Genomic DNA, 54,070 nt, shown 5'->3' with positions numbered 1-54,070 from the left:
TCTGGATGCGCCCCATGGCAAACTCGGTGAGTTGGCGGTAATAGGAGTGATGGAAAGCCGCTGGAGCAAAGTAAGGAAGGGTATACTGGGTAAAAGCCAAGAGATCCTTCTGGGCAAGTGCTTTTTTGATAAGCCCCTTCTTCACAGTGGGTTTTGCTATAGGAATACAGGTAGGAGGTGATTCCTCGGCGGAGACAGCGATAGCCTCGGTGTCGGTATCGTCCGCATCTTCTTCCTCATCCAAGACTTCTTCAAAAGGATTATCACCCTCCTTGAGCGCCTCGTGGGTGTGCTGGAGGTCTTGGGCGATGATTTCAGCAGCTTTCTGAGCGGGTTTGTCCCAGCCTTCCCACTTGCCGAGGGTAGTGAGTGCGGAGATACGTTCGCGTACAGAGGGATAGATGGTTTTTTCTCCTTGAGGGATGGCATCGCCCTTGGCGATTTCCCAGAGAATGGATTCAGCTTGTTTTTTCAAGATTTTAGGTTTTAGTAGGTTAGAGACATAGGGAAGAATATAGAGGGGGCGATTTGCAAATCGCCCCTACACGTATGTTATCTGTATGTTGCCCTTTGTTCTTCAATTATTTTGCGGCAAAGGTACGATATCACAGGAGGGAAAGTCAAGGGAAGAAGGTGGGAGAAATGAGAAGAGAAATGATCAATGGTTAATTTAAGTTTCGCAAGTTGTATAACTTATTGATTTTCAAAAACCTCCCCCTCTTCACATACTCGCTCTCGCGACTTCCTCCAAAGGGGGAATGAGATAGTTTATGATTCTCAATGAGTTATAGAGAGAAAATTTTACGTATTGACAAACAGTTTTTGCCTTTTCAACGCATCCCACATACCCAGCTGTGAGCACTCGCTGGCTTTCCCCCTCTCAGAGGGGATAGTCCGTGAATACTTGGAACGGAGTATGTGAGGGGAGGTTTTATTTATAATATATTGATTTATAAATAGTTATAATCTTAATTATACTCTAAAAACGACTTGCGAAACTTAAATGATTAATTTTTAATGATCAATGGTTAATGATTAAAATGTATAAAGTTTTGAAAATCAGAAATATTTATCTTCTCTATTACTTTTAAACCTACTTTTGTGATTTTTATTAAAACCAATATTTTACTTTTTTAATTTCAAATATATAATTACAAAATTTCATTATGTTTAGAAATACGATATTGTTGATAAATTTTTATCATTTTTCGTTTGCCTGCATGAAATTATTTTATATTTTTGCAGTGTATTCTAAGAATGTAAAACCACTTAGTGCGTTTGGGATCGAAGAGTATTTGGTATTTGTTGTGTATTTTAAACATCAATCCTATGATATTATGTAGAAACATTTTCCCCTTATCACGTATCTCTGTATCGATAAATGATCAAAAAATAAGCCTTGCTCCTGGAGGAAGTGTAGAAATGCCTTTGGAGAAGAGCGATCACTATGTCATAGAGATAGTATCTCCTCTGCTGCTTAAGAAGAATAGTAAGACAGTGAGCGATCTACACGAAAATTCTGTCATAGAAATAAGAACCTCCCTACCAGATAGTTACTACTTACTGATGGGAGGTGTATCGTTGGTTATCTGTGTTTTATTCTTTCTCCAAATGGTACCTGCTATTATCTTCGGTATGGTACTACTCCTCTATATATTTCCTATAGTGTATCATACCTTTGTCAAAGCAGATGAGTATTTTTCCATTTGTGTGAGGTAACTATTTCCTTTTCCCTAATCGCAATGCATTGGCAATTACACTCACAGAGCTAAAGCTCATTGCCAAAGCACCAAGCATGGGAGAGAGCAGTATCCCAAAGAAAGGATAGAGTACTCCGGCGGCGATGGGTATCCCCAAGGTGTTGTACACCAAGGCGAAGAAGAGGTTTTCTCGTATATTCTTCACCACGGCCTCACTGAGCTTCTTGGCCTTGACAATGCCACTGAGCTGCCCCTTAACCAAAGTGAGCTGAGCACTCTCTATGGCGATATCGGTACCTGTGCCCATGGCAATTCCCACATCCGCTTGTGCCAAGGCTGGCGCATCGTTGATCCCATCACCGGCCATGGCTACGACCTTCCCCTGCTGTTGGAAGCGCTTGACTTGCTGTTGCTTATCCTCGGGGAGCATACCCGCCTTGTAGTGGGTAATGCCGAGCTGCTGGGCTACTGCCTGAGCGGTGAGAGGATTGTCACCTGTGAGCATAACCACGGTAACTCCCTGCTCTTGTAAGTCCTTGACCGCTTGGGCGGCGTTATCTTTGATCTTGTCCGCTATGGCTACCGCTGCGACGACTTCCTTCTCTATGGCGAGGAAAGAGAGTGTCTGCCCTTGGCGCTGTGCCTGAGCCACTTGGCTAAGCTGCTCCTCGCTCAGGGAGGCACCTATCTCCTGCATCAATCGGTCATTACCGAAGTAGTAGTGCTTACCCTCATAGGAAGCCACTACGCCACGCCCTGCTAAGGCCTTGAAATCGGTCATAGGCAAGGGAGTCACTCCATGTTCCACCGCATAGGCATTGGTAGCCTTAGCCAAAGGGTGTTCGCTGGCTTTATTGACCCCATAGAGAATCGGCCATAATGTCTGCTCCTCATACCCTGCCCAAGGAATGAGTGCCCTGAGACTGGGTTTGCCCTCGGTAAGAGTACCTGTCTTATCTACAATGAGGGTATCGACCTGCTTCATACGCTCCAAGGCCTCTGCATTCTTGATAAGGATTCCCTGACGTGCCCCCTGAGAGACCCCTACCATCACCGATACCGGTGTGGCCAAGCCCAAGGCACAGGGACAAGCGATAATGAGCACCGATATGGCATTGACCAAGGCATACTCCCAAGCATGTTCCTTGGCAAAGACCGCCCAGAGAATGAAAGTCAGTACCGATATGGCTATGACTGTAGGCACAAAATAAGAGGAGATACGGTCGGCCAATTTCTGTATAGGTGCACGACTGGTGGAAGCCTGCTGTACCATGGTGACAATTTGCGAAAGCAGTGTATCGCTACCCACCTTATCGGCTTGCATGACAAAGGCCTGAGCGCCATTGATCGTACCGGCAGAAACTGCTGCTCCTACCTGCTTCTCTACCGGTAGAGGCTCTCCTGTAATCATACTCTCATCGATGGTAGCCTCCCCTGTAGTGATACGGCCATCTACAGGAATCTTAGCCCCGGGTCTTACCCTGAGTAGATCCCCCTTGACTACCTCCTCCACGGGCACCTCCACCTCGTGGTCTCCCACGAGCTTTATAGCTGTATTGGGCGCCAACTCGAGCAACATGCGTACGGCCTGTTGGGTACGGTTGTGCGCATTGGCCTCCAAGAGTTGGCCTAAGATGACCAAGGTCAAGATCACCGTAGTTGCCTCAAAGTAAAGCGGTACTGAACCATGTTCCTTGAACTGCTCCGGTAGGCTCTCAGGCACACAGAGTGCGACCACACTGAATAGCCAAGCGGCGGCAGCGCCTATGCCTATAAGGGTGAACATATTGAACCTTAGGGTCTTGATACTCACCCATGCTCGAGAAAAGTACGTCCATCCGAAATAGAAAACTACCGGCAGGGATAGGGCAAACTGTACCCAGTTCCAATAGCTCAGTGGCATGAGCTTATACATAGGATTGTCATGCCACATCCCCCCCATGGCGATGATGAAGATAGGCAGGGTAAAAGCCACTGCCCCCCAGAATTGGCGGCGTAGCTCTTGGCGCTTGTGATCCTCCTGATTGCCTTGCTTAAGGCTTTGGGCAGAGACCTCTTCGACCAAGTCCATCCCACAAACAGGACAATGGCCAGGGTGGTCATAGGTCTTGTTTCCCTCACAGCGCATCGGGCAGTAATATACCCCTGTCCCCTTGTGGGTAGAGGCTTGAGGCTTAGCAGCAGAAGTAGCCTCCTCCAAGGAGGTTACCAAGGTGTAATGAGTACCCTCCAAGGCGGTTTTAAGCGTTTCAAAAGGCACATGTTGGCTCATCTCCACTACAGCGGTTTTCTCCTTAGCATTGGCCACGACCTTGCTGACACCCTCTATAGCCTCCAGACTCTTTTTGACAGTCATCTCGCAGCCGCTACAACTCATGCCCTTTACATAATAGGTGTGTGTCATCATGTCAGTCTTTTTTAATAGTGTAATCAGTACCTTCTAAGGCTTTTTGGAGTGCTGGCAAAGACACTTCCTCTTTGGATTCTACAAAGGCCTTTTGTGCGTTAAAATCTACTTTAACGGCAGTAACGCCTGCTACTTTAGACAATCTTTGTTCTACGGTGGTTGCACACCCAGTGCAGCCCATTCCTTTGATAGTATATACTTGCATGATATTAATTTTAGCACCCTTTTTATTTGCAAATATTGTGCCAATATGAACAGTGATCAGTGAACAGTGAGAAGTGAGAAGTGAGAAGTGAGCAGGGAATATTAACAATTGACCTTTAACAATTAACAATTACCCATTGACAATTAATCATTGTTTTTGTATCTTTGCGTCTTTTAAAAATACACATTGCTGCTTTGTGAATGGATTAAGCAATTTTTACCCCCTCGTAAGCAAGGCTAAATTTTAATTATAACTTATTGATTATCAGCTTAAAAATATCGATAAGCAATTTTTGAGGGGAAATAAGCAATTTTTTAATATTCCTAAAACCTAAACCCTAAAAAATAATGGAAATTACCAAAGCAAACCGAAAATGGTTAGATAACCTACACCTCCCTCACCCTGTAGTGATAGCAGGTCCTTGTAGTGCCGAGACAGAAGAACAAGTCCTTAAAATCGCCCATGCGCTGAAAGATACCGACGTTACTTACTACCGTGCTGGTATCTGGAAACCTCGTACCCGCTCTGGTATGTTCGAGGGAGTAGGCGCTTTAGGACTCAAGTGGCTCGAGCGTGTCAAGAGGGAAACAGGTATGAAGACCGCTACCGAGGTAGCCAACAAAGACCATGTACGATTGGCCTTGGAACACGATATAGACCTGCTCTGGATCGGTGCTCGCTCCACAGTGAGCCCCTTCATCGTACAGGAAATCGCTGACGAACTCAAGGGTACTGACAAGGTTGTCCTTGTCAAAAACCCTGTAAACCCCGACTTAGCCCTCTGGATAGGCGCTATTGAGCGACTTCTGAGAGCTGATATCCAAAACTTAGGGGTTATCCACCGCGGTTTCTCTACCTATGAGAAAACCAAATACCGCAATATCCCCGAATGGCAATTGGTCATAGAGCTGCAAAATAAGTTTCCTGACCTCCCGCTGATCTGCGACCCTTCCCATATCACGGGCAAGCGAGAGTTGATCTTCGATGTCTCTCAGACAGCCCTTGACCTGAACTTCAACGGTCTGATGATAGAAACCCACTGCACCCCCGATGAGGCTTGGAGCGATGCAGCACAACAGGTTACTCCCCAGCGATTAGTACAGATAATGAATGACTTACGCATACGAAAAACCTCTACTTCCGAAGAGGACTATGTAAGCCAACTCACTGGGTTACGCTCCCGTATCGATATCTTAGACGACCAGCTCTTAGACCTGCTTAAAAAGCGTATGGACATATCCGATGAGATCGGGCAGCTCAAGAAAATCAACAATGTAGCTATCCTACAGAACCAGCGCTGGCATGAAATACTCGGCAAGGTGATCTTGGAAGGAGAACAGCACGGTCTCAATGAGGAGTTTATCATACAACTGTTCAAAGTTATCCACCAAGAATCCATCAACCGACAAGAGAAAATAGTAAAAGCAAAATAAGCATGTACCGCCTTTTTTTTGATTTTTCTTTTCACCCTGATTTTCAATTATACTTACCTCAAACCCTCTTAGCTCAGCAGCGTAGCCATAGCTGGTTTCTGCTCAAAAAGGCCTCGCCTGAGGTAATGAAGAATATCTCCATCCCACTAAGAGCCTCCGAAAAGGAGGCTTTAGCCATTACTTACAGCCTCCAACCTCATGTACTTGCGCAGAAATACAACCCTAAGAATCTCTCCATCGAGGAGCTCTTCAAGAACAAATCCCAAAAGAAATATATCCAAGAACAGATAGAGGAAAAAACCAATACACTTCTCTCCCTGATAGCCAAGGAAGCACTATGGCTTACCACCCATTGCCAAAAGGAACAACCTATAGAGCGGCAACTTATTGAGGTTTCCCCTAAGGAGCTACATCCCATATTGGAATTTGAGAAAACCCCAGAAGGGATTGCCTACCATTTGTTCCTCCTTGCAGAAGAAAGGCTCGTCCCTGCTGAGCACCAAATCACCCTACTCAGCCAGAAGAAATCATGGATAGTTATCGACCAGAAGCTCAGCCTCCTTGAGGATATTCCTGCACAGCTGGTCAAGCCTTTTCTGGGAAAGACTTCTGTGGAGATTCCCCAGAGGATGGTTCAAGAGTATTTTGACAAATTTCTCAAGGAAGTCCTCCAAAGGGTAGAGGTATGCTCCGTTGGCTTTGATATACTGACCAAGGACAGTCTGCAGGGCACCTCCCTTCACTTTGTCCACGACTTCCTTTCTGGGCAATACAAGCTCTATGTCGCCTTTGATTATGGCGGATATACCTTCTATAGTAACCAACGCAGGGCGCAACAGTCCCTCTTGAATATTACTCCTGAGGGAGATATTCATATACAACACTTTAGGAGAAACCCCTTAGAAGAAGCGCGTAAAGTACAAATACTAAAAGACTTAGGACTACAAGAAGTAGAAGGGTTCCTTTGGGTGGATGATCCTTATCCCTTTGCTACTTACCTGCACCTATTGCCTTACGGAGAGGTCTTGGAAGCCCAAGGGCTACCCCTTGCTCCTATAGAAATTGAGGGGAAGCAAACCTGTCTGCAACATTTTGATATTCAGCTTAATGAGACTACAGGACAACAGGACTGGTTCGATGTAGATATCTGGATTACCCAAGGGGATTTCCGCTTGCCTTTTGCCTCCCTTATAAAAAACCTGAGGGAGAACAACCCCCTCTATCCCCTACCCGATGGCTCTTGGCTGGTGATTCCTAAGGAATGGTTTGCTCGGTATGAACGGCTGGCAAAGTTTGGCCAAGAACATCAGGGGAAAATACGCCTTGCCAGAAGCCACTATGCCCTCTTGGACACCCTTGCTGAAGCTAAGCCCAAGGAATGGGTCAGCGGCATTCACTATCAGCCATCACCACGCCTGAAAGCCTCCCTACGCCCCTACCAAAGGGAAGGCGTAGAATGGCTCTTGGAGCACTACCACAACCAGATGGGAGCTTGCCTTGCCGACGATATGGGGCTGGGGAAAACGCTCCAAATCCTGGCCATGCTCATTGCAGTACATGATACTTACCCCCTGAAGCAGACGGATTTCCCTACAGATATTTTCCAGTTAGGACAGATGCAGCGCGAGCCCCTCAAGGCACTTATCGTACTACCTTCGTCCTTGATTTTCAATTGGTATGAGGAGATCAAGCGCTTCACTCCTGATCTGAGGTGTACCCAGTACATAGGCAATGACCGGAAAACAAAGGTACGCCGCTTGCTCAACTATGATATCGTGCTAACCTCCTACCCTATCCTTACCCGAGATATTGCGCTCTTGGAGAAACATCCCTTCTCCTTCATCATCTTGGACGAAAGCCAGCGTATCAAGAACAAGAATTCACAGATATTCAAGGCAATAGATAGGCTACAGGGAACCCACCGCTTTTCCCTCAGTGGTACCCCTATAGAGAATTCTCTAAGTGACCTATGGGCACAGATGCAGTTTATCAACCCCAATATATTGGGAACTTTCGCCCAGTTCAGCAAGTATTTCCTCCCCGAGATACAGAAGAAGCACAACCCTATTGCCTTAGAAGAACTCAAGACAATTATCAATCCCTTCCTGCTGAGACGTACCAAAGAGCAGGTACTACAAGACTTACCCGATATGGAAGAACAAATCATCTATTGTCCTATGAGTGAGCTACAAGGGAAATGGTACGAACAGGAGAAGTCCAAGGTACGCAACGCCCTCCTACAGGTAGCCCCACAGGGCAAGAATATTCATTCGCTGAACATGCTCATGCGCCTAAGACAGATTAGCAACCACCCCCTACTGGCGGATCCCAAGAGCGACATCCCCTCTGGGAAATATGAAGAGGTAGTCAGCTGCTTGGAACAGCTGTTATTATCTGCACAGAAAGCGCTTATTTTTAGCAGTTTTACCTCTCACTTAGAAATATACCAAAGATGGTGTGACGAGCAGAAAATCAAGTATGCATTGCTCACAGGAGCCACAGCGCTACCCGATAGAAAAGTACAAGTGGAGCGGTTTCAGAAAGATAAAGAAGTACCCTTCTTCTTTATCTCGCTCAAGGCAGGAGAAGTAGGGCTGAACCTAACGGCGGCCTCGTATGTGCTTTTATTAGACCCTTGGTGGAATCCCTTTGCCGAGCGGCAGGCCATAGCCCGAGCCCATCGGTTGGGACAGGAACAGAAGGTCAATGTGATTCGGTTTGTAAGCCAACATACTTTAGAAGAGAAGATTATTCGGCTACAGCAGCACAAAAGGGAACTCTCCGAGCACATCATAGAAGAAGATACCCTGATGAAAGAAGAACTATTAGAATTACTTGAATAAAAAAGCGGCCAAAAGGCCGCTTTGTTTTAAACCTTATTCTTTATGAGCATTACTTCAATAATAGAAATGGCGGTTTTTTCTGGTACAGTTAGCAATTCAGCTAATTGGTTGATCATATCCTTTTCTTCTTCTTCTAAGATACCATCAGAAGTAGCGATATCTACTGCGCAAGCAAAAGCAGTAAGACGAAGTTCAGAAGGAAGACCTTGCACTGATTTTTCTACTAAGCTTCCTGGGCCTTCTTTCTTAAGAATACGGAAAAGCTTATCAAAAAGCTTATCAAAAGCAGAGCCAGTGTAGCTGTCATAGATACGAAGACGGTTCATGTAATTCACGATTTCGTCCCACTCTCCATGGCCTACGTTACCATCGGCTCCTGCCATAGCAAGAGCAATCCCTGCGAAGGATTCTTGTTCGTTTAGTTTCACTTCCTCGGTTACTCCTTGGAAGATCTTTCCGAATAAACTCATAAGTTTTAATTTTAAATATAGGGCAAAGATAAGAAAAAATCTGAACAAAAAAACTTTTATCCAAAATTTTTTTACAAATTAATGATACTGATATTAATTACTGTTGGTATTAATCATTAATCGATTTGTTTGCTCATCAGGAAAGATGACCGTAGGTTGGAAGGTTTTGGCCTCTTCGAAATCCATAAGGGCATAGGAGATAATGATTACAATATCCCCCTTCTGTACCTTGCGAGCGGCAGGACCATTGAGGGTAATGGTACCAGAGTTTCGCTCACCCCGAATGATATATGTCTCGAAACGCTCGCCATTATTGACATTCACGATAGAGACCTTCTCTCCTACGATGAGGTTGGCCGCTTCCAAAAGAGCTTCATCGATAGTGATGCTCCCTATATAATCCAAGTCTGCACCGGTTACTTTTACACGGTGGATTTTTGATTTTAATACTTCTATTTTCATGTGACAAAGGTAAAAAATATTTGGATAATTCTTCCGTTTTTCTTTGCTTTTTTGTATATTTGTCCTCTTGAACCTAACCAATATACTATCTTATGAGAAAGCTGCTATTTTTAGCCCTGCTAATAGTAGGCTGTAAGCCCTCCTATGTGACTGAGATTCCGCGTGATACGAATCTTCATACAGGAATCCATCTAAAAAATCCTAAGCGAGTGGTCATCTTTGCCGAAGATGCCACCTACTATAAGTATGCACAGGAACACCCAGAGTATAAGAAAATTAAGGCACGCATCTCCTCCCTACTTCCTGCTGCTTCAGAGAGCTGTTTCTGTGGGATTACCCTACGAGGAGGTATCATACGGATAGACGGGGAGAAATCGTGGATTATTGATACAGAGAAGCTGCCCTATATAGCAGCTTTGGTACTGTACAATGGCAAAGGAAAACCCGAGGTAGTACTCGATCCTAAGCAATACGAGAAGCGTCTTCGGCAGATGTGGGGCAGTAAGTCCACTCGGTAAAAGAGCTTCAATAAAAAATCTCTTCCCCTGTGGGGAAGAGACTTTCGTATTGTAAAAACTAAGAAAAGAATTATTTTAATTCTACTTCTGCTCCAGCTTCTTCTAATGATTTTTTAAGGTTTTCAGCGTCAGCTTTAGAAACCCCTTCTTTCACTTTAGATGGAGCTCCATCTACTACTTCTTTAGCTTCTTTTAGTCCAAGACCAGTAAGGTCTTTTACTAATTTCACTACTGCCAATTTGTTGTCACCTGCACTCTTAAGAATTACATCGAATTCAGTTTTTTCAGCAGCAGCTTCTCCAGCAGCAGCAGGACCAGCAGTTACAGCAACAGCTGCAGCAGCAGGCTCGATACCATACTCATCCTTAAGGATTTGAGCGAGTTCATTTACTTCTTTTACAGTTAAGTTAACTAATTGTTCTGCGAAATTTTTCAAATCTGCCATTTCTATCGTTTTTTAATGGTTTATAAATAAAATTAATGTGTGTGCTATTAACGTTCAGAGAGTGTTTTAACAATACCTGCGATTTTTCCTCCTCCAGACTTAAGAGCAGAAACAACGTTTTTAGCAGGCGATTGCAAGAGGGCAATGATATCTCCGATAAGTTCCTCTTTGGATTTGATAGAAGAGAGAGCGTCCAACTGGTCATCGCCGATGAATACAGCTTCTTCTATATAAGCTCCTTTGAGAAGGAGTTTTTCAGATTTTTTTCTAAAGTTTTTAATCAACTTAGCTGGAGCATTTCCCACTTCGGCATACATCACGGAAGTATTTCCTTTGAGTACAGAAGGAAGATCTCCGAAATTTTTGTCAGAGGCTTCCATAGCCTTTGCTAAGAAAGTGTTTTTTACTACAGCGAGTTTGATATTAGCTTTGAAACAAGCGCGACGAAGGTCGGAAGTCTCCTTTGCATTGAGTCCGGTGAGGTCTGCCAGATAGATCACATGATTGGCTGCTAACTGAGCGGTTAAATCCTCTATTACTACTGATTTTTCTTCTTTTGTCATAATTTTCTCTTTTAACTACTTGTTAGACTGCTTTTGTATCTATAGCTACACTGGGGCTCATAGTACTTGACAAGTAGATAGACTTGATATAAGTACCCTTAGCGGCAGTAGGTTTTAGCTTAATGAGGGTCTGAAGGAGCTCAGTGGCATTCTCAGTAAGTTTTTCAGCAGTGAAGGATACTTTTCCGATGGAAGCATGAACAATCCCTGTTTTATCCACACGGAAGTCTATTTTCCCTGCTTTTACTTCTTGAACAGCCTTACCGATTTCCATAGTTACAGTACCTGTTTTAGGGTTAGGCATAAGCCCACGAGGACCGAGCACACGCCCCAAAGGTCCCAATTTACCCATTACAGCAGGCATAGTAACGATAACATCTACATCAGTCCAGCCGTCTTTGATTTTCTGCAAGTATTCGTCAAGCCCTACATAGTCAGCACCGGCAGCTTTAGCTTCAGCTTCCTTGTCAGGAGTAACGAGCGCTAATACGCGTACATCCTTACCAGTTCCGTGAGGAAGAGTCACTACACCACGTACCATCTGGTTTGCTTTACGAGGGTCAACCCCCAATCTTACTGCGATATCCACAGAAGCATCAAACTTAGTAAAAGAAACTTCTTTTACTTTTTTGCTTCCTTCTGCAAGGCTATATAATTTGTCAGCTTCTATTTTAGATAAAGCCTCTTTGTATTTCTTTGTCAGTTTTGCCATAATCAATCAATTAAAAAGGTTTATCTCCAGTGATTGTGATACCCATAGAACGAGCGGTACCTGCCACTATGCTCATAGCCTTCTCAATAGTGAAAGCACTGAGGTCAGGCAATTTATCTTCAGCGATAGCGCGTACTTGATCCCAAGTGATATTGGCTACCTTTTTACGGTTAGGCTCTCCAGAACCTCCCTTAATTTTGGCTGCTTCCAAGAGTTGAACTGCCGCAGGTGGGGTCTTGATTACAAAATCAAAAGATTTATCTTTGTAAACAGAGATAACAACAGGTAATACTTTACCAGGCTTGTCCTGAGTGCGCGCATTGAATTGCTTACAGAACTCCATGATGTTAACTCCAGCAGCCCCCAAGGCAGGTCCAACCGGTGGCGAAGGATTCGCAGCACCTCCCTTAACTTGTAGTTTAACTACTTTGTGTAATTCTTTTGCCATTGTTCAACTTTAATTTATAATTCTTTAAAATGTATATTCCGCTTTAGAGCGAAGTTTGTTATATTTTTTCTACTTGTGTATAGCTGAGCTCCAGTGGGGTTTTACGACCGAAGATTTTAACAATCACCTCGAGCTTGCGTTTTTCCTCATTTACCTTATCCACATTGCCGGTAAAGCCATTGAAAGGGCCATCGATAACCTTGACAGACTCCCCTACTTCATAAGGGATAAGAACTGTATCTACTTTTTCTTGTAGCTCATCTACAATACCGAGCATTCGATTGACTTCGGACTTGCGGATAGGAGTAGGAGCTCCTCCTTTTGTTTCTCCTAAGAAACCAATCACTCCGGAGATTCCCTTAATCAAGTGAGAGATTTCGCCAGAGAGGTCTGCTTTGATCATCACATATCCAGGGAAGAACACTTTTTCTACATTGACTTTCTTTCCATTGCGAAGTTGTGGTACCTTTTCAGTAGGCACAAGCACCTGCTCTACATAGTCGCCATAGCCCAATCGGCTAATTTCAGACTCTATGTAGTTCTTTACTTTGTTCTCTTGGCCACTTACAGCACGTACTACATACCAATTTTTTTCAAGGACTGCCATTTAGAAAATTTTAAAAATCTGAGCGATGAAGCTTTCAAAGAGGAAGTCCACGCCAGCAATGAATAAAGAAAAAATAACGGAGAATATAGTTACCACCCACAGTAGGCGTTGTGCCTCATTGAAGGGAGTCCAGGTAACATTCTGTGTTAGTTCTGTATAAGATTCTTTGATATAGTTGATCATTACGATTCGTTTTGTCAGTTTATAAAAAACTATATATGGCACGGGTGGAGGGATTCGAACCCCCATCAATGGTTTTGGAGACCACTATTCTACCCTTGAACTACACCCGTATAAAAAGAGTTTTGTTGCCAAAACCCTTTTAAAATATCATGAAATCAAGTCTTATTAGTCAAGGATTTCAGTTACCTGACCAGCACCTACGGTACGACCACCTTCACGGATTGCGAAGCGAAGACCTACGTTAAGAGCGATAGGTTGTAGCAATTCCACAGTGATAGTAAGGTTGTCCCCAGGCATTACCATATCTACTCCTTCAGGAAGGTTGATAGTACCAGTAACGTCGGTTGTACGAACGTAGAACTGAGGGCGGTAGTTATTGTGGAATGGAGTGTGACGTCCACCTTCTTCTTTTTTCAAGATATATACTTCAGCTTTGAACTTAGCGTGAGGTTTTACAGAACCTGGTTTGCAGATTACCATACCACGACGGATATCTTTTTTGTCGATACCACGGAGTAGGAGACCTACGTTGTCACCAGCTTCACCACGGTCAAGGATTTTCTTGAACATCTCAACCCCAGTGATAGTAGAGGTAAGCTTATCAGCTCCCATACCGATGATTTCAACAGCGTCACCAGTGTTAGCGATACCAGTTTCGATACGACCTGTAGCCACAGTACCACGACCAGTGATAGTGAATACGTCCTCGATAGGCATCAAGAAAGGTTTGTCAATATCACGTTGTGGAAGTTCGATCCAGTTGTCTACAGCGTCCATAAGCTGCATTACAGTATCTACCCATTTTTGTTCTCCGTTAAGAGCACCAAGAGCAGAACCTTGGATTACAGGACCATTGTCACCATCGTAATCATAGAAAGAGAGCAATTCGCGTACTTCCATTTCTACGAGTTCCAATAGTTCAGGGTCATCCACCATATCCACTTTGTTAAGGAACACAACGATACGAGGAATACCTACCTGACGACCCAAAAGGATGTGCTCACGAGTTTGAGGCATAGGCCCATCGGTAGCAGCAACCACAAGGATAGCACCGTCCATCTGAGCAGCACCAGTAACCATGTTCTTTACATAGTCGGCGTGGCCTGGACAGTCTACGTGAGCGTAGTGACGGTTCTTAGTTTGATATTCTACGTGTGAAGTGTTGATAGTAATACCACGCTCTTTTTCTTCAGGAGCGTTATCGATAGAGTCGAAACTTCTCGCTTCGGAGAGACCTGCATCAGCCAATACTTTAGTAATAGCAGCAGTCAATGTTGTTTTTCCGTGGTCAACGTGTCCAATAGTACCAATATTAAGGTGCGGTTTGGAACGGTCAAAATTCTCTTTTGCCATGTTTAAATAATTTTAATCTTAGTTATAGAAATTAATATAAAAGGTATATTTCTTATACTACAAAAGAGCCAATGACGAGATTTGAACTCGTGACCTCTTCCTTACCAAGGAAGCGCTCTACCCCTGAGCTACATCGGCTTGTAAAAGAGCGGGAGACGAGGTTCGAACTCGCGACATTCAGCTTGGAAGGCTGACGCTCTACCAACTGAGCTACTCCCGCAATCTTATTAAAATATGTCAATCAAGTAGTGGGGAGAACAGGATTCGAACCTGTGAAGGTGAAAACCAGCAGATTTACAGTCTGCCCTCGTTGGCCGCTTGAGTATCTCCCCTAAGAATCAACAAATAAATATGATAAACATCGAGCCGGTAGAGGGATTCGAACCCACGACCCCGAGATTACAAATCACGTGCTCTGGCCAACTGAGCTATACCGGCATTTTTTGTTCTTTTTCAAACAAAAATTACTCCTTGTTTAACGAGGTGCAAATATACGACATTTTTTTATTCTACCAACAAAAAAATGTATTTTTTTGAAAAATAAGTTATTAACAACCTTATTCCTGCTCTTTACTCTTGATAAAAGTAGGATGTTGCTCTATGGCAAAGGCTACTTTTTCTATGATTTCTTCTACGCTTTCTCGCTCATAATCAATCTCTAAGGGAGCTTTTATCCGCATGGTCTGTTGGATTCCTTTCTTTTTGACCACCACTCCTTTTTTGTCAAAAGAACGCCTGAAGCCATCTATAACAATGGGCACGACGATGGGTTTGTAGGTCTTTATCAGGTGAGCTGTCCCCTTGCGAATGGGTTTCCAAGGTGAGGTAGTCCCCTGAGGGAAGGTAATGAGCCACCCATCTTGGAGGGCAACTCCTATATTTTTGATATCATCGGGATTGACCTCACGGTGTATTTCTTTGCCTTTTTCGCGCCAAGTACGGCTGACTTTTACAGCACCCACATAGGCAAGAATCTTGGGGAGTATCCCCGAGCGCATGGTCTCAGAGGCTGCTACATAATACAGATTGAGCTTAGGTTGCCATACATAGCCTATGTTCTTGAGAGAGTCCACCCGCCCCTTGAGGCTGGCGTTGAACACATGGTACATAGCGATAACATCGGCAAAATATGTCTGGTGATTGGAGATAAAGAGCACCCCTCGCTCAGGTAGAGAACGTATAATCTCTGATCCTTCTATATGTAGGTCGTTAAACCCTCGGTAGCGCCTATGGGTAAGCGAGCCCAAGGTACGTATGATAAATTTTTTTATCCAAAGGGCATGCCCAAAGGGATCTTGTTTCCAGAGTTTGAATCTTGACATTTCTTTTCTTTTTTATTCCCTCAGCCAATGTTCAGGATTGAGTTTGTTGGTGTTTTTATAGACAAAGAATTTCATTTCGGTACGTCCCTCACTATCGGTAAAAATCTTCCCCAGGGGTGTCTTGGCGGAGACCTTTTGCCCCTTACTGACATATACCTGAGTGAGGTTATAATAAATGGTAATAAAATTCCCATGTCGCACCTGTACCGCCTTGTTTCCTCCAGGGATGGAGATGACCGCGGATACTTCCCCATTGAAGACACAGCGAGCATCAGCCCCTCGGGGCGCCATAAGAGAGACACCATTATTATAATGCTTAAGGTCAGGATACACAGGATCGTCATAGGTACCGAACCCTTGTGACTTGTACCCTCGTTCGATAGGCCAAATGAGCTTACCCTTATTGGCTTCGAAGTCCGAGGAAAGCGCTTGCCCCTCAGGAGTAAGGTCAAAGACCTTATCACTGGCGGCGGCAGAGGTAGTAGTCTTGCCTGTAGAAGAAGTCTTAGGCTTTGCCTTCTTGTTGGCCTCGACTATGGCCAAGCGAATCAAGCGGTCTATTTCTCGGTCTATCTTATTGGCTTGCGCTTGTTTCTTCTTAATCTCAGCGGCATACTCACTTTCCTTTTTCTTGATAGAGGCCACCAAGGATTCTTGTTCTTTTCGTTCCTGAGAGAGGCGCGTCTGCTCCTTTTGGTTTTCCTCCACTATCCTGCGCTGGTAGTTATACTGGGAAGAGAGAGAGTCGGCGAGTTGTTGTAGGAGGGTATTCTTTTGCTGAATCTCTTGCGCTTGTTTTTTCCTATATTGGGTATATTGTTGTAAGTACTTTAGGCGCTTGTACCCCTGAGTGAAGCTCTCGGAGGCGAGCAGGAACATCCAGCGGCTTTGGGGAGAACGAGACTTATAGGATTGGAGAATCACCGCCGCATAATTCTTCTTGAGGCTCTCCAGATCCTTCTTGAGCGTGGAGATCTGGTTTTGGTTGTCCTTAATCTGTTGGCTGAGCAGATTGGCCTGATGATTGGTCAGGCGTATAAGCTGTGTACGAGCTGATATTTTTTCACTAATTTCCTCAATCTGAAAGGCCAAGCTCTTGCGCTCCTGCGCCTGCTGAGAGCGCAGTGCGGACATCTCTTGGATCTGTTCCAAGAGCGCTTTCTTCTGCTTTTCCAGCTGCTTTTGTTTTTGAGAAGTTTGCGCAAAAGCACCTGCAAATGACAGGATACATATGAATACTACTAAGCGATGCATTAGGGACGAAGGGTTAAGGGTTGGTAAGCAGAGGGGACACTATAGGGGAATCGTACCGCCACATTGCGCTGGAGAGCACTAAACTGCAAACTTAGCTGCACTTGCTCCCCCCCCTGACTGCCTTGTAGCAATAGGGAGAGCGGGAAGAGCTGCCCCTCCACCGCCTGATAGGTATAAGCAGCATAGAGAGAGCGCTCTCTCTCAGTTTGTTTCTCTTGTACGATGAGCAAACTCTCCATTCTGAAAGCTGCGTTAAGGAAGAAAGACAAGTCCAAAGCATCCTTCTTAAGCGCTCCTTTGTAGCGCTCCCCCTCAGGGGTGAGGGTGGTATGCCTATCGCGGAAAAGCAATTGCCCTAAGAGCAAATTCTCCAAGGCCTCAAAGCCAAGATGTACCCCTAAATATTTTTCAGAGATGGTATAATCCCCCTCGAAATAGGTATTGTCAAGCTTGTTATAGAACTGTACCTTATCCTTGGTAATGAGTGCCTTGGCCATTCCTAAGGGAGCACTGATCCAGATGGTTTCTCCCTTTTTCATTCTAAAAGACAGAGGGATAGCCTGCCCGATCTTACCTATCCTGGAATAAGTGACCGTGAGTGTTCCAGCCAGTGTCTCAAAAGCGGGGAAAGTCTCTTGATGCTTTTCGAGAATTTCCTTTCCTCTGAGAGAGGTATCGGCGACCCCTTGTGTATTGGTAACCTTAGCCGTGCGGCAGCCTGTAAAAAGCACTGCCAAGAGAAAAATATACGAGAATAATGATTTCATTACGCTTTCTGTTTTAAAAGGGTAAAAGTACAATTTTTTCAGCATAGCCCCCCATTCTTGCTGTATTTTATTATACTTTTGCATTTTGTTAAGAATAATTAGCAGCTGCTTTTTTTAATAATGAGGATATATTCCGCCTTAGGCGTGAAGGGGCTAAAACGATTATACTAGCTCCAAATCCCAAAATAAGCCGCTCCAGTTCATAATTATGGCGTACCCTGATACGAAAGACAACCCCATCCTCCCGCTCTTCTACTATCTCTTGAGAATGATGAAAAGGCTTGGTGATCACATAGTTAGCATTGTTCCTATCCACCCAGAAAACCACCTCCTCGATAGGGTTTCCCTCCGAGACGGTAACCCCTATAACATCCTTGAAATACTCATTGGCATCGATATTTTTATCAACATAGGGAGCGGACAAAATATTCACATTTTCCATGCGATCAAGCGCCAAGGTAAGCAGACTTGTCTTGTAGAAAGCAACTAAAAACCACCGATTGTTATACTCCTTGAGGAACTGAGGATGCACGTGCATAGTAGCACTATGGCGCGCCTTGAAGGACTTGTATTCTATGGCCAAGGGCTTTTTCTGCTGTATGGCTTGGTAGATAGGGTCTATATAACTAAGCCCCCTAAGGTGCTCATTCTTATCCAAGTGTATCACCGGATGGTGAGATAGGGTGAGGAAGACAGCATCCTCCAAGCGATGCAGCACCCCATTCATCTGTTGGAAGAAAGAAAAATCCTTGAACTCCTTGAGGAACTCCACCGCCTGACGCATCTTCTTGATATCCTCGTAAGGGATTTCCATTTTGGTAATACTATAGTCCGAGTCGGCATAGCGGTAATACTTATTGTCAAAGACCTCGATAGGGGCATTGTAGCCTATCTTGTCGCTGCGCATATTCTGGATATCGAGCTGTATGGTACGCTTGCTCACGACATTTTCCTTGCCCTCATACTCACAGAGCGCCTCGGTACAGGCGGCGATAAGATCGTCCAAAGTCCACAAGCGTGTGGTGTCCCTCAGACACTTATCAATAGTCTTATAACGAATCAAGGCATTTTTGTTAGTAGCCATAACAGTTGAGAATTTGTAGGTATTTTTTGGAGAATGCAAAGGTAAAAAGAAATGAGAAAAAATAATCCTTGTTTGGGAGTTTTTTCTTATATTTGTACGTTTTTTCAAGTTTTTGATTTTGCAGTTATGAACATCATCACTCTTACCACGGATTTTGGGGAACAAGACTACGGTGTAGGCGCCCTCAAGGGGCAGCTCTATAGCCTTATTCCTCAGGCACGTATTGTAGATATTTCCCATCAGGTGGATCGCTATAGTATCTCGGAAGCTGCGTACCTTTTGGAAGGTGCCTACCGCTATTTTCCTAAGGGAACCATCCATATCGTAGGCGTCAATAACGAACTTTCCCCTGAGTGTGGGCTGCTCCTCTTAGTACATGAGAGGCACTACTTTATCACGGCCGACAATGGATTTGTCTCCCTACTGACGCACAATGCCCCAGAGACAGAAGTTTATCTTCTTGACCTACCCAGTAGAGTGTCCATCTTCCCTACGCTGGAGTTCTCCACCCATATTGCCCAAAAGCTTTGTGAAGGTGCCTTGCCCTCCACATTAGGAACACCCTGTGAGAAGCACCTATATATCACCGACTTTGTTCCTAAGGTGCGCGCCCAAAGGATAGAAGGCACTGTTATCTACATTGATCACTTTGGTAATGTGGTGTCCAATATCACCCGTTCACTGCTCACCCAAGAGGCTAAGGATAGGCGATTTCATGTATATTTCCGCTACCAAAGCGTGGAGAATATCACCTTGGATTCTATTTGTTTGCAGTACAATCAGGTAGAGAAAGATAGCCTTTCGGCAGGAGAGGTCTTTCTGCTATTCAACCATTTAGACTATTTGGAGATGGCCATCTACAAGGCCAATCCGGATGTTTCGGGCGGAAGTGCTAGCCTTATGGGCATCCAGAGAGGAGATACTGTAAGTATTGACCTTATATAAAAATAAAAGAGAGCTTGCGCCCTCTTTTACCAATTCTAACCACAAAATCTAATATATGAAAAACAATTTATCTTCTCGTTGTTTTGCGGTGCAAAGGTATGGCGGTTTTCGCCTCTGAGCAATAGATTTTTATTATTTTTTTCTATAGCACTATAAGTTTTTTATATACCTTGAAGGGGAGAGTATCTTTGCAGTGATCATTGAGCATTGGCAATTAACCACTTACAACTATCTTCGTCCTTTTTCAGTTGTGCCTTGAGCGCCTCTAAGGAAGGAAACTTGACCTCATCACGGATAAAATCTATAAAATAAAGTCGTATTTCCTTGCCATATAAGTCACTACTGAAATCAAAGAAATATACTTCTATACTTTCACCTTTGCCTTCTATGGTAGGATTTTTCCCTATAGAGAGCATCCCAAAGACCTTTTTTCCTTCCCAAAGCATATACACGGCATAGACCCCTATCTTAGGGATGAGCTTATGAGAATTTTCTATCTGTAGGTTGGCCGTAGGATAGCCCAAGGTACGGCCTAACTTCTGTCCATGTACCACGGTACCTGCCAAAGAAAACGAATAACCGAGATAGTGATTAGCCGTCTGCACGTCGCCCTTCTCGAGTGCTTGTCGGATTTTGGTAGAGCTCACCGAGAGGGAGTCTACCTCCTGCACAGGGATTTCCTCCACTTGAAAATGATATTGTTCTCCAAAGGCCTTGAGCTCTTCTATCCCAGCGGAACGGTTTTTCCCAAAACGATGGTCATAGCCTATGATAATCTCCTTGGCTCGAAGTTTTCCCACTAAGAGTTCTCGTACATAATCCTGAGCAGAGAGTGCGGCAAATTCCTTGCTGAAAGGCTGAATGACCAGCTGGGCAATCCCATAGGAAGCCAGAAGTTGTGCCCGCTCCTCTATGGTCTGAATCAGCGCAATAGGAGCGGAGGGGTCGAGTACCATACGCGGATGAGGGAAGAAAGTCAGTACCGTAGGGAGTAAGTCCTGTTCCTTAGCCCTCTCGACCACTTGGGTGATGATTCTTTGGTGTCCTATATGAATCCCGTCGAAGGTGCCGATGGTTAGCACCGTATGCTCAGGAGATTGAAAATGAGTTATATCTGTTACAAGTTGCATCCAAGGTAAATTATTGGTTAGCGTTTTCCCGGCTGGCTAAGAAGAGGTATCTTTTTTCTTCATTGGTGAGACTGTCATAGCCACTTTTGCTGATTTTGTCCAGAATGGTATTGATTCGTTCCTGGGCGTGCTCATTAGTATAGGGAGAAGTGGGAGCCTGTCGAGCTCTTTTGGGAAGAGAGAAAGAGAGCTTCCCCTTGAGAAACAAGCCATAGAGTATTCCTACAAGTGCTCCTCCTAAGTGGGCGATATGCCCTCCTGCATTGCTTATGGGGATACTAAGGAGGTCTGTGGCCACCATCAGTACACCCAACACCCACAAGGGAACAGCCCATACCCCAAAGAGATAAATCCTAAGTGTAGGAGTGTAGGTGGTTAAGAATATCAGTACCGCCATGATCCCTGCAGATCCGCCCAAGAGGTAATCCTCCCGATGAGCAAAGACCGGAAAAATAGCATAGGTAAGCATAAAAAAGAGCCCGCCTGCTACTACCCCTGCTATATATATTCCTAAGAAACGCTTTGGTGTGAAGAGATTCATGAACAAGATCCCTACGAAGTAAAGCATAATCGCATTGAAAAAGCAGTGGATAAAGCTGGCATGGAAGAAGCTATAGGTAATGGCTGTCCAGGGTTGCTGCAATAGCTGGGAAAAGTCCTGTGAGAGTGCAAAGAGATCCCTTACAAAAGGGTCGGTACGCTGCCAGAGGAAGGCAAATAGCTGCGGAAGGATATAACCACAGAGGTAACTTACGATGAGTATATACACTAATGACAGGGAATGCTTGCCCCATATTCTTTTTACAGTTCTATTCATGATCCATTTCTCTGTTATACTTAGTACAACCTTCTGTCATTGAAAGAATTTTTTTGCCAAAGCTTCATCAAGATAAAGCCTATCAGCGCCCCACCCACATGAGCAAAGTGGGCAATATTGCTACCAAAGATGGAATAACCAGTCACCCCTGAGAACAAATCCAAGGCGATGAGGATCGGAATAAAGTACTTAGCCTTGATCGGGATGGGGAGGAACATGAGCATGAGTTCGGCATTAGGGAAAAGAACCCCAAAGGCTACCAAGATCCCATAGATCGCCCCAGAGGCACCTACAGCAGGAATCATATAAGCCGACATCATATCCTTGAAATCACTCTCGGAAAGCGCTTCTTCCCAGCCCGTATTATACATACCTTTCTGTAAGAGCTCCTGCGCCTGGCTTATCGAAAAACCTTTGCTCTGCAAGATGTCCAGCGCTGAGTGAAACTCGTAATAGTTCACCGCTGTATGTAAGAAGGCTGCTCCTAAGCCACAAGCAAAATAAAAGACAATAAAGCGATTGCTACCAAAGTAGCTTTCCAGAGGCATTCCGAAGGAATAAAGAGCAAACATATTAAAGAAAATATGCGCTACAGAGGCGTGCATAAAGAGGTGAGAGAACACCTGCCACCACTGGAAATTGGGGTTTTCTATATAGTAGAGAGCCGCCTTGTCCTGCAACATAGGTATAAAATGTGCCAAGAGGAAGAAGAGTACATTGGCAATGATCAGGTGAGCGACCGCCTTAGTTATATTCATCATGATTTGTCAGAGGGATTAGTTGGGGCTTTTTGCCTTATTTTTGTAAATTCTTAATCTTTTCCGTCAGGCGTGGTACTACCTCAAAGAGGTCGCCTACGATGCCATAGTCAGCAGCCTTGAAGAAAGGCGCTTCGGGATCGGAGTTGATCACCACCTTGACCTTGGAGGCATTCACACCAGCGATGTGCTGGATAGCTCCTGATACCCCCAAAGCGATATAGAGCTCGCAAGCGAGTGGCTTACCCGTTTGCCCAATATGCTCACTATGAGGGCGCCACCCCATATCAGATACGGGCTTAGTACAAGCGGTAGCAGCCCCTAAGGCATCGGCGAGATCCTCCACCAAGTGCCAGTTGTCAGGAGTCTGCATACCACGTCCGCCAGAGACCACGATAGCGGCATCATCGATGGATATTTTACTGGTAAATTTCTCCGTACCCAAGTGCTTGATGCGCTCCTTGGGGAGCTGAGGAGTGTATTCCTCCACCACAGCTTGGGCTGGAGCTTCCTTTATCTCGACCGTATTTCCAGCTAAGGTAATGACCTGCTTAGGCGCCAAAGGCACCCAAGAGATGGCCTTGGAGGAGAAGATCACCTTCTGCACCTGTCCGTCCTTGGGCAAGGAGCTCACATTGGAGAGATAAGCCGCCTGCCAGCTGACGGCGAGCATAGGCGCTAAGTAGCGTGTATTGGCCGAACTGGGGAGCACCACAAGAGAGACCTGCTCTCGCTTGGCTACCTGACTTAGGAGCTCGGCATAAGGCTTAGCCTGAAAAGAGGAGAGTTCAGGAGCTGTTACCTTGACAATCTTACTTACTCCATAGCGGGCTAAGGGTGTAGGATCGGCTACATTTATGGTAAGGGCAATTACCTTGTCAGAGAACGCTTGGGCATAGGAGAGCGCTTCCAAGGTTTTTTTAGTGAATTGGCCGTCGTTGTATTCGGTATATACTAAAGTCATTTTGGTGTCGTTTTAGAATAGTTTTCTTTTGTTGTGCAGTTCGTCGATAAGTTCGTCCAAGTTGTTCGGGTCAATAATTTTGACTGGTGCTTTGGGCTGAGGTTTTTCCAAGGCGGTTATCTTCGGCTGGGAGGAAGCCTCCACAGGGGGGATCACCTCCAAGGGAGCCTTGCGCGCCATCATGATCCCCTTCATGCTGGGGATACGAATTTCGCTTTCTGGGACGATTTCCTTTTGGATGCCCACTACCACAGGTAAGGGAACTTCCAAGTGCTCCTTGCCGCCATCGGTCATACGGGTGATCTTGGCAGCCTTATCCCCCTCAAAAGAGAAGGCAGTTACCTCATCGACAAAGTCGTAATCCAAGAGTGCAGCAAGCATACCGCCCACCATACCGCCATTATAATCCAAGGATTCGCGTCCGCAGAAAATGGCATCGTACTCAGGGGCAATAGCTGCCAACTGCTCAGCTACAAAAAAGCCATCCGTAGGGAAAGTATCGATACGGAGCATGTGGTCAGCACCCAAAGCAAAGGCCTTGCGCAGCACTGGCTCACTATCGGAAAGTCCTACATGGACTAAAGTAAGCTCGGCGCCTACCTCTTCCTTGAGCTGGAGTGCTCGCATAAGCGCTGCTTCATCACTGGGGTTGAGGACAAACTGCACCCCTGAAGGGTCAAAAGCACTTTGATCTGAGGTGAAATTTATCTGAGAAGTGGTATCAGGCACCTGATTGACACATACTAATATTTTCATGAAACTAATTTTTATAAGGGACAAAGATTGATCATTATTTTTAATTTTTGTCCGTGATTATCAATATATTATTTATGGACTATTTGAGTTATATATAAGTTTTTTGACACAGATTTGACACAGTATCGTTGTTTTAGTTGTTTCTGTAAATCACTGAAATTTAAAGAAATTGCGGTTTTTCTCCTCCCTTCGCAGTTTTAAAGCCGTTCGCAGTTGCAGCCTCTGGCTGCCAAAAAAAGCCATAGGGCGCAGCCCTATACCGCTTTAAAACGATCCCCGAAGGGTACGACTTTGGCGCAGCCCCCTCGCTTCCCCTATACACCCCCTTCAAACTTCTAATATTTTTGGAAACTTTGGAAACCATAGCGAAAAGAGCGTGTTTGTTATCTTTATTCTTTCTCTCTATATTATTATATATCAATATATTATAAAGAGAGAAAAGGGTATAATAAAAGGGGGTAAAGTGGTTTCTAAAAATGGTTTCCAAAAATTTTCGCTTATTTGACTTTGGAAACTTTGGAAACCAAATTTTATTGCCTTGGTTTCTAAAAAATAAGCTGGTGTTCCTTCTTTATATAGAATACAAACTTTTCGAGCTCCTGAAAGATCTTCTTTGTCTTCTCATTGAGTACTATTGCGATCGCTTCACTTTGTGAATACTTGTCAGGTTCCTTTGGCAATATATAGGAAGTACGTTTTGTATTCATCTTCTCTATAACCAATTGGTTAAATTCTTTCAAAAGCGTTCTGATCTTCTCTACACTTCTACGAGACTTCTTTTGCGCAATGAAATTACTTATCCTTTCAGATTCCTTTACAAAACTTGTTGTTTTCTGTATAGATTCCAAGGAATAACCATACCAAGCATTCTGTTGATAGATGTTTTCTTGAAAATTATTTACATCAAGGGTTTGTAATAATTTTTTTATAACCTCTTTATCCTCATAGCTTAGTCTTTTTCTTTTATAATACTCAAAAGATACTATTAGGGATACTCCCACTGTTGCTGAAACTATAGAAAAGCTATCCAAAAAGGATAATGTACTTGATAAAAACATAACTTAAATATTTAGTATTACACAGCAAAAATACTAAATATTAATAATATAGGAAATACTATTCGTTATTTTTTTTCTGTTTTTATTAGCTTTTATATAGTTCCATTTAAGGTAGCTATCAGAAAAGAAAAATCTATTTTTTTATTTTCTTCTGTGAATATATCAATTTTTTCCAATAATTCTTTCTTTATTAAAGGATCCAAATTCCTAATTTTAGATTTGTGCTTTCTACATAATTTAATTAATTTACGTAAATATAGTTTTACTACAGGTTCCACCTTTTCCTCATATAAAGGAGAAGAAACATTATTGGCATATAATAGAAACATTATCAGATTTTTGAACTTACTAAAAAATGAAAAACTCCCACTATTTTTCAAATAATGATCAGTTAATATTGTCCCATAGAACTCAAAGCCTAATCCAGATACTAAATTTCTAAGTTCATCATCCATCTGATTTGTATGTTCTTTTACATCTTCTCTAAGTTTTTCTATTTCTGTATCTACTTCTTGGGAAATATCAGCTTTTAGTTTGTCTATTTCCTTTTTCATCTGAAATACACTAAATATCTGCCAGCCTAGTAAAAACGTAACTAATATACCTAAAATACCAACTAATACTCCATATACATCAAACTCATAGGGAGCAACCCTTATATTAAACACAAAAAAGTTAATAATACAAATTATAATAGCTGTTATTGATAAAACTATACTTATAGATGCTTTTTTCATATTAGTTATTTAATATCTCTAAGCTGTTATCCCCAAAGATAAGTTTCATTACTTGATCCTTCTTATCTTTTTTGAGTTCTATTTGCAAAATAGCTTTTATATCCTCTTCGTTTTCTTTGTTATACGATCCCTTATTGGGATATGTTATAATATCCACTACATCCATTTTAAAAAAAATAGCTATTTGCAATAATCTGTCAATAGTTAAATCTCTCTCACCTCTCTCTAAGAGACTATAACTCCCTTGTTCTATCTCTAAAAATTCAGCAATAGTCTTCTGTGTAATCTTTTTATTTACACGAATTTTTGAGATATTCTCTAATATTTTATCTTTAGTAATCATAATAGACAAATTTAAGTAATTAATTTTCAATAATATATATTTAAAAATAATATTTTATTGCGAAAAAGAATATTTTATATTGCAAATTGAAATATTATTCGTAAATTTGTCCCGCGAAACAAACATAAAACACGTACTTAATTACGTGCTGTTATTAAGTACAAAAATACGTAATATTTATTAAACAAGAAAAAAATAATGATAAAATCGCAAAAAGTAATAGTTACCCTAAAGCCTTCTATAAAGGAAAAGATTAATGATATTGTTATCACCAATTTGTCCCTAAAAACAAGTGAAAAGTACCGCACAATAAAGGATTGGCTCAAAAAAGACAGTGAAAAACTTACTCATTATTCCTTTTTACTGGCTTTGAGTGAATTATTACAGCTTCCTATAGACCAATTGATAAACATTGATAGATGTTAATAGCTATATTTTACTGGAGTTGTATTCTTTTTTTACTAATAAGATTGTTTTATGATACAGAATAACATGCAAGAACATATAAACGAATTGGTGAAAATACTCTCTAATACAGAAGGTATTACCTATATCACCCAGCGAATAGTGAAAACACAGGTGCATTTTTCTTTTATCTTTGAATCTTACAAGGTATTAGATGATTTAAAGCAGAAAATGCCTGAGGATTGGTTTTTATTTATTGTAGGATCTCATAATATCTGTTATCTCTCTTACAAACAATCTGACTTGGAGCGTTATTTTGAGCGTCTACAACTGGTGAAAGCCGCTTTTTTCATAGATGATTTTATAAATATATTTTGCAATAAACACTAATCCATTAGCTACTGAAAAGCCGTGTTCTTCTGCGCAATATAGGCACGGCTTTCTTTTTCAGTGGCTATTAAAAACGGGTAGCAATGGACATCAACTTAGAACAACTCAAACAGGAACTTTGGAATGCAACCGATTATGGCCGTCAGTTTTTTGAAGACGAATTTGCCTCTGAAATAGCGCGCAATCGTGGACGCCTCAAAGGTTTTGCCGTACGTACTGAGGATAAAACTGGTTCCTGCCATATTAACCAAAAAACAAGTGATAAAGGCCCTGCCCCTTATACCTTTACAGATTTCGGGGTAGAAAATAAAGGTATGAATGCGATTGATTATGTGGTAAAGCGTGATCATTGTACCTTTTGGGAAGCCCTGAAAAAACTATGTAGCCAATATGGGGTGCCACTTCCTGAGGGTAATAAGGTAACTCCCACGGTGGAATTTTCCTCTAATGTAGAGGAGGACGAAGGTTTTTGGAAAGTCAATTTTTCTTCTTCTTACAAAAACAAGAAACTACTACAACGCTTGTTCCCTTTCTATACAGAGGAGCTTTTAAAGGAATATGTTTTTAAGGAAATAGAAAGCTACCAGACTGTTGGAGTTAATGAAAAAGGGAATAAATACAAAAAAACAACTATTGCCAATGCTGATTTTCCTATTTTTGGTTATGACAAGGGAGATTATGTAAAGATATACCAACCTTATGCCCCTAAAGGAGACGCTTTTATACACAAACATTCGTTTGTTGGGGATAAAAGCGGCAAACGTATCATATATGGCTGGGATCGGCTCTTTGAGAAGGTAGAATATGAGACCATAAAGCAAGTTATCAAGGATCTGAAAACAGCAAGAAATAGTGAGACAAAAAAGGATCTTTTGGCTCAATTGGACGCTCTCAAGTTGGAAACGGTAATCATCGCCACAGGAGGTACGGACGGCATTAATATTGCCTCACTGGGGTATGATGTCATTTGGTTCAACTCCGAAACGGAGGTAATCAATAGCCAAGAGTATTACGAGCTTTCCCAAATAGCCAAAAATATCTATTACATACCCGATTTGGACGAAACAGGGGTTAAGCAAGCGGTACAAATAGCCGATAGCTTCTTAGATATAAAGCTGGTTTGGCTTCCCAAGGATCTTAAATATTCCAAGAAAAAAGACTTTGCCGACTGGTTGCGCCGTGAGAAGAATGCAGGCAAGGAGATTCTTCAAGCTATCTTCGCCAAAATGCTCAATCAGGCGCTTAACTTCCGTTTTTGGACGTTCTCTGACAAGGGTACTGTACAGTTCAATCCTACTAAAATCATTCACTTTCTACACCTCAAGGGCTTTTATACCTTTGCTTCCAACTATTCTGAGCAAAAGGAGGACGAATGCGAATTTGTCAGCCTCAAGCAGGGCAAATTAGAAAAAATACTCAGTACAGATATTAAGAAATATGTATTGGAATGGATTGACAACAAGGTATATAATGAGCAGGTGCGCAACCGAGTGTTTTCGGCAGCAGCTTTCCAACCTTCACACCTTAAAATGCTTCCTATATTTGACAAAGACATTACTAACTACGGGCGTTCGTATCAGTGGTATTTCTTTGCCAACGAAGCCATAAAGATACAGAAGGATAGTATTGCTTCCTACAAATATTCAGGAGCGCTCAAGGTGCAATTTTGGAAAGATGAGATCATCAACCATAACATATCCCTACTAACGCCCTTTTTCGAGAAATACACCGATGAGCAGGGACGTACACGTATCAAGATACTTAATAAGGATAGCAATTATTTCAAAGTATTGATTAATTCCAGCCGTATCTATTGGGAAAAGGACGCTAACGAAGAACATAAGGACTTAAACCCTTTTGGAATATCGAGCGAAAACCTTACCGAAGCCGAAAACTACGAACAGGAATTGCACCTGATGAATAAAATATACTGTGTGGGCTATATGCTGCACCAGCACAAGCGAGAATCAGAGAGCTTTATCGTAATAGGCACTGACTACAAGGGAGGAAACAGCGTAAAGGGATCCTACGGAGGTACGGCAAAGTCTTTTTTGGTCAATGGCATTCGCAAAATGCTAAAGAGTAAATACATTGACGGGAAAACACTCGGCAATAACAAGTTCCCTTACGATAAGGTAACCGAAAAAACACGGTTGGTTTTCTTGGACGATATGAATTTCAATCAGGATTTCCGAGACTTTTACAATAAAGTAACGGGGGACTTTGAAGCCAACCACAAGGGAGGAAAGATCTATTACATTCCCTTTGAGCGAAGCCCTAAAATGGCAGCTACAACTAACTACGTTCCCGACTTTGAGGAAAGTTCCTTGGTGCGCCGCTTGCTATTCTACCAAAACGGAGACTATTACCATGCCAAAACTCCTAAGAATGATTACCTGTTTTCACGAAAGATTTCCGATGACTTTGGTGGGCGTGATATAATGAATAGTGATTACAGTGCGGAGGAATGGAATGCCGATTATAATTTTCTGTTCAACTGCTTGCAGTTTTACCTATCGTGCGACCAGCCTATTATGGCACCTTTAGAAGCCTTGCAGAACAGACGTGCATTGCTTTCTATTGGGGATAATTGCTTGAACTTCCTCAATGATTATTTCGCCGATGAGGCAAAACTCAATCACTGGATTAACAAGCCTGAATTTGTCCGAGAGGCAATCGGCGAGCTGGGTAACAAATACACCCCTTACCAAGTGTATAAGAAGCTACAAGAGTATTGTAATATCCATAAATGGGAGTTACAGAAGGCTAAGCGCAAAACCGAAAATGGCAATTCCTTAGAGCATTTCTATATAGACACTAAGCAGCTGGGGGATATACCCGCCATAGAAGAGCCTACGCAACCTTCAACCCCTCCCGCTCCACATATAACCGATAACCTAAGTCAAGAAATAGATTTTTAAGTATGAAAATTATTGACCTTTTTAGCGGAATTGGGGGCTTTGCTCTGGGCTTCCAGCGGGCAGGTTACCAATTCACAGAGCATTATTTTAGTGAGATCGACAAACAAGCTATTGCTAACTATAAATACAATTTTCCACATGCCAAATACATCGGAGACATTACCACTCTTCAGCCCGCAGACATTGCAGGAGCAGACATTATCACTTTCGGATCGCCTTGCCAAGATTTCAGCCTTGCTGGAAAGCGTGCTGGACTTAAAGGAAACAAAAGTAGCCTTATCCAGCACGCAATTGCCCTCATTACTCACGTCCGACCAAGTATTTTTATCTGGGAAAATGTTAAGGGAGCTTACTCCTCAAATGCTGGCGCGGACTTTTGGGCAATTATCAAAGCGTTTGCCTACATTGATGGTTACCGATTTGAACAACAATTGCTTAATACAAAATGGCTACTTCCCCAAAATCGCGAGCGGATCTACTTTATCGGCCATCTTGCAGGAAGAAGTATCCCAGGAGTATTTCCTATCGGAGAGAATGATTTCCCTTTTACAAAAGAAACGGAAAGTCAATTACAAGCCCCGATTAGTACAACTCTCAAAGCAAGTGGAGCAATGCGACCTGACGACACCTATATAATACCCAAGGTTGCAGCAACCCTCACAGGCGGAGGACACTCAGGAGGTCTACATTCTGATATGACTGTGATACAACTAAATCCGTCTAAGGAATCCAACGGTAGGCAGCCCTATCAACAAAATAGAGTTTTTGACTCTAAAGGAATAAGCCCCGCTCTAACAAAACACAATTCTGACTTTATTATAAAGCAACGTTCGCGAGGTAAAAATAAAGGTACAGACATGAAGATCTGCCCTACCATATCGAGCAACGCCTTTCAAGAAAACAACTTACTTAATGGTGTGCGTAGATTGACAGAAATAGAATGCGAACGATTGCAAGGTTTTCCCGACAACTGGACACAATATGGTGACTACAACGGCGCAATAAAACCAATTGCTAAGACACAACGATACAAGCTCATAGGCAACGCCGTAACCGTGGATATAGTAGAATTAATAGCTAAACGATTAAAATTTTTAGAACCATGAAAGAAATTTACTTTAAGAGAGGCGATAAAGTAAGACTAACCAGATTGAATATGGAGGGTATAATTATTAGTATTGCTTACATTAGTTATGAATCTCTAAGTTACAATGTGGAAGTTTGTGGATCTACAGTTGTAGTAAATGTAAACAATTTAGAAAAAATATAGAACATGAAAACCATAAAATTCCGTGCTAAAACAAAAAACGGGGAGTGGATATATAACTTAGCTCCTTTAGTTCCTTTCTCTGTCTCTGATCCTACAGATTTTGACAGGGACACCCTCACCCAGTTCACAGGCCTACATGACTGCCATGGGGTAGAAATCTACGAGGGGGATTTTCTGAAAATCAATCTATCTGAGGGGTACAAAATACGCTTGGTATGCTACAACGAGGACGTAATGGGCTTTTGCTTGGCTCATTTGGAGGATTGGAACGATCCTTTTCTTTACAATCTATATCAATTCTCTTTCAGTTGGTGGGAGCGTTTTAAGAATGATATTGAGGTCATTGGCAATAGGTACGATAACCCAGAAATATTTAACCAATATGCTAAGTAGAGCGGAGTTTAACCGCAATATGCAACTTTACCTTGATGCTCACCGCTTTTGCGTTGATCATGGAGTGTTTGTCTATGCTGGGGCAATTCCTAACCGTATCAATACGCTATACGTTGAGGTGAACGATCACGGCAAGATTCAGCGCGGCAAAGAGTATTATACCAATGAAGAAGCTCAGCTAAAAATATACGAAATTTATTTGCATATTTACAAGAAAATGAGTAACTTGCACGCTCAAAACTAAACAACTAAATGAAAATTCTCAAACCCATAAAAACAAAAAAGGATCTCTTCTCCCTGTACCTCTCCCAGTACAGTGAGAAGAACATACGTGCCTATATCAACGATATTATCCAGCAGTACAGACCTAAAGCCAACGCCTACTGTAAGAACGTGAGCCGTCAGGAGTTCCTGACCTTTGTTGAACTCTACGGCTTGCCCAATGGCTACACCCTCTCGGAGGAACTCCAAAACGAGATAAAGACAAGAAACCTAAAAGTGTAACCGCTAAAAGGTGTATTGTCTAAACAGACAACACACGATAAATAACTATTACCCACTATTGCAATACCTATTAACAACTATTTCGCTTTGGTATAATTTTTGTGCTTTGAATAAAAATAATTTGTATCTTTGTACCCAAATAAGAATCTTATGCCAGCAACATTAACACGCCCAAGAACAGCCATGAGGAAACCTGCCGTTTCACAAGGGCTAAAAAGAGTAGCTACCCAAAAGAAAACAGCTACAACTACTAAAAAGAAAACAATAGATGAGTTAGGTAAAAGAGCTCAAGACATTATTAGCAAGTACGATATTAAACCTTTTAACCGAAAAGAATTATATGGTAATTTGTGATACAAATATCATTGGCAAATATCTTTTTAAAGATCCCTTAGTACTAAGGCAAATAAACCTACTGGGAGGTATGAAAAACATCTATATCACCCCTATAGTATATATAGAAATCATACATTGGCTTAGTAGTTATCAAAAATTCACTCGTGAGGACAGAAAAGAAATAAAAAAATTCTTGGACGAGTTGAAAATGCTACACCTCAACAAGGGTATTTCCGAGCTTTCTATTGAAATTTCTAAGAAAGATAACAGCCTTGATATGCCTGATATTTTGATAGGAGCAACAGGGGTATATTATGACCTCCCTGTATATACCCACAATCTCAAACACTTTAAACTGATAAAAGGAATTACCTTATACAAAGAAGAATAAATCATTCATACACAATATTTTACAAAAACTTTCATCCCTCACGTGAAAGTTTTTTTGTTTTTCCCTTGTTTATTCCAAAATTAGTTGTACCTTTGCAACGTTGAAACAAGAGCAACACTTGTTTAAAGTTGCAAAATATATTATTTACGATATATCCGTGAAGGTGTCGTATAGCCGTAATGCTATACAGCAAAAAGCGTAAGCTCTTGTTTCAACAGCACCCACTCACGGATACCTTATTTTTATATACTATGTTGAAACAAGAAACCAACCCCGCTGTGGTGAATAACAGTAGCCCCAGCACTTACTGCTTTGATGTGGAAGCGGTCAATCAATTCTTCGCCGAGGAGATCCACGTACAGGAATTTACCCGCTATATGCGTATGCTGATCTACGAAACTACCCGCCTGCACCTGCGCTATTGCGACACAGCCTCTGGTGAACTCTCCGAGGAAGTGCTACAAGCCTATGACTACCTAAACGGACTTTCCGAGGTACTTAATCCCTATTTCACGAACCCTAAATTATAAAGCTATGGACTTGAGAACATTATATTTTGTAGGACAACGTGTGTTTTATGTATATTGCGGAAATATAATAGAAGTAAAAATAAGAGAAATACACCTTCAAGTTGTTGATTTAGGAAAAAAGAATCTTATTCAAATTCATTATAATGTTTTCAATAAGTTTTTTGTACTAAAAGATATTAATGAAAAAGAGCTTTTTTCCTCCAAGGAAGAACTTTTAAACGCCTTAGCAGGTGATGAATTTGCTGTTGTACCTTTAAAAAACTAAAATCATGAGAACAAAGAAATGTCACTACATAAGCCCCAGCGGCGAGCTCCTCTATACCGAGGAACGTTTGTACCTCTTTGGCTGGCTTATCTATACCTTTAGATATAAAACCGTATAAACTCAGGCAATTTTTTTTTTACATTTTCCTCCTCTGCACGGCACACGCAGGGGAGGTTTTTTTGTCCCCTTCCTTTGTAAAATTAAGAATATATTAACACGAAGACTGCCCAAGACTTCCCAATCCTGCCCAAAAGTGCCCAATCCTGCCTTTTTCCTTGTGGGCTGTTTTATCTTTGTGGCTGATAAACAAAGTAACAATAAAATCATTTCGCCTATGCCCAATATAAACCAAGCGCTTCACCGCAAAGTACGTTCGGACTATCCGCAGGATATATTCCCGAAAGTGGCTTGTAAGCGTACCGTATTGGGCGATGGCGATACGTTCTTTTCTGTAAGACAGATAGTAACAACTATTGACACCTATTACTCTCAGTGTGATAAGATAGCCAAAGCGCTCAAAGGGCGTACTCTGGCCATTACCTGTAGGAATGTGCACAACTTTCTGTACCATCACTTCCAATACAAAGCCGATGATGAAGTACAGCAGTTGCGCTCTCCTGCCTGCTCGTGGGCGCAACGCTTTTCAGGCATTGACTGCAAGAGCTACACCATACTGGCAGGGGCAATACTTAAAGCCATGGGTTACAATAGTTATGTAAGGCAGATCAAGCAGCCTTTTAGTCAATACCCCGACGAGTATTCGCATGTATACTTATTGGTGCCGGCCTCTCAGAAACGACAATGATTTACACAAAGGGTATTATGTCATAGATGGCACCATACCTACTATGCAAGAAACCTTATTTTCCGAAAAAGCAGACGAAATAGTAACAGCTATGAAACATATAGGACTTAACGGCGCGCAGAATGCGCTTTTTGGATTTACTCACGCTAAGGGGCTAACGAGCTACCTCGGACGGCAATGCCGGCAAAAGTTATGAAGATGGAAAGTTTCATAAGGGAATAGGCACAGCCAATAAAGTTGGTAATGACCTATTGAATTTTGGAGGGTCATTATACGAAGGATACAAAAAATATTTTGGAAATGGCTCTGGGCGTACCAATGCCGCTCCTCCTCCTGTCTATAATGACAATTCCGATGTGATCCGCCGACAACAAGCCGAATATCGTGCGGCTTTGGAAAAAGAAGCTGAGCGCTTGGCCGAAATAGGCAAGAGACAAGAAGCTGAGAAATTGAGAATGGAAAAAGAGGAATACGAGCGCCGAATAGCAGACGCCGAACGCCGAGCACAAGGATATTATCCAAATGGAAATAACTACAATGAGCCTAACAAACCAAAAGATAATACTATTCTGTATGTGGCAGGAGGTTTGGGATTATTAGGAATCTTGGCAATAGTGATAATGTCTAACAAAAAATAAAAGCCATGAAGGGAGTACATTTATTTCCTCAAGAAGAAAAACAACAGGGACTTAATGCCCCTCCTGGCAGGGCCGAGATTGTGGATACCGATTATGACCCTGTAATCAATATGACTTTTGCGGAGTATGAAAACAATCTACAAGAACATGCCCAGCTGGCCATGTCAGTCCATGAAAAGATGTCAGCCCTTGTGGTAGGGCTCATTACTGTAGGAGCGCTCTCCAACGCATGGAACCCTGTAGGGTGGGTGCTGGCCGCTGTTGCCTTAGTCATTAGGGTATTGGTGGAACTAAAAGTGTTCAATGAAAAATCCGCTTGGGACAAGGATCGTGCCGAGGGTGCTTGGAATGAGATCAGCAATTATTACGAGTATAGTGTATTAGGAGAGAGAACAGGAGAGACAGACGAACAAGGAAGGCCTAAGCACCGAGGAGGTTTAGCCTCCATGCTTTCCTCTACTCATTTTTTGGATGAGACTGTACAAACTATGATGAATACAGCGCTAAAGGGACTTTGTATCTATGAGGCTGTTTTCCTAAAGGAAAGAAGCAAAGATTGGAGCAGCAAGGAAACCAAAGCAAACTTGGATCAGCTAAGAGACCTCGGACAAGCTCTCAAAAGTAATTTCTTAGGAAAAATAAAAACTTACGAACGGGTATATAACATAGAATATCAAAAAATACCTGTAAATCTCGGAGATAGCCTTTTCAGTGGAGACCTCCATGATCTAAAAGTAAGGCAGGCTCCTATAGACTTACAAGATCCTTTCACCGATGTTACTTTTGAACTGATAGCCATAAAGCTCAAGCGTAAGCCTGAATACGAAGGCGCAGGTATTACCTTTTCTGATTTCAAGGACGCTGCCTCCCCTAAGGCCTCTTTTCTTGAAAAAGTCCTTAATGACCCCAACGAAGTAAAGGGGCTGTTTGAACTGGGAAAACAACAAATTTCGACGCTAAAACTTGACGGATACTTAACGGCTGATGAAGCCGATCGCCTTTTGTTCAAAAACTGGATGAATACAGCCCCTGCCTATGACAAGGCAGAGTATAGCTATAACTGGAACATGCCGTTTGACCCTAAAGCGGCTCAGAACAGAAACCTAACGGAAGGGGATTACCTCTCCCAAAAATGTCAGGGAATGGATAGGGTATTACAGGACTTTGCCAACAAAGTACCCCCTTACCAGAATGCCACCGCGCAAGATGTGATTAAGGTACTCAAGGACGCCAAGGCGCACCATGACAAGCAGTATAAGGGAAAACCTGGATCAGGATTCTGTAAGAGTGTAGCCCGAGGGGGCTCTCCTGGAGCTGCCTATGCACTGAAAAAGTTTGGGATTAACCTCAATGACTATGACGAGGATTTCAACCTAAAGAAAATCGAACGCTCCTCTGCCTTTACCAACGCTATTGGGGAAACAGACACGAGGTCTAACAGGCCAATTCCTGGAGTGGAAGTCCCTAATGGCTACACCGATGAGCGTGTAAAAGCGCCTGTACCGAAGGCCACGCCGCCAGCTCCGGCACCTGCTCCGCTTGCGCCTAATGCCACACCTGAGCAGCCCAAGCCACAGCCCGCGCCGAATACGCCCTCAGCTCCCGCACCTGTGAAACCCTCAGCGCCTGCCAATACGTTACAGGCGGAGAATAAGACCCCACAGAAACAAGCGCCTAAGAAAAAAAGCCTCTGGTGGCTTTGGATCTTGGCCATAGGAACTGGCTATTATATGTTGAAGGATCAACAACCTAAAAAGAAAGAAAATGGCTAATGTAAATATAGAATTTCAAGGAGATTTTCAGTACCTAAAGTATGAGTTTACCCCTCGCTTGCGGGCGCTTATTAAGAATGTCCATACAGTGATGAACTCCTACAATGCGGCTTTCTTTGAGCGTTGCAAAGGCTTTGGCGACTTGGAGAGTATCAAGCGCGAGGCCTTAGCCACCGGAAGGCTCCCCCAAGGGGTAGAATCGGCCATGAAAGCCGCAGGAGCCTTCAAGCCTATTGCAGCTACTACCCTTCTTTGGAGTATTGCTAATCAGATAGCCTCTTTTGCCAATTTTCATTTTTGGTATTGGAAAAAGAATTTTTCGGACAATGCGCCTCAGCAGAACGGCAGGAATGTCAATAGTGTATACAATGTCATGCGAAGCGAGTTTGCCTATGGCTTGACCTATGCGCTCTCTGTTCCTTTTTTATATAGAATTGGCCAAGGGGTGAACCTATTGTATTACCCACGCCCTGAGTTTGTAGATTTTTATAAGGCAAAACCTTTTCATGGCACCAATGCCCTAACAGTGGAGCCTATGCGCTTTGCTCAGAAGAAGAGAACAGAAAGCGGCGTGATGACCTCTACTTTTATTGGCTTTGATCACTCTATAGGAATAGATACCTCTTTGGCAGAGAGATTAAGCACCATAAACAGCGGAGGTACTCGAATACCTTTTGTGGCAGGAGTGGGCAGTGATAATCCCTATCAGACCCGTCAGGAGCGACTAAGTGTGATATTTTATCATTACTTCTGTCTCAATAACAGACAGATTGCACATAACCAACCGCTAAAGAATGCCGGCAATGTAAGCAATTACTTTGTGTTCTCCAAGAAGGATTTTTATACACTCTCTGAGGAATGTGTGATTGCGCGCTTTTGGAATTTCTTTGCTAAGAATATTTCATTGAATTTTGACCCATCAGGGCGCGAAGGCGACCCCGCTTTCGGAGGAAAGGTACTCATAGGAGGAGGACAAACAACATCGCCTGTATGTGACTATTACGCACGCTTTAAGAAGCAGTCCCTACAGGGAACTTTTGAAGAGCGTCTCAGTAGGTTTTCCATTCCTTCTACAGAGATTTTGCAAGTACCAGAGCTTTCGGACGCTGAGATACAAGAAGGGCTCGCCCTCTTAGAAAAGGAAAAGCGCCCATTCTCTATAGGGGTAGACCTCAAGACAATGACCACAGGCAAAGAGCTAACCCAGCGTAGTAATATGTTACAGCCAAACCTAATGGAAAAGCTATTGTACTATGAGACCAAGGCACGTACGAACCATGTACTATTAGTGAACAAAGGGGTTAATGACTTGTTCAACTTTAATACAGGTATTCGCTATTTGCCACAGCTATAACCCAAAAACGAATGATTATGCACCCATGTATGCCAAGGCCTACCCCCGCAAAGAAAGTGGAAAAAGTAGACATACCAGCGCCCCAAGAGCCACCAAAAGTAATTTATATTGCGGTGCCTCAGCGGAGCCAAAAAGAAGAAAACGAACAACAAACAATTAATTATAAACTGAAATGGTGGCATGTAGCCATAGCTTTTGTGGCTGGTTACGCTCTTGCCTCCTCTAATTCTAAAAAGGCTTAAAAATGAACTTTAAGAAACCTAAAATGGAAAATCTGACAGGAGCCCTTGTAACAGGAGGTTCCGCAGTGGCAGGAGCAGCTGCCTCTAACCTGCTTGTAGCCGAGCTTACTAAAAAGCCTTCTGGCGACGAAAAGAAAGACAAGTCCAAGCGCCAATTGGTCAAAGGAGGTGCCGTAGCGGCTGCCCTTTTGGGATTGGCTTGTGTAGATGGCAATGACACATCGGCTAACGCTTTGCGTGGTGCCTTTGTAGGTATGGCAGGAGCACAAGGAATTTCCTTGGCACGCGAATTTACCTCAGCGACTGCTGGCACAACAGTAAAACGTGCTTTAGGCCTTGGTTGCCCTTGTCAAGAACAACAAGAAGGCTTGGGCTATGTAGACCAGCCTGAATGGTTTACCCCAGTGTATGATCAGGTAGATTATTCTGCCTATGATAGCACCTCCCAAGCTCAAGAAAGCACACAAGGGCGTAACCCCTTGGCAGGATTCACCCCTCGCGAATCCTATGTATAACTGAATGATTCACCTTTTAAAATAGATTAAAAATGGACAATAGACAAGTTCAATTAGAACGTTCCAACCACGTTCTTACTGCAATGGGTGTAGATACCCGCAACGCAAAAGTGATGGACAGAACTCAGTACCTTACCTTCGATGGAAAGGGAAAAAGCTCTGTAGTGTTGCTCATCGACAGTAACACCAAAAAGCTCGTAGGGGATACCTCTTTCGACGCCAACAAGTTCAACAAAGGTCGCTACTTTGTTATCGACGGGATCCGTGTTCTCATAGAAGACAAGGCTACTTCCTTGCATGAATCAGATTGGAAAGGAGCGCCTAACTCCGCAATTCTCAACTCTGAGCTAAAGATCTCTCAGGACGAAGATTTGTTGGTATTGCCTGTATCAGACTTGGTATATACCAAGATCTCCGAAGGAGAAGACAATGGCTTCCGTAGCATTGCCTCTGCTCCTGTGATCGTTCCTGAAAAGGAAATCAACATCTCTTGGCAGTTCCCACAAGGAGCCAGCGTACCAAGCTCACAAACACAGTTCGTACGTATCGAGCTAAGAGGATTTGAGTTTTTCACAAACTAATTTTTCTCTTAATAATTATCAATGAAAAGGCCTTGTCGCTAAGGCAAGGCTTTTTTGATAATTATTCCCTAACTCACTAAAAAGAAAAATCATGCACACCAAAGAAGAAGTATATAACATAGACATCAAGGTCGGAGAGAAAGGAAACAACATCTTTATCACTCCTGTAGCAGGCCGTGTGATTGGCTTACTCATCTACCACAACAAAGGCGATGAATTTGTGGCCAATGCTGGACTAAAAGCAGATGATGGCACTTACATTTCCAAAATGCAGCATATCCGCAACTATCGCTCCCGTGAGAGTTGCTACTTTACAGGCTGTAAGCCCGTGGACTTTCAGACACAAGGAAAAACTTACACCTTGGAAATCACTACAGAGGAGGCTGTGGCCAACAAAGATTTTAAAGGCCAACTGATCCTTATATACGAAGATACTCGTTTTAACAACTGCGGCAATGAATAAAAGCAAGTGGAACACTCAGAAAATATACTCCAACTCCTCTTTTTTATTACGAGGTGTTACCTCCCTTACCCTCTACAATTCAGGAGAAAGTAAGGTATATTTCCGTGAGAGAACATTAGAAAAGGGTGATTATTACCTTTTGGAAGGTGATGGAACTGCCTCTGATATTGATTTAGAAATCTCTTTCGAAAACGGAAGAGGGGAAGCCATCTTGGATTATCGTGCCTTACAAAAATGTAGAACAGAATGAAAAAAGAACTCATTGATATTATTAACAGACTTAAAAACTCTCCCAGTATCCTTATCTCAGTTATTAATAAGGAAACGGGGCAGCCTTTGGTACGTTCTTTCTCGGCAGATCGCTTTGTAGAGAAATATGGCAGTGTGGAAGGCTTTTTTAACTCCTTAGTATCGGAGGGAATTAGCCAAATTATCGTCGAGGAAAGACGAAAACTCGGCAATACGACAAGGAGCTTTTCCGAGCCAAAAACTTTTATACTCGGCCCCAAGGAAGAAGAAACTCCACCACAAGATACCCCCGAAGTTATGCCCGCCACCGTTTCCCCTGCCCCCCTTCAACAGCCTATGGGGCAAATGGGACTGATGGGGCTTAGTTTTCCTCAGATGATGGACTTGCATGTGAAAGCACATGATCAAGGACGCTTGGAGGTGGAAAATAAGTTTTTGAAAGAGAAAAACGAAAAGTTAGAACAAGAGATTGCCGCCCTCAAGGAAGAACGCTTAGCCGACAAATTTAGCGAAGCGAAAGCCAAAGGTAATAACGAAATGCTCTTGGGTATTGTTCAAAATCTCCCTATGCTTATGGGTGCTTTCAAGGGGGGCGCTCCTACAGGTCTCCAAGGGGCCGACGGAGAGCTGCCCCAAGTACCCGAAGGAAAAGGGGTCATTATTCAGGAATTTGCTCAGACCTCCCCAGAGGTAGACAGCTTTATGCTCAAAATACTACATTTAGTATTCGAAAGCAAAGAGTTTTACGAAGAAGTAAGCAAATTAGTAAGTAAATATGAAACTAAATAACAAGTAAAAATGGAAATAACGATAAAAATTAACAGTAACAATCCTATTGACGCACAAGCGCGCCAAGCAAAGTTACAAGCCATTGCGCTTTTGGACGATAAGACATTAGCGCTTTTCCACGAAATCGCTACTAACGAAAAGTTTCGTAAAAAATTTGTAGCCAACGAAAAACTTCTTAGAAAATTTGTATAACCATGCCACGAAAGAAAACAACAGCCCTCAAGGGAGTAGCTACCACTGTTGCAGCTACTTCTGTTGGTAAATACTTAGATAATCACCCCGAAGCGATAGAGGCTGCGGGGCGCAAGGCAAAAACTGCTGTCAATGTAGGGCTTGTCCTAATCAGCTTTACAGTAATAAGCATAGGCGGGGCGTTGTTCTACAACTTGTATTGGAAAAACAGATTTAGAAAGATGGACTATGACCCTAACCAAAAGCCGGCTACTATTAGCGCAGGTCTGGCAAAAAGCAAGGCAGATATGATCTATAGGGCGCTGCATGGCATAGGGGCTAACTACAACACAGTATATAATGCCTTGCGTGGCATGGGACACAATAACTATGTAGCTATTTACAATGCTTTTGGTAAGCGTACCCCTGCAACGAGTTTTTCTATGGGAAACAAAAATGATATGGACTTGAGCCAGTGGATACAAGATCAGTTTAGTGGAGACAAATTAGCCGCCCTAAGAGCACAAGTAGGCAGCGCATTTTTTTAAAACAGATAACTATGAAAAAGAAATATATACTCTGGAGTGCTTTCGGCGTTGGGGTCATTACCATCACTCTTTCTTTACTACTGAAAAAAAAGCCTGCAATCCCCAATGGAGGAGGCGCTTATGGTAAGTATTACAACAAGCTCAATGACCCTGATTATAGGGCGTTTATTGCGGACTTTGCCAACAATCGCGAATTGGTCTCTGAGTATGCCCAACAGCTACACAATGCCATGAAGGAAGAAGGAACCAATTTTAATAAGATATTGGAGATAATGAGTAATTTAGACGAGACACAAATGAAAATAGTATCGGATCGCTTTGGTAAAAGGGCCTACTATAACCGTTTGTTTGGTAAGATTCCGATGGCAAGTGGGAAAATGCTCACCCTCAAGGAATGGTTTAAGGAAGAATTGGACAAAAGCGAATACCAGCAAGTCAAGGACAGATACCCTAATCTTTTTTAACGATGAAGACAGAAACACGATTTATAACCGGTAAGGTTACCGATGAAAAAGGGGAACCACTCTTAGGGGTCAATGTAGTTGTCAAGAACAGCCAACCCATACAGGGAACTGCCACAGATAGTCACGGTATATACAAGCTCACAGCACCTGTAGGGAGCCAATTGGTATTTTCTTTTATAGGTAGGCAAACCATGGAATCCTCACCCATTACCAAAACTTCCAGCAAGTTTCCTACAGTGGTACTCAGGGAGGTTGCCGAGGAATTGGACGAACTTACCTTTACCGCTCCCAAGAAGGAGCCCGAAAAGAATCTCCCTCCGACCCAGCCGAAGAAAGAAAACCCTATACAAAAATATTATAACCCACAGACGACAATAACACAAAAGAATAGCTATAACCAAAACCTAAAGGACGCAAAACTGCTAATGTTAGGCGGGGGAATACTCCTATTTGGTTTGCTTATAGCAACACTGAACAACTCACAAACTCAAAAAGTAAGCAAAAAAGTAAACTTATGATCGGCATACCTCATAGAATGATTTGTAACTGTAACAATCAGGGAAACAATCAAGGGAATAACCAAGGGAATAATCAGGCCCCCAAGAAAGTAACGCTATATGCAGCTGTGCTGCTATCTGGAGTAACAGGAAATAAGGAAGGAAAGATCACTACCAAGGAGATTGTTTTTGATCCCAAGCTACCTACCCTCCAAGAGATAGAACTAAATCTTCCTGTTTTCGACGGAGGGGTGAAAAATGTAGTCGTATGGGCTTCCTTGCCTGGCTTTAGGTTAGAGGGGGCATGGAAACAAAACAATCCTCACCAAGCGACCGATTTGGAGATGTTGGACAATCCCAATATAACAGGCGCTGAGCTGCTTCAAAAACTTGATGATTTACCAGGAGTTGAGTACATGTCTACAGCCTTAGGTACCGCTCCCGAAGGAGAGTGGAACCTATACCACAAGGATAAAAGTGCTGGGTATGGAGATGTAATCATAAAATACAAATTTACAGGTCACCTCCAAGCACTACAACATTAAAAACTAAAGACAAAAACAATTATGATCGCCCTTGAACATGTAGTAACAATACTCTCCTCCCTCATCGGAGGAGGTTTGTTAGGAATTTTATTTGAGCGCCGCAAGCGACGTGCCGAAACCGAAGCTATAGAAGCTGATGTAATAGAAAAAATACAATCCTCTTACGGCCACTTCGTAGAAGACTATAACAAACGATATGAAGAGCTTGTTAAAGAAAACGAATACCTCCGGAGGAAGATAAAAGAATTAGAAGAACGCCTTAATGACCTAACCAAATGAAAAATATTTTACTATCCCTTTTACTTTCTCTCCTTGCAGTTGCTTGTAAATCGGTTAAGGAAACACAGCAGAGCCAAGAGGTTACCCAAAGGACGCGTATAGACAGTATTTTTGTAGAAAAACAAGTGCCTTTGCGAGATACAGTCTATATCAATATCCCTGAAATACGAACCATAAAGCCCGAATGTGATAGCCTGTGTAACGAGGAGGTACGCAAGATTATGCAACAAATCTCGGTCAATAGGCAACAAGGAGAAGACAGCCAAGGGGTCTATTACAATAGGCACAAAGGGCAGTTAGTAGTATATCAGAATATCGGTGCACGACAAAGCACCTACCAAGAAAAGTTTTCAGGATATTCTCATACGAAAGCTGTAGAACAAACAAAGATAGTCAAACAATATTATGTTCCAAAGCTCGTTAAAATATTAGCCTTTATCGGCGGGGGTACCCTCCTCTTTGGTGTGTTTTGGATAGGCTTTAGAATAAAGGAAAAAATAAGATTATGAAAACAAGATCAATTGTACTCTTAGGCCTTTTTGGTTTAGGAATCGCCATATATGGTATGGCAAAAGCAAAAGCAGGGCAGGCAAAGCGTCTTTTTGAAAAAGTCATGTTCTCTTTCCACAGATACCGAGATTCAGGAGCTAAAATCTTTCAGAACAAAATATGGTTAAGGTTGGACTTTGCTTTGACCAACCCCACAGCGGAGGACTTTTTTATAGATACCAACGGCTCTATTCAACTCAAGGTCATGCGTGTTTACCTCAAAGGCAAACAGATAGGTTATGCCACCCTTCCCGAATTTTACAAACTAAACTTGCGCGCAGGAGGTACTGCCTATATAGAAGATGTATATATAGAACTTAATGGAATTTCCTTAGCTGGAGAAATATGGGACATGATTGCCCAAAACAAAAAGGATTGGGTAAAATACACTGATATTATTAACAAACTATCCTTTGAAATAGATATTGACGGATTCGGACAAATATACACACTAAAACAATCTTTTTCATAACATTAAAGCTGTAAACATGAGAACTTTTACAACAAACGAATACAAAAACAGTCCCCTATACCAAAATAACCCTGGTAACCTTCCCAACAAAGGGGAAGATTGGGGAGGTAAAGTGCCAAAAGCACTTAGAAAAGGTAATGATAAGTATGAAGAATTTATCACTGTAGAATACGGATTGCGTGCCTTAATGATCAATATTCGTACAATCATGGATAAGGGAAAGAGAAATACCATATTGGAATTTTCCCACCGCTTCCACCCCGCAGCAGGCACCCAAAAGGTAGCACTATATCAATCTACCCTGTCCAAGGCTTTGGGAGTAGACAAAAACAAGAGAATTACGGCATTTACCAAGGATTTTTATATAAAGATGGCTAAGGCAATTGCCAGTATAGAAATGGGGAGCAGTGCGCACTTTATTCCTGAGGACGCCTATGATACAGCTTATATCTATATGGGAATAAATATGACCAGTGGTGGAAATCCTGTAATGCCAGAGAACAAAAAACCTGCCAATACACCCCCCAATAAACCCAGTGGCAGAAATACCCAACAGAACGGAGGCAACAAACAAGGGGATAGTACCCCTCAACAAGGAGGAGGAAACCAACAAGGGAATACCCAACAAGGAGGAAACAATCTTACAGACCCTAACCTACAAAACCCCTACCCCACAGATCCTAATAGCGGCCAAGGTAGCAACGTATTCCTGTGGGTAGGTGTCGCTATAGTGGTTGGCACGGGTGGATACCTGCTGTATGATCACTATGCACAAAAAGGGAAGAAAAAATAACCTATAAACCAATAGATATGACTGATTTAAGAAGACTTACCACAATTCGTGGACTGAGAAATAATAACCCTGGAAATATTCGAATGAGCGACACCGCTTGGCAAGGTAAAATCTCCAAGGAATTTAATACGGACACCAACAAGGCCTTTGAACAGTTCGAGAGTTTGGAATATGGGTTGCGTGCTCTGATGAAGAATGCTTATACATGGATACAGAGAGGAAAAAACACCTTGGAAAAACTCATTAGTGTTTGGGCGCCCCCTCACGAGAACAAAACAGGAAGATATATAGACTATGTAGCAGCGCAAATGCAGATCGCAAAAAACCAGCCGTTTAAAAAACTTGATCGTAAGTTTTTTATATCCTTAGCCAAAGCCATTACAGAGATGGAAAACGGAGCGGCCGCAGCTCAATCATTGGTGCCGTATAGTGCTTATGAAAAAGCCTTTTCCATGATGGGCAATGTAAGCTACATACCTTCTGTTGAAAAAAAAAACGAATAGGAATCATAGGTATAGCCCTCGTTGCGGGGGCTGCCTTTTGCCTTTATAAATATTATAACCCCAGACTATGGCACAAAAAAAGACAACGCAAAAAAGTACAAGTGTAAGCCAGTTCCACCTAAAGGATATACTTGCCCTTTCTCTTTCTGCCGCTGCTGTTTTCTTAGCAGGGTATCAAGTACATTTGGCAATTAAGCACGATAAACAAAATTCTAAACAGTAAAAATATGGCCTCTATATATGCAACCACAAAAGGTTTTAACGAACTCTGGCAAAAGGTAACTCAAGAGAAAGAAACATTAGATAAGTATAAAAAGAAAATTCCGCCTTTCATTATTAACAATGATGTTGCCCTTACTTATACTCTTGGGATAGAGCATTATAGTGAGATATTAGCAGAATTGAATACTATAAAAAATGAAGAAATGGAAGATTGGGTAATTGATGTCTTCCCTTCTTTATATGCAAGTATAGATTCGCTTATATCCGACATGAAGTCTCTTTTGGCTAATTATGAATCGGAATTAAAGAAAAACAAGGTAATTCCTTCTGAAAAGCCCTCGGATCCACCTGCTCAGACGCCCCCAACCAATACGGTCATTCCTTCATCAACGCCACCTGTGACCCAAGCTCCCCCCACAAACACCACGCCTACTATAAGCGAAAAAAACACAGAAGGCGGCCCCAAGGTAAAGGATAGTAACACAGGGGAACCCTCCTTAGCACCAACCGAGAAAAAAGAGGTTTCTCCGGAAGGAACCCCTAAGACAGAAGCTCCCAAAAAAGGTTTCTTTACTCCAACCAATATCGTGATCCTGTTTTTACTATTTGGAGCAGGTGTATATTTTTATAACCAAAAGAAGTAACCAACTATGACAGCACTTGAAGCCTTTAACGCCTTAGATAACCGAGAAGTCTCCCGTAAGGAAGTAGAACAAGTCTTGACCCAAGCAAAAGCCGAGAATAACACTGCTATTATATACCGATTGAGCCGCGTGCTCAATGATAGCCCCGAAGCTACTCATTTTGAGATTACCATTACTCACTATGATAGCCCTGTGGGGCTTTCTGGCGTGCAGCATACAGGCGACTACCGCGAAGCCTTGGACGATTGTGGCCGCCTACGCAAAGGCTGGAAGTTCGTCAAGGGCAACGTGGTAAAGGTAGAGGAAAAACCTAAAAAAGAAGCTAAACCAAAGAAGGAGAAAGCACCACAGAAGGAAGAAACCACTAAGGAAGTATCAGGCCCCAAGGTAAAAAATTTTGAAGCCTTCGATGATTTGCAGGCGCAACTGCTCGCTGAAAATGCTGATATTCCTGAAAGTGAAGTCTTGGATTTCCTCTACAATTTTACAGACGCTTTTGAAGAGGGAAAAACAGTCTTTCGTTTTTGGAATACACCAGGGAAGAAGCCTACAGAAGCCGTGCTACAATATAAAAAACCCCCCCTCCTTACTCGTTTGCAGAATCCCTCTGCTAAAATGCGTGCCTATGAGCTTACTCCTCGTGGGTATGAGCTATTGGAGAAATTCCATAAAGGGGTAGAACGTATAAAAAAGACTTATGACCTTGGCTATATCGCAGGAATACAGAAACTTTATAATTTTTTGAGAGATAGAAAAGCCTATACAAAAAAGGAAAATGTCGAAGATTCGTCTAAAAAAAAAGTAGAAAAAGCGCCCGCTAAGGCGACAAAGTCCCTAAAATCAGGGAAAGAAAAAGGCGAAAACGTGGCTAATTTCACCCTATTGCAGGAGCCTACTAAGGTTTTTCTTGAGTTTGAAGACGAGAAAAACCAAGCCTATTACAAAAAGTCTGCCAACAAGCAAGGCGCTGTGGGAGCTGACTTTTTAAAGAAGGTACTAAAAGACTTAAAAAAACAGAATCTCAGGGAGGAGCCTCGTGGCTTTATCAATACAGAAGATTTTCCCGTAAGTCCTACTATTTCAAAAGTTACAGGTATTGATAGTCTGAAAACAGTCGTTGTAAAAGACAAAAATCGTCCTACCTTAGAATGTGTACTAATAGAAGCCGATCGCTATGTGGCTACAGACTTGTATAATATAATCCTTTTGAATCGTTCTAAGAATGACGGACTGAAAACAGGAGCTCTGTATGATCCTAATTACAAATGTACAAATATAGGAGGCTGTTCAAAGGAGGAATATTATAGGGATATAGAAATAGGTTATCTTAATTATAAAGCAGTATTGACCGAAAATCCTGTATATACTTCCGACTGGGGAGCTATAGAGCCTATTATACAACATTTGAAATCTGGACTTGAGGTGATAAGAAAGATTTATGATTGGAAAAAGGTTTATTTGGTTAAGATTACTTCTAATGTAGGAGAGGGACATTACAATCTGAAATATCTATTAAATGACTTACAAATCTTACAAAGCAATGGAGCTAAAAAAATAAGGTTATATACCAATAAGTTAGATGAAAAATTAAATATAGAAACAGACAATGGAAATATAGTGGTGACGATGGCTGTATATATGGAGGATCGTAGTAATTATGCTGATGTGATAAGCCCGCTAAGAATTGCCCCTATCCAATTGCATTTCACCCAAAACCGCAAGGAAGAAAAAGGCCTTTCCGGTGTGGATTACTCCCAAGGGCTTTTTGGAGATATAGGTCTCAATGCCCCTCGCCACGAAGGTATTCTCAAGGAAGCGCTTAATGATTGCGGTCGTCTGAAAAAAGGATGGAAGTTTGAGAAAGGAAAAGCCGTTAAGGTAGAGACTAAAAAAGGAAAAGACAAGGAAGGAGAACAAAAGGAACTTGATTTATACATGCAAGAAATGAAGACGGCTATAAAAGAGAGCAAAGCAGGAAAATTTGATAAGAAAAATATTCTCTCGTGGCTGTCTAAATTTCCTGATAAGGTAAAAGGGCTGTTATATAACTTTTTATATCATCATTATCTGCTTGATCAAGAGGAGGCTAAATTGAGAAAATCAAAAAAATTGGTTCCTTTTGGCTTGATCAGTGTGCAGGCTGGCATAAGTGAGTTTGTGAGCAAACTTATGGACTTAGAACGGGAAGACTTCTTTGACCTATATTTCTTCTTTAGAGATAATATGGACGAATGTATTGAATTACTTGAAGATAAAGAGGTTAAGAAAAATTATTATGAAAAGAAGAAAAAAGGCCTTTCCGGCGTGGACTACTCCCAAGGGCTTTTTGGTGCCGTCCCCGAAGTCTCTACCGAAAGGTTTAAAAAAATGAAAGTAAATGAATTGCGAACTTTTACTTTGAGATATTATAACCTATTCTTAAAAGGAGATAGTGTAACTATAGAAAGACACTTAAAGGAAGTTGTCTTTACCAATAAGGCAGGTAGAAAAATAGCCCACGGTGAAGCTATGTATAGTGAAAAAGCTGCTGTGATTGCTCAATTAAAAACACTGATTAAGAACTCTACCTATAATAATTGGGGAGATAGAAAGCCCCAAGATCACCCTGATATTTTAGGGTATCTGAATTTTAAGTCAAAGATAACTATTGATGGAGAAAAAAGGCACCTGAGAATATCAATTATAGTGGATAAGGATAGAAAACTAAAACTTAAAAGCTATGATGTAGGCAAAAAGAAAAGCCGAGATCCACAAGGGGGTTTACCCTCAGCCGAAGGATCTCAGCTTTTTAAAACGGTTCAATCCACACAAGACCCAGTAGGCACCTTGCAAGACGGGCGAACTGAACCGCTTTCTGAGGGCAAAGGTACAAAAAAATCTTTATCCCGCAAGAAAAAAGAAGAAAATTTTGGTCTCAATGCGTCCGAAGCCCCTGTAACCTCCTTGCCTGCTCCAAGGCAAACCCTCGCCCAGCAGTTGGCAACATGCCCCGAAGTGCGAGAGAGTTTCTTAGTGGCCGACGAGCAAATGAGCCTTTTCCTTGGGGCCTTGGAGAAAAAGACAAAGGACAGCCTTGTAATCACGCTCACTGGCAAACAAGGTAGCGGAAAAACGCGCTTTGCCTTTCAGTTTATGAATGCCCTGGCGCAACGCTATCGTGTAGGACACGCCTCTATCGAGGAGCACCCCGAAAGTGTGCTGTACGAGGAAAAAGCCTATCAGTACCTAAACGATACAGCCTTGGAGCATATCACCGCTCAGGACGTGCGTTCCTTGGCAGAGCTGGACACTATGATTCGTACCAATGAAGTGATCGTAATTGATTCCTTTCAGAAAATGCGTGAGCTGGCACCTCATTTTGAGATTGACAAGGACTTGCGCAAGAAGTATGACGGCAAGCTGTTTTTAGTGATTTTCCAGCAAACGGCAGACGGCAAAATGCGTGGAGGTAGCAAAAGCCAGTATGACGGCGATATTATTCTCTTTACCGAGACCTTTCCCGATTACCGCGAGAACTATGTATATCCCGACAAAAACCGCTACAACAAGCGGCCCGCCACCGAGCTACAATATAGCATATACGAACAACGTATGCTCGCCACGGCTCCCGAAGTGCCCGCCCTACCCGCTCACTACGAGCCTACAGAAAGTGAAGAACTGAATTTTGAAGTGTTATAATATGAAAGTAGAAATAATCTCTTATAGAACAGGTGTAGATGTGTTGGGATTTCCTATAATTCACGAACACATATTTATAGAAAGCACAAAAGAAAGTGCCTCTCATTCCAAAAAAGGAAAGAATATGTCGAAGAAAAGGTATTTGTACAATACTGTACAACATTTTCTTTCAAGAGAAGTAAAACAATTATAAAAGAATAAGGTATGAACAAAGAAAAACAACAAGTGTTTGAGCGAGTTCGTGTAGAATATGACGAGCTTAGAGAGAAAATAGGTAAGTTAAAAGATTTCTTGAAAAGCGAGAAAATTAAACAAATAGACACTACACAAGCCTATTTACTAAGAATACAGTATGACACGATGACAGCTTACGCTAATATCTTAGAAAAAAGATTAGCTCTTTACGAGGAAGAATCAAAAACAACAGATTTTAATTAAATATTTAATTTTATGGCAACAAAGAAAGTCGGCTTGAAAGCCAATGGACGGCTCAAGAAAGGTTTCCGTTACAACGAGAACGGACGTATTGTGAAAGCGAAGAAAGCAACTGCGAAGAAAACTCGTAAGCGCTAACCCTTGAGCACTAATCCCTATCCCCGTAAGGATAGGGATTTTTTATTTGGTACAATTTTTTTACATTTTTCTCCTCTGCAAGACACGCGCGGGGGAGGTTTTTTATGCTCGGTTTCCAAAAATGGGCTCGGTTTCCAAAAATTTCCCCCTTTGGTTTCCAAAAATAATAAAGATTTGGAAACTTATATAAATACAATGTAACTATATGAAAATAAACAGCTTATAACAATATAAATTGCTGTAAGGTGATTTTTGAGTTATTTTGTAACTTATTGAAAATCAGCAATAGGTTTCTAAGTTTCCAAAGTTTCCAAAAAAACGGCTACTCCGCCCTACTCTCGTTGCGTAGAATTATCAGTAATGAATATTTTTGACTGTTTCATCAGCGGAGTTGTTGCGAGCGGTGTATATCTCCGTTATCTTTAGATCCGAGTGGCGCGCTTGATCTCTCACCTTAATAGCAGGAACGCCAGCGTTAAGCATATCTGTTATGCCCGTGTCCTTGAGCGAATAAAACTGTACCTCTTTTCTAAAGTGATATTTTTTGCGCACATTCTCCCAATGATAGAATAAATTCGTAATCGCTTGCTTCCCTGGTACAAACTTCTTTCCAAACAAAAATAGGTCTTTGGAGGCATTGCCAATATGTTCTTTCAACTCCTCTATGAATATATTTGGAATGGTTACATTCTCCGTCTTTCTATTTTTGGAAATACTGCTGGGTATGGTTATGTAACTCTTTTCAATGTTTACGTGCTCCACCTTTAGTTTTTTAAGCTCATTAGGACGAATAAAACAGTAATAGGTAGTCATACAGAATATGTAAAAATGGAAATTCTCCCCTTTTAAGAGAGCTAATTTAGCTTTTTCTTTCTCATTGAGTACTACCCTTGTTTTCTCTTTTATAGACTTTTTCTTTGTATTTTTTACTGGACTTTCTTTTGTAAACCCCTTCGACAAACAGAAGTTGAAAAAAGTTCGCATACACGTAAGGTAAAAGTTGTAAGTTCTTGCGCTTTTTTCTTTCTCTATATAGATTCTATCCAAGAAATGATCACATATAAGCGTAGAAATATCAGATATAAACTTGGCATTTTTCTGGTATATGGATAAATATTCAGTAAAAGCCGTAATAAAGTGTTTGTAATTGTTGCAAGTAGATTTTCTTTTCACCCCGTCCGAAAGTTCCTTGGAGAGTGTTTTTAGGTAATAATCAAAACAGTAATCAATTGTTTTTACCTCTGTAAGGTTGCCCATGTATGGAGACCAGCCCGAATACAGTTGCTCGTTAAGTGTGTCTATCATCTTTTGAGCAAAGCGCAAGCGTTCTTTTTTGTTGCTCATTTTAGGCACCCTATTGCGAAACCTAACCAGCTTGTCCGATTGAGGATCCTTAGCATAATACACAATTAGCCAATCAGTGCCTATACGGAGCTCAGCAGGCTTAAATGCCACCATGGGTATAATGGAAGATTGTTTGTTGTTTTTAGGCATTTTTTTATTTAGGGCTATGAGAATAGTCCTAAAATAATTCCTATTGAATGCGTGTCACGATATTGACACAACCACGGCGCAAAATTACGTATAAATATTTGAATATCAAAATATTATATCATTTTTGTTTAATTGCAAGGGACAAAGATACAATTTTAAGTGAAAAATGAAAAGTGAAAAGTGAAAAATATTTGAGAAGAGAAGAAAGACAAGAGAAAAATAAAAAAAGAAAAATCAGATAATCTTTTATAAATGACAGATATTCAAGTGTTGAATTAATAACTATTGTAAGTTCCGTTAGTAAGTGAAATTTTTATACAAGGTTTTGTTGTTCTGAATATTGCTACACAGAGCAATATTCTGAACAATAAAAAAGAGAGAAAAATCTAATCATTTTTCTCTCTTTTAAAAAATCTTATTTTATCAAATAACCATAAGTTATATGGTCATTCTTCACTCTCGTTATGCTTTTGGTATAAGGGATTTGTAGAAGACAAAGCCAAAACCAAAAGTAAGCATCAGGTGGAAAGGAAACAACCCAAAGTCATTGAGCTTGATGCCACTGTACAACCCAAAGAGGAAATAGCACATGAGTAAAAACTCAAAAATCATATTGGGAGAAAGCTTTTTGTTAATATACTTATTCCCTTTCCATGAATCCTTCAGAGAGCTAATATTGAACTTAGGGGTACGAACGAATTCGGTTTTCTTGCCCCAATAGCCCTGCAATACTGCTGATACATTGTGCAAAGAAAAGCCCAATGCCACAGAGAAGAAGCTAAAGAAAAGCTTGACATAGTCCACAAAGTCATCAAAAGTCTTTCCTTGTATATTCTTATAGGTAATCCAATAACAACCAAAGAGAATCACCGTACTAACGATAAAGAAGCTGGTGAGCTTGAACACCCAACCCAAATCCGGATAAGCTTCCTTGATATACATCATTGGTACACTGAGTATCGCTACAATAAAGACATAGAGGAACATGGAACTATTGAGTAAGTGCATTACTCCATGGAATTTGGTCTTCCACCCTATGTTCTTAGAAGCCAAGATATTGCGCACCGACTTGCGGAACACCTCTGCCCCACCCTTGTTCCAACGGAACTGCTGAGAGCGAGCTGCGGAAACCACTACAGGAAGCTCTGCAGGAGTTTCTACATCCTCCAAATACTTGAACTTCCACTTCTTAAGTTGAGCTCGGTAACTTAGGTCTAAGTCCTCTGTAAGGGTATCCCCTTCCCAGTTGCCCGCATCCAAGATGGTTTTCTTTCTCCAGATACCGGCAGTACCATTGAAGTTGATAAAGTGTCCTTTGCTATTGCGTCCTACTTGTTCGAGGGTGAAGTGTGTATCGAGCGCCAATGCTTGTATCTTGGTGAGTAAGGAATAGTTACGGTTGATATGTCCCCAACGGGTCTGTACCACCCCTATTTGTTCGTCCTTGAAGTAGACTACTGTCTGCTTGAGCCAGTCGGGCTTAGGAAGGAAGTCCGCATCGAAGATGGCAATAAAATCCCCTTTGGCGATAGCTGTTCCAT

67 protein-coding genes and 5 tRNA genes (2 of these 72 cut by a window edge) are annotated in these 54,070 nt (G+C 42.0%); 40 read left to right on the top strand and 32 right to left on the bottom strand.

Going from position 1 to position 54,070, the window contains the following annotated elements; all coding sequences use genetic code 11:
* On the bottom strand, window positions 1-475 hold the 5' end (the start) of the coding sequence (terL, locus tag CAPGI0001_RS03890; RefSeq protein ID WP_002666867.1) for a phage terminase large subunit. 1,292 nt of this gene lie to the left of the window's left edge; only the first 475 of its 1,767 coding nucleotides appear in the window; the start codon lies at window positions 473-475; its stop codon lies beyond the left edge, outside the window.
* Window positions 476-1,329: 854 nt separating this feature from the next.
* On the opposite strand from terL, the gene CAPGI0001_RS03885 reads away from it, so the two are divergent.
* Window positions 1,330-1,719 carry a hypothetical protein gene (locus CAPGI0001_RS03885; protein WP_002666582.1) on the top strand — a complete coding sequence of 130 codons (390 nt, stop codon included), beginning with the start codon at window positions 1,330-1,332 and terminating at the stop codon, window positions 1,717-1,719.
* Here the strand turns inward: CAPGI0001_RS03885 and CAPGI0001_RS03880 are convergent, their stop codons facing one another.
* Together CAPGI0001_RS03880 and CAPGI0001_RS03875 are read right to left on the bottom strand one after the other, a co-directional pair.
* Window positions 1,720-4,107, bottom strand: a complete 2,388-nt coding sequence (locus CAPGI0001_RS03880; RefSeq protein WP_002666726.1) for a heavy metal translocating P-type ATPase — start codon at window positions 4,105-4,107, stop codon at window positions 1,720-1,722.
* A gap of 1 nt (window position 4,108) precedes the next feature.
* Complete coding sequence (locus CAPGI0001_RS03875; protein WP_002666458.1) at window positions 4,109-4,312, bottom strand: heavy-metal-associated domain-containing protein; 204 nt, start codon at window positions 4,310-4,312, stop codon at window positions 4,109-4,111.
* 347 nt (window positions 4,313-4,659) lie between these two features.
* Here CAPGI0001_RS03875 and CAPGI0001_RS03870 point away from each other — a divergent pair, with 347 nt between their 5' ends.
* Entirely contained in the window at window positions 4,660-5,745 is a 1,086-nt protein-coding gene (locus tag CAPGI0001_RS03870; RefSeq protein WP_002666533.1) for a bifunctional 3-deoxy-7-phosphoheptulonate synthase/chorismate mutase type II, read from the top strand.
* A 2-nt stretch (window positions 5,746-5,747) separates the two neighbouring features.
* Entirely contained in the window at window positions 5,748-8,588 is a 2,841-nt protein-coding gene (locus tag CAPGI0001_RS03865; RefSeq protein ID WP_002666675.1) for a DEAD/DEAH box helicase, read from the top strand.
* A 26-nt stretch (window positions 8,589-8,614) separates the two neighbouring features.
* On the opposite strand, the gene CAPGI0001_RS03860 is transcribed toward CAPGI0001_RS03865, so the two are convergent.
* Window positions 8,615-9,058 (bottom strand): tellurite resistance TerB family protein, encoded by a 444-nt coding sequence (locus tag CAPGI0001_RS03860; protein WP_040359554.1) that lies wholly within the window; start codon window positions 9,056-9,058, stop codon window positions 8,615-8,617.
* A 93-nt stretch (window positions 9,059-9,151) separates the two neighbouring features.
* Complete coding sequence (gene panD, locus CAPGI0001_RS03855) at window positions 9,152-9,520, bottom strand: aspartate 1-decarboxylase (RefSeq protein ID WP_002666691.1); 369 nt, start codon at window positions 9,518-9,520, stop codon at window positions 9,152-9,154.
* Window positions 9,521-9,612: 92 nt separating this feature from the next.
* On the opposite strand from panD, the gene CAPGI0001_RS03850 reads away from it, so the two are divergent.
* Complete coding sequence (locus CAPGI0001_RS03850; protein ID WP_002666658.1) at window positions 9,613-10,038, top strand: hypothetical protein; 426 nt, start codon at window positions 9,613-9,615, stop codon at window positions 10,036-10,038.
* 70 nt (window positions 10,039-10,108) lie between these two features.
* On the opposite strand, the gene rplL is transcribed toward CAPGI0001_RS03850, so the two are convergent.
* The 16 genes from rplL to CAPGI0001_RS03770 form a co-directional block, all read right to left on the bottom strand.
* Complete coding sequence (rplL, locus tag CAPGI0001_RS03845; protein ID WP_002666553.1) at window positions 10,109-10,483, bottom strand: 50S ribosomal protein L7/L12; 375 nt, start codon at window positions 10,481-10,483, stop codon at window positions 10,109-10,111.
* A gap of 47 nt (window positions 10,484-10,530) precedes the next feature.
* Complete coding sequence (gene rplJ / locus CAPGI0001_RS03840) at window positions 10,531-11,046, bottom strand: 50S ribosomal protein L10 (protein ID WP_002666851.1); 516 nt, start codon at window positions 11,044-11,046, stop codon at window positions 10,531-10,533.
* Window positions 11,047-11,068: 22 nt separating this feature from the next.
* Complete coding sequence (rplA, locus tag CAPGI0001_RS03835; protein ID WP_002666749.1) at window positions 11,069-11,758, bottom strand: 50S ribosomal protein L1; 690 nt, start codon at window positions 11,756-11,758, stop codon at window positions 11,069-11,071.
* Window positions 11,759-11,768: 10 nt separating this feature from the next.
* Window positions 11,769-12,206 (bottom strand): 50S ribosomal protein L11, encoded by a 438-nt coding sequence (gene rplK / locus CAPGI0001_RS03830; protein ID WP_002666655.1) that lies wholly within the window; start codon window positions 12,204-12,206, stop codon window positions 11,769-11,771.
* A gap of 58 nt (window positions 12,207-12,264) precedes the next feature.
* A complete protein-coding gene (gene nusG / locus CAPGI0001_RS03825) occupies window positions 12,265-12,813 on the bottom strand; it encodes a transcription termination/antitermination protein NusG (RefSeq protein ID WP_002666547.1) in 549 nt (182 codons plus the stop codon).
* Complete coding sequence (gene secE, locus CAPGI0001_RS03820) at window positions 12,814-12,996, bottom strand: preprotein translocase subunit SecE (RefSeq protein ID WP_002666472.1); 183 nt, start codon at window positions 12,994-12,996, stop codon at window positions 12,814-12,816.
* 36 nt (window positions 12,997-13,032) lie between these two features.
* Window positions 13,033-13,106: transfer RNA gene (locus CAPGI0001_RS03815), tRNA-Trp, on the bottom strand.
* A gap of 55 nt (window positions 13,107-13,161) precedes the next feature.
* Window positions 13,162-14,349, bottom strand: a complete 1,188-nt coding sequence (gene tuf / locus CAPGI0001_RS03810) for an elongation factor Tu (RefSeq protein ID WP_002666853.1) — start codon at window positions 14,347-14,349, stop codon at window positions 13,162-13,164.
* Window positions 14,350-14,415: 66 nt separating this feature from the next.
* Window positions 14,416-14,487, bottom strand: a tRNA-Thr gene (locus tag CAPGI0001_RS03805).
* A gap of 9 nt (window positions 14,488-14,496) precedes the next feature.
* A tRNA-Gly gene (locus tag CAPGI0001_RS03800) sits at window positions 14,497-14,569 on the bottom strand.
* Between the two features lie 29 nt (window positions 14,570-14,598).
* Window positions 14,599-14,681 (bottom strand) — tRNA-Tyr (locus CAPGI0001_RS03795).
* A 32-nt stretch (window positions 14,682-14,713) separates the two neighbouring features.
* Window positions 14,714-14,787 (bottom strand) — tRNA-Thr (locus CAPGI0001_RS03790).
* A 119-nt stretch (window positions 14,788-14,906) separates the two neighbouring features.
* The gene (locus tag CAPGI0001_RS03785; protein ID WP_002666850.1) at window positions 14,907-15,671 is read right to left on the bottom strand and encodes a lysophospholipid acyltransferase family protein; all 765 of its coding nucleotides are present in this window, start codon (window positions 15,669-15,671) and stop codon (window positions 14,907-14,909) included.
* 12 nt (window positions 15,672-15,683) lie between these two features.
* Window positions 15,684-16,925 carry a murein hydrolase activator EnvC family protein gene (locus CAPGI0001_RS03780; protein WP_002666554.1) on the bottom strand — a complete coding sequence of 414 codons (1,242 nt, stop codon included), beginning with the start codon at window positions 16,923-16,925 and terminating at the stop codon, window positions 15,684-15,686.
* The gene (gene lolB1 / locus CAPGI0001_RS03775; RefSeq protein WP_040359568.1) at window positions 16,925-17,692 is read right to left on the bottom strand and encodes a lipoprotein insertase outer membrane protein LolB1; all 768 of its coding nucleotides are present in this window, start codon (window positions 17,690-17,692) and stop codon (window positions 16,925-16,927) included. Before lolB1 ends, CAPGI0001_RS03780 begins: the two co-directional genes overlap by 1 nt.
* An 88-nt stretch (window positions 17,693-17,780) precedes the next feature.
* Window positions 17,781-18,776, bottom strand: coding sequence for a helix-turn-helix transcriptional regulator (locus CAPGI0001_RS03770; RefSeq protein ID WP_002666652.1), 996 nt, complete (start codon window positions 18,774-18,776; stop codon window positions 17,781-17,783).
* A 126-nt stretch (window positions 18,777-18,902) separates the two neighbouring features.
* On the opposite strand from CAPGI0001_RS03770, the gene CAPGI0001_RS03765 reads away from it, so the two are divergent.
* Entirely contained in the window at window positions 18,903-19,721 is an 819-nt protein-coding gene (locus CAPGI0001_RS03765) for an SAM hydrolase/SAM-dependent halogenase family protein (RefSeq protein ID WP_040359549.1), read from the top strand.
* A 197-nt stretch (window positions 19,722-19,918) separates the two neighbouring features.
* Here CAPGI0001_RS03765 and CAPGI0001_RS03760 read toward each other — a convergent pair whose 3' ends face one another.
* The 9 genes from CAPGI0001_RS03760 to CAPGI0001_RS03720 all read right to left on the bottom strand — a co-directional run bounded on the left by CAPGI0001_RS03760 (window position 19,919) and on the right by CAPGI0001_RS03720 (window position 26,284).
* The gene (locus CAPGI0001_RS03760; RefSeq protein WP_002666910.1) at window positions 19,919-20,851 is read right to left on the bottom strand and encodes a bifunctional riboflavin kinase/FAD synthetase; all 933 of its coding nucleotides are present in this window, start codon (window positions 20,849-20,851) and stop codon (window positions 19,919-19,921) included.
* Between the two features lie 10 nt (window positions 20,852-20,861).
* Complete coding sequence (locus tag CAPGI0001_RS03755; protein ID WP_002666465.1) at window positions 20,862-21,668, bottom strand: rhomboid family protein; 807 nt, start codon at window positions 21,666-21,668, stop codon at window positions 20,862-20,864.
* Between the two features lie 20 nt (window positions 21,669-21,688).
* Window positions 21,689-22,429 (bottom strand): rhomboid family intramembrane serine protease, encoded by a 741-nt coding sequence (locus CAPGI0001_RS03750; protein WP_040359547.1) that lies wholly within the window; start codon window positions 22,427-22,429, stop codon window positions 21,689-21,691.
* Window positions 22,430-22,463: 34 nt separating this feature from the next.
* Window positions 22,464-23,390 carry an electron transfer flavoprotein subunit alpha/FixB family protein gene (locus tag CAPGI0001_RS03745; protein ID WP_002666555.1) on the bottom strand — a complete coding sequence of 309 codons (927 nt, stop codon included), beginning with the start codon at window positions 23,388-23,390 and terminating at the stop codon, window positions 22,464-22,466.
* Between the two features lie 12 nt (window positions 23,391-23,402).
* Window positions 23,403-24,146, bottom strand: a complete 744-nt coding sequence (locus tag CAPGI0001_RS03740; protein WP_002666897.1) for an electron transfer flavoprotein subunit beta/FixA family protein — start codon at window positions 24,144-24,146, stop codon at window positions 23,403-23,405.
* Window positions 24,147-24,306: 160 nt separating this feature from the next.
* A complete protein-coding gene (locus CAPGI0001_RS03735; protein ID WP_155813429.1) occupies window positions 24,307-24,633 on the bottom strand; it encodes a hypothetical protein in 327 nt (108 codons plus the stop codon).
* 58 nt (window positions 24,634-24,691) lie between these two features.
* Complete coding sequence (locus tag CAPGI0001_RS03730; RefSeq protein WP_002666857.1) at window positions 24,692-25,204, bottom strand: hypothetical protein; 513 nt, start codon at window positions 25,202-25,204, stop codon at window positions 24,692-24,694.
* Between the two features lie 92 nt (window positions 25,205-25,296).
* Complete coding sequence (locus CAPGI0001_RS03725; protein ID WP_040359541.1) at window positions 25,297-25,941, bottom strand: hypothetical protein; 645 nt, start codon at window positions 25,939-25,941, stop codon at window positions 25,297-25,299.
* Between the two features lies 1 nt (window position 25,942).
* Complete coding sequence (locus tag CAPGI0001_RS03720; RefSeq protein ID WP_002666484.1) at window positions 25,943-26,284, bottom strand: helix-turn-helix domain-containing protein; 342 nt, start codon at window positions 26,282-26,284, stop codon at window positions 25,943-25,945.
* Window positions 26,285-26,761: 477 nt separating this feature from the next.
* On the opposite strand from CAPGI0001_RS03720, the gene CAPGI0001_RS03710 reads away from it, so the two are divergent.
* The 35 genes from CAPGI0001_RS03710 (at window position 26,762) to CAPGI0001_RS13430 (ending at window position 51,035) form a co-directional block, all read left to right on the top strand.
* Window positions 26,762-27,079, top strand: a complete 318-nt coding sequence (locus CAPGI0001_RS03710; RefSeq protein ID WP_002666731.1) for a hypothetical protein — start codon at window positions 26,762-26,764, stop codon at window positions 27,077-27,079.
* Between the two features lie 83 nt (window positions 27,080-27,162).
* On the top strand, window positions 27,163-30,000 hold the full coding sequence (locus tag CAPGI0001_RS03705; protein WP_002666593.1) for a hypothetical protein: 2,838 nt from the start codon (window positions 27,163-27,165) through the stop codon (window positions 29,998-30,000).
* 2 nt (window positions 30,001-30,002) lie between these two features.
* Complete coding sequence (locus CAPGI0001_RS03700; RefSeq protein ID WP_002666463.1) at window positions 30,003-31,106, top strand: DNA cytosine methyltransferase; 1,104 nt, start codon at window positions 30,003-30,005, stop codon at window positions 31,104-31,106.
* A 167-nt stretch (window positions 31,107-31,273) separates the two neighbouring features.
* Window positions 31,274-31,663, top strand: coding sequence for a YopX family protein (locus CAPGI0001_RS03690; RefSeq protein ID WP_002666837.1), 390 nt, complete (start codon window positions 31,274-31,276; stop codon window positions 31,661-31,663).
* The gene (locus CAPGI0001_RS03685; RefSeq protein ID WP_002666426.1) at window positions 31,653-31,907 is read left to right on the top strand and encodes a hypothetical protein; all 255 of its coding nucleotides are present in this window, start codon (window positions 31,653-31,655) and stop codon (window positions 31,905-31,907) included. Before CAPGI0001_RS03690 ends, CAPGI0001_RS03685 begins: the two co-directional genes overlap by 11 nt.
* An 8-nt stretch (window positions 31,908-31,915) precedes the next feature.
* Window positions 31,916-32,167: a hypothetical protein gene (locus CAPGI0001_RS03680; protein ID WP_002666558.1), complete on the top strand. Its 252-nt coding sequence runs from the start codon at window positions 31,916-31,918 to the stop codon at window positions 32,165-32,167.
* A gap of 150 nt (window positions 32,168-32,317) precedes the next feature.
* Window positions 32,318-32,521, top strand: coding sequence for a hypothetical protein (locus tag CAPGI0001_RS03675; protein ID WP_040359536.1), 204 nt, complete (start codon window positions 32,318-32,320; stop codon window positions 32,519-32,521).
* Entirely contained in the window at window positions 32,508-32,894 is a 387-nt protein-coding gene (locus tag CAPGI0001_RS03670) for a PIN domain-containing protein (protein ID WP_002666803.1), read from the top strand. The genes CAPGI0001_RS03675 and CAPGI0001_RS03670 overlap by 14 nt, the downstream gene beginning before the upstream one ends.
* Before the next feature lie 251 nt (window positions 32,895-33,145).
* Window positions 33,146-33,424 (top strand): hypothetical protein, encoded by a 279-nt coding sequence (locus CAPGI0001_RS03665; RefSeq protein WP_155813428.1) that lies wholly within the window; start codon window positions 33,146-33,148, stop codon window positions 33,422-33,424.
* 4 nt (window positions 33,425-33,428) lie between these two features.
* Window positions 33,429-33,689, top strand: coding sequence for a hypothetical protein (locus CAPGI0001_RS03660; RefSeq protein WP_002666855.1), 261 nt, complete (start codon window positions 33,429-33,431; stop codon window positions 33,687-33,689).
* A 334-nt stretch (window positions 33,690-34,023) separates the two neighbouring features.
* Complete coding sequence (locus CAPGI0001_RS03650; protein ID WP_002666442.1) at window positions 34,024-34,494, top strand: hypothetical protein; 471 nt, start codon at window positions 34,024-34,026, stop codon at window positions 34,492-34,494.
* A 251-nt stretch (window positions 34,495-34,745) separates the two neighbouring features.
* A complete protein-coding gene (locus CAPGI0001_RS03645; RefSeq protein ID WP_002666447.1) occupies window positions 34,746-35,132 on the top strand; it encodes a hypothetical protein in 387 nt (128 codons plus the stop codon).
* 5 nt (window positions 35,133-35,137) lie between these two features.
* Window positions 35,138-36,904 (top strand): hypothetical protein, encoded by a 1,767-nt coding sequence (locus CAPGI0001_RS03640; protein WP_002666778.1) that lies wholly within the window; start codon window positions 35,138-35,140, stop codon window positions 36,902-36,904.
* Window positions 36,897-38,258 carry a hypothetical protein gene (locus CAPGI0001_RS03635; protein WP_002666918.1) on the top strand — a complete coding sequence of 454 codons (1,362 nt, stop codon included), beginning with the start codon at window positions 36,897-36,899 and terminating at the stop codon, window positions 38,256-38,258. The genes CAPGI0001_RS03640 and CAPGI0001_RS03635 overlap by 8 nt, the downstream gene beginning before the upstream one ends.
* A 17-nt stretch (window positions 38,259-38,275) precedes the next feature.
* A complete protein-coding gene (locus CAPGI0001_RS03630) occupies window positions 38,276-38,500 on the top strand; it encodes a hypothetical protein (protein WP_002666724.1) in 225 nt (74 codons plus the stop codon).
* A gap of 2 nt (window positions 38,501-38,502) precedes the next feature.
* On the top strand, window positions 38,503-39,015 hold the full coding sequence (locus CAPGI0001_RS03625) for a hypothetical protein (protein ID WP_002666883.1): 513 nt from the start codon (window positions 38,503-38,505) through the stop codon (window positions 39,013-39,015).
* A 32-nt stretch (window positions 39,016-39,047) separates the two neighbouring features.
* On the top strand, window positions 39,048-39,596 hold the full coding sequence (locus CAPGI0001_RS03620) for a hypothetical protein (protein ID WP_155813426.1): 549 nt from the start codon (window positions 39,048-39,050) through the stop codon (window positions 39,594-39,596).
* A 91-nt stretch (window positions 39,597-39,687) separates the two neighbouring features.
* Entirely contained in the window at window positions 39,688-40,059 is a 372-nt protein-coding gene (locus CAPGI0001_RS03615; RefSeq protein WP_002666887.1) for a hypothetical protein, read from the top strand.
* The gene (locus CAPGI0001_RS03610; protein ID WP_002666498.1) at window positions 40,052-40,309 is read left to right on the top strand and encodes a hypothetical protein; all 258 of its coding nucleotides are present in this window, start codon (window positions 40,052-40,054) and stop codon (window positions 40,307-40,309) included. The genes CAPGI0001_RS03615 and CAPGI0001_RS03610 overlap by 8 nt, the downstream gene beginning before the upstream one ends.
* Window positions 40,306-41,097, top strand: a complete 792-nt coding sequence (locus tag CAPGI0001_RS03605; protein WP_002666663.1) for a hypothetical protein — start codon at window positions 40,306-40,308, stop codon at window positions 41,095-41,097. Before CAPGI0001_RS03610 ends, CAPGI0001_RS03605 begins: the two co-directional genes overlap by 4 nt.
* Before the next feature lie 9 nt (window positions 41,098-41,106).
* Entirely contained in the window at window positions 41,107-41,289 is a 183-nt protein-coding gene (locus tag CAPGI0001_RS03600) for a hypothetical protein (RefSeq protein WP_002666746.1), read from the top strand.
* A 2-nt stretch (window positions 41,290-41,291) separates the two neighbouring features.
* On the top strand, window positions 41,292-41,816 hold the full coding sequence (locus CAPGI0001_RS03595; protein ID WP_002666907.1) for a hypothetical protein: 525 nt from the start codon (window positions 41,292-41,294) through the stop codon (window positions 41,814-41,816).
* An 11-nt stretch (window positions 41,817-41,827) separates the two neighbouring features.
* Window positions 41,828-42,280 (top strand): hypothetical protein, encoded by a 453-nt coding sequence (locus tag CAPGI0001_RS03590; RefSeq protein ID WP_002666556.1) that lies wholly within the window; start codon window positions 41,828-41,830, stop codon window positions 42,278-42,280.
* 2 nt (window positions 42,281-42,282) lie between these two features.
* Window positions 42,283-42,798 carry a carboxypeptidase-like regulatory domain-containing protein gene (locus tag CAPGI0001_RS03585; protein ID WP_002666568.1) on the top strand — a complete coding sequence of 172 codons (516 nt, stop codon included), beginning with the start codon at window positions 42,283-42,285 and terminating at the stop codon, window positions 42,796-42,798.
* The gene (locus tag CAPGI0001_RS03580; protein ID WP_002666782.1) at window positions 42,795-43,322 is read left to right on the top strand and encodes a hypothetical protein; all 528 of its coding nucleotides are present in this window, start codon (window positions 42,795-42,797) and stop codon (window positions 43,320-43,322) included. The genes CAPGI0001_RS03585 and CAPGI0001_RS03580 overlap by 4 nt, the downstream gene beginning before the upstream one ends.
* Window positions 43,323-43,343: 21 nt before the next feature.
* On the top strand, window positions 43,344-43,601 hold the full coding sequence (locus CAPGI0001_RS03575; RefSeq protein WP_002666698.1) for a hypothetical protein: 258 nt from the start codon (window positions 43,344-43,346) through the stop codon (window positions 43,599-43,601).
* The gene (locus CAPGI0001_RS03570; RefSeq protein WP_002666642.1) at window positions 43,598-44,110 is read left to right on the top strand and encodes a hypothetical protein; all 513 of its coding nucleotides are present in this window, start codon (window positions 43,598-43,600) and stop codon (window positions 44,108-44,110) included. The genes CAPGI0001_RS03575 and CAPGI0001_RS03570 overlap by 4 nt, the downstream gene beginning before the upstream one ends.
* Complete coding sequence (locus CAPGI0001_RS03565) at window positions 44,107-44,622, top strand: hypothetical protein (RefSeq protein ID WP_002666905.1); 516 nt, start codon at window positions 44,107-44,109, stop codon at window positions 44,620-44,622. Before CAPGI0001_RS03570 ends, CAPGI0001_RS03565 begins: the two co-directional genes overlap by 4 nt.
* A gap of 16 nt (window positions 44,623-44,638) precedes the next feature.
* Complete coding sequence (locus CAPGI0001_RS03560; RefSeq protein ID WP_002666538.1) at window positions 44,639-45,415, top strand: hypothetical protein; 777 nt, start codon at window positions 44,639-44,641, stop codon at window positions 45,413-45,415.
* A gap of 17 nt (window positions 45,416-45,432) precedes the next feature.
* A complete protein-coding gene (locus CAPGI0001_RS03555) occupies window positions 45,433-45,918 on the top strand; it encodes a hypothetical protein (protein ID WP_002666628.1) in 486 nt (161 codons plus the stop codon).
* A 67-nt stretch (window positions 45,919-45,985) separates the two neighbouring features.
* Window positions 45,986-46,141, top strand: a complete 156-nt coding sequence (locus CAPGI0001_RS12895) for a hypothetical protein (protein ID WP_002666759.1) — start codon at window positions 45,986-45,988, stop codon at window positions 46,139-46,141.
* Between the two features lie 4 nt (window positions 46,142-46,145).
* Window positions 46,146-46,784: a hypothetical protein gene (locus CAPGI0001_RS03550; protein ID WP_002666710.1), complete on the top strand. Its 639-nt coding sequence runs from the start codon at window positions 46,146-46,148 to the stop codon at window positions 46,782-46,784.
* A 6-nt stretch (window positions 46,785-46,790) separates the two neighbouring features.
* Complete coding sequence (locus CAPGI0001_RS03545) at window positions 46,791-50,462, top strand: LPD3 domain-containing protein (protein WP_002666847.1); 3,672 nt, start codon at window positions 46,791-46,793, stop codon at window positions 50,460-50,462.
* A 204-nt stretch (window positions 50,463-50,666) separates the two neighbouring features.
* On the top strand, window positions 50,667-50,900 hold the full coding sequence (locus tag CAPGI0001_RS03535) for a crAss001_48 related protein (protein WP_002666737.1): 234 nt from the start codon (window positions 50,667-50,669) through the stop codon (window positions 50,898-50,900).
* Window positions 50,901-50,912: 12 nt separating this feature from the next.
* Window positions 50,913-51,035, top strand: coding sequence for a hypothetical protein (locus CAPGI0001_RS13430; protein WP_002666579.1), 123 nt, complete (start codon window positions 50,913-50,915; stop codon window positions 51,033-51,035).
* Window positions 51,036-51,389: 354 nt separating this feature from the next.
* Here the strand turns inward: CAPGI0001_RS13430 and CAPGI0001_RS03530 are convergent, their stop codons facing one another.
* Both CAPGI0001_RS03530 and CAPGI0001_RS03525 read right to left on the bottom strand, forming a co-directional pair.
* Entirely contained in the window at window positions 51,390-52,529 is a 1,140-nt protein-coding gene (locus tag CAPGI0001_RS03530) for a tyrosine-type recombinase/integrase (RefSeq protein WP_002666699.1), read from the bottom strand.
* Between the two features lie 462 nt (window positions 52,530-52,991).
* A protein-coding gene (locus tag CAPGI0001_RS03525) for a cellulose synthase family protein (protein ID WP_002666693.1) crosses the window boundary here: on the bottom strand, window positions 52,992-54,070 show its 3' portion. Its footprint extends 412 nt past the window's final position; 1,079 of the gene's 1,491 nt are visible here — the last part of the coding sequence; its start codon lies off the right edge, out of view; the stop codon is at window positions 52,992-52,994.

Origin of the sequence: Capnocytophaga gingivalis ATCC 33624 (assembly GCF_000174755.1) — a bacterium.
Taxonomy (GTDB): domain Bacteria; phylum Bacteroidota; class Bacteroidia; order Flavobacteriales; family Flavobacteriaceae; genus Capnocytophaga; species Capnocytophaga gingivalis.
Note: the sequence above shows the minus strand (reverse complement) of the source record. Positions and strands in the feature narration are given on the sequence as shown.

Excerpts from the sequence above, each read along its gene's own strand:
- CAPGI0001_RS03885 (WP_002666582.1), top strand. The coding sequence starts at position 1,330 with ATGATATTATGTAGAAACATTTTCCCCTTATCACGTATCTCTGTATCG.
- CAPGI0001_RS03880 (WP_002666726.1), bottom strand. The coding sequence starts at position 4,107 with ATGATGACACACACCTATTATGTAAAGGGCATGAGTTGTAGCGGCTGC.
- CAPGI0001_RS03875 (WP_002666458.1), bottom strand. The coding sequence starts at position 4,312 with ATGCAAGTATATACTATCAAAGGAATGGGCTGCACTGGGTGTGCAACC.
- CAPGI0001_RS03870 (WP_002666533.1), top strand. The coding sequence starts at position 4,660 with ATGGAAATTACCAAAGCAAACCGAAAATGGTTAGATAACCTACACCTC.
- CAPGI0001_RS03865 (WP_002666675.1), top strand. The coding sequence starts at position 5,748 with ATGTACCGCCTTTTTTTTGATTTTTCTTTTCACCCTGATTTTCAATTA.
- CAPGI0001_RS03860 (WP_040359554.1), bottom strand. The coding sequence starts at position 9,058 with ATGAGTTTATTCGGAAAGATCTTCCAAGGAGTAACCGAGGAAGTGAAA.
- panD (WP_002666691.1), bottom strand. The coding sequence starts at position 9,520 with ATGAAAATAGAAGTATTAAAATCAAAAATCCACCGTGTAAAAGTAACC.
- CAPGI0001_RS03850 (WP_002666658.1), top strand. The coding sequence starts at position 9,613 with ATGAGAAAGCTGCTATTTTTAGCCCTGCTAATAGTAGGCTGTAAGCCC.
- rplL (WP_002666553.1), bottom strand. The coding sequence starts at position 10,483 with ATGGCAGATTTGAAAAATTTCGCAGAACAATTAGTTAACTTAACTGTA.
- rplJ (WP_002666851.1), bottom strand. The coding sequence starts at position 11,046 with ATGACAAAAGAAGAAAAATCAGTAGTAATAGAGGATTTAACCGCTCAG.
- rplA (WP_002666749.1), bottom strand. The coding sequence starts at position 11,758 with ATGGCAAAACTGACAAAGAAATACAAAGAGGCTTTATCTAAAATAGAA.
- rplK (WP_002666655.1), bottom strand. The coding sequence starts at position 12,206 with ATGGCAAAAGAATTACACAAAGTAGTTAAACTACAAGTTAAGGGAGGT.
- nusG (WP_002666547.1), bottom strand. The coding sequence starts at position 12,813 with ATGGCAGTCCTTGAAAAAAATTGGTATGTAGTACGTGCTGTAAGTGGC.
- secE (WP_002666472.1), bottom strand. The coding sequence starts at position 12,996 with ATGATCAACTATATCAAAGAATCTTATACAGAACTAACACAGAATGTT.
- tuf (WP_002666853.1), bottom strand. The coding sequence starts at position 14,349 with ATGGCAAAAGAGAATTTTGACCGTTCCAAACCGCACCTTAATATTGGT.
- CAPGI0001_RS03785 (WP_002666850.1), bottom strand. The coding sequence starts at position 15,671 with ATGTCAAGATTCAAACTCTGGAAACAAGATCCCTTTGGGCATGCCCTT.
- CAPGI0001_RS03780 (WP_002666554.1), bottom strand. The coding sequence starts at position 16,925 with ATGCATCGCTTAGTAGTATTCATATGTATCCTGTCATTTGCAGGTGCT.
- lolB1 (WP_040359568.1), bottom strand. The coding sequence starts at position 17,692 with ATGAAATCATTATTCTCGTATATTTTTCTCTTGGCAGTGCTTTTTACA.
- CAPGI0001_RS03770 (WP_002666652.1), bottom strand. The coding sequence starts at position 18,776 with ATGGCTACTAACAAAAATGCCTTGATTCGTTATAAGACTATTGATAAG.
- CAPGI0001_RS03765 (WP_040359549.1), top strand. The coding sequence starts at position 18,903 with ATGAACATCATCACTCTTACCACGGATTTTGGGGAACAAGACTACGGT.
- CAPGI0001_RS03760 (WP_002666910.1), bottom strand. The coding sequence starts at position 20,851 with ATGCAACTTGTAACAGATATAACTCATTTTCAATCTCCTGAGCATACG.
- CAPGI0001_RS03755 (WP_002666465.1), bottom strand. The coding sequence starts at position 21,668 with ATGAATAGAACTGTAAAAAGAATATGGGGCAAGCATTCCCTGTCATTA.
- CAPGI0001_RS03750 (WP_040359547.1), bottom strand. The coding sequence starts at position 22,429 with ATGATGAATATAACTAAGGCGGTCGCTCACCTGATCATTGCCAATGTA.
- CAPGI0001_RS03745 (WP_002666555.1), bottom strand. The coding sequence starts at position 23,390 with ATGACTTTAGTATATACCGAATACAACGACGGCCAATTCACTAAAAAA.
- CAPGI0001_RS03740 (WP_002666897.1), bottom strand. The coding sequence starts at position 24,146 with ATGAAAATATTAGTATGTGTCAATCAGGTGCCTGATACCACTTCTCAG.
- CAPGI0001_RS03730 (WP_002666857.1), bottom strand. The coding sequence starts at position 25,204 with ATGTTTTTATCAAGTACATTATCCTTTTTGGATAGCTTTTCTATAGTT.
- CAPGI0001_RS03725 (WP_040359541.1), bottom strand. The coding sequence starts at position 25,941 with ATGAAAAAAGCATCTATAAGTATAGTTTTATCAATAACAGCTATTATA.
- CAPGI0001_RS03720 (WP_002666484.1), bottom strand. The coding sequence starts at position 26,284 with ATGATTACTAAAGATAAAATATTAGAGAATATCTCAAAAATTCGTGTA.
- CAPGI0001_RS03710 (WP_002666731.1), top strand. The coding sequence starts at position 26,762 with ATGATACAGAATAACATGCAAGAACATATAAACGAATTGGTGAAAATA.
- CAPGI0001_RS03705 (WP_002666593.1), top strand. The coding sequence starts at position 27,163 with ATGGACATCAACTTAGAACAACTCAAACAGGAACTTTGGAATGCAACC.
- CAPGI0001_RS03700 (WP_002666463.1), top strand. The coding sequence starts at position 30,003 with ATGAAAATTATTGACCTTTTTAGCGGAATTGGGGGCTTTGCTCTGGGC.
- CAPGI0001_RS03690 (WP_002666837.1), top strand. The coding sequence starts at position 31,274 with ATGAAAACCATAAAATTCCGTGCTAAAACAAAAAACGGGGAGTGGATA.
- CAPGI0001_RS03685 (WP_002666426.1), top strand. The coding sequence starts at position 31,653 with ATGCTAAGTAGAGCGGAGTTTAACCGCAATATGCAACTTTACCTTGAT.
- CAPGI0001_RS03680 (WP_002666558.1), top strand. The coding sequence starts at position 31,916 with ATGAAAATTCTCAAACCCATAAAAACAAAAAAGGATCTCTTCTCCCTG.
- CAPGI0001_RS03675 (WP_040359536.1), top strand. The coding sequence starts at position 32,318 with ATGCCAGCAACATTAACACGCCCAAGAACAGCCATGAGGAAACCTGCC.
- CAPGI0001_RS03670 (WP_002666803.1), top strand. The coding sequence starts at position 32,508 with ATGGTAATTTGTGATACAAATATCATTGGCAAATATCTTTTTAAAGAT.
- CAPGI0001_RS03665 (WP_155813428.1), top strand. The coding sequence starts at position 33,146 with ATGTTGAAACAAGAAACCAACCCCGCTGTGGTGAATAACAGTAGCCCC.
- CAPGI0001_RS03660 (WP_002666855.1), top strand. The coding sequence starts at position 33,429 with ATGGACTTGAGAACATTATATTTTGTAGGACAACGTGTGTTTTATGTA.
- CAPGI0001_RS03650 (WP_002666442.1), top strand. The coding sequence starts at position 34,024 with ATGCCCAATATAAACCAAGCGCTTCACCGCAAAGTACGTTCGGACTAT.
- CAPGI0001_RS03640 (WP_002666778.1), top strand. The coding sequence starts at position 35,138 with ATGAAGGGAGTACATTTATTTCCTCAAGAAGAAAAACAACAGGGACTT.
- CAPGI0001_RS03635 (WP_002666918.1), top strand. The coding sequence starts at position 36,897 with ATGGCTAATGTAAATATAGAATTTCAAGGAGATTTTCAGTACCTAAAG.
- CAPGI0001_RS03630 (WP_002666724.1), top strand. The coding sequence starts at position 38,276 with ATGCACCCATGTATGCCAAGGCCTACCCCCGCAAAGAAAGTGGAAAAA.
- CAPGI0001_RS03625 (WP_002666883.1), top strand. The coding sequence starts at position 38,503 with ATGAACTTTAAGAAACCTAAAATGGAAAATCTGACAGGAGCCCTTGTA.
- CAPGI0001_RS03620 (WP_155813426.1), top strand. The coding sequence starts at position 39,048 with ATGGACAATAGACAAGTTCAATTAGAACGTTCCAACCACGTTCTTACT.
- CAPGI0001_RS03615 (WP_002666887.1), top strand. The coding sequence starts at position 39,688 with ATGCACACCAAAGAAGAAGTATATAACATAGACATCAAGGTCGGAGAG.
- CAPGI0001_RS03610 (WP_002666498.1), top strand. The coding sequence starts at position 40,052 with ATGAATAAAAGCAAGTGGAACACTCAGAAAATATACTCCAACTCCTCT.
- CAPGI0001_RS03605 (WP_002666663.1), top strand. The coding sequence starts at position 40,306 with ATGAAAAAAGAACTCATTGATATTATTAACAGACTTAAAAACTCTCCC.
- CAPGI0001_RS03600 (WP_002666746.1), top strand. The coding sequence starts at position 41,107 with ATGGAAATAACGATAAAAATTAACAGTAACAATCCTATTGACGCACAA.
- CAPGI0001_RS03595 (WP_002666907.1), top strand. The coding sequence starts at position 41,292 with ATGCCACGAAAGAAAACAACAGCCCTCAAGGGAGTAGCTACCACTGTT.
- CAPGI0001_RS03590 (WP_002666556.1), top strand. The coding sequence starts at position 41,828 with ATGAAAAAGAAATATATACTCTGGAGTGCTTTCGGCGTTGGGGTCATT.
- CAPGI0001_RS03585 (WP_002666568.1), top strand. The coding sequence starts at position 42,283 with ATGAAGACAGAAACACGATTTATAACCGGTAAGGTTACCGATGAAAAA.
- CAPGI0001_RS03580 (WP_002666782.1), top strand. The coding sequence starts at position 42,795 with ATGATCGGCATACCTCATAGAATGATTTGTAACTGTAACAATCAGGGA.
- CAPGI0001_RS03575 (WP_002666698.1), top strand. The coding sequence starts at position 43,344 with ATGATCGCCCTTGAACATGTAGTAACAATACTCTCCTCCCTCATCGGA.
- CAPGI0001_RS03570 (WP_002666642.1), top strand. The coding sequence starts at position 43,598 with ATGAAAAATATTTTACTATCCCTTTTACTTTCTCTCCTTGCAGTTGCT.
- CAPGI0001_RS03565 (WP_002666905.1), top strand. The coding sequence starts at position 44,107 with ATGAAAACAAGATCAATTGTACTCTTAGGCCTTTTTGGTTTAGGAATC.
- CAPGI0001_RS03560 (WP_002666538.1), top strand. The coding sequence starts at position 44,639 with ATGAGAACTTTTACAACAAACGAATACAAAAACAGTCCCCTATACCAA.
- CAPGI0001_RS03555 (WP_002666628.1), top strand. The coding sequence starts at position 45,433 with ATGACTGATTTAAGAAGACTTACCACAATTCGTGGACTGAGAAATAAT.
- CAPGI0001_RS12895 (WP_002666759.1), top strand. The coding sequence starts at position 45,986 with ATGGCACAAAAAAAGACAACGCAAAAAAGTACAAGTGTAAGCCAGTTC.
- CAPGI0001_RS03550 (WP_002666710.1), top strand. The coding sequence starts at position 46,146 with ATGGCCTCTATATATGCAACCACAAAAGGTTTTAACGAACTCTGGCAA.
- CAPGI0001_RS03545 (WP_002666847.1), top strand. The coding sequence starts at position 46,791 with ATGACAGCACTTGAAGCCTTTAACGCCTTAGATAACCGAGAAGTCTCC.
- CAPGI0001_RS03535 (WP_002666737.1), top strand. The coding sequence starts at position 50,667 with ATGAACAAAGAAAAACAACAAGTGTTTGAGCGAGTTCGTGTAGAATAT.
- CAPGI0001_RS13430 (WP_002666579.1), top strand. The coding sequence starts at position 50,913 with ATGGCAACAAAGAAAGTCGGCTTGAAAGCCAATGGACGGCTCAAGAAA.
- CAPGI0001_RS03530 (WP_002666699.1), bottom strand. The coding sequence starts at position 52,529 with ATGCCTAAAAACAACAAACAATCTTCCATTATACCCATGGTGGCATTT.